The sequence below is a fragment of the Microbacterium istanbulense genome (assembly GCF_037204145.1).
GTDB classification, from domain to species: Bacteria; Actinomycetota; Actinomycetes; order Actinomycetales; family Microbacteriaceae; genus Microbacterium; species Microbacterium istanbulense.
The window spans coordinates 1-54,761 of sequence record NZ_JBBDGN010000012.1 but is presented as its reverse complement, the minus strand read 5'-3'; the positions used below and the strand labels follow the sequence as shown (position 1 = coordinate 54,761).

Annotated in this window: 59 protein-coding genes (1 of these 59 running past the window's edge); 28 read left to right on the top strand and 31 right to left on the bottom strand. The window is 68.8% G+C overall.

The annotated features are described in order from the left end of the window. The 4 genes from WDU93_RS12160 to WDU93_RS12145 all read right to left on the bottom strand — a co-directional run. On the bottom strand, positions 1 to 501 hold the 5' portion of the coding sequence (locus WDU93_RS12160; RefSeq protein ID WP_337320985.1) for a DUF58 domain-containing protein. Its footprint begins 384 nt before the window's first position; 501 of the gene's 885 nt are visible here — the first part of the coding sequence; the start codon lies at positions 499 to 501; the stop codon falls past the left edge of the window. Between the two features lie 9 nt (positions 502 to 510). Next, positions 511 to 1,665, bottom strand: coding sequence for an AAA family ATPase (locus WDU93_RS12155; protein WP_337320983.1), 1,155 nt, complete (start codon positions 1,663 to 1,665; stop codon positions 511 to 513). An 86-nt stretch (positions 1,666 to 1,751) separates the two neighbouring features. Further along, positions 1,752 to 2,123 carry a Pr6Pr family membrane protein gene (locus WDU93_RS12150; protein WP_337320981.1) on the bottom strand — a complete coding sequence of 124 codons (372 nt, stop codon included), beginning with the start codon at positions 2,121 to 2,123 and terminating at the stop codon, positions 1,752 to 1,754. Further along, positions 2,096 to 2,479 carry a hypothetical protein gene (locus WDU93_RS12145; RefSeq protein WP_337320979.1) on the bottom strand — a complete coding sequence of 128 codons (384 nt, stop codon included), beginning with the start codon at positions 2,477 to 2,479 and terminating at the stop codon, positions 2,096 to 2,098. The genes WDU93_RS12150 and WDU93_RS12145 overlap by 28 nt, the downstream gene beginning before the upstream one ends. Positions 2,480 to 2,667: 188 nt before the next feature. Between WDU93_RS12145 and WDU93_RS12140 the strand changes: the two genes are divergently transcribed. The 8 genes from WDU93_RS12140 to WDU93_RS12105 all read left to right on the top strand — a co-directional run bounded on the left by WDU93_RS12140 (position 2,668) and on the right by WDU93_RS12105 (position 10,244). Next, positions 2,668 to 3,954, top strand: a complete 1,287-nt coding sequence (locus WDU93_RS12140) for an adenylosuccinate synthase (protein ID WP_337320977.1) — start codon at positions 2,668 to 2,670, stop codon at positions 3,952 to 3,954. Positions 3,955 to 3,961: 7 nt separating this feature from the next. Next, the gene (locus WDU93_RS12135) at positions 3,962 to 5,059 is read left to right on the top strand and encodes a lactonase family protein (RefSeq protein ID WP_337320975.1); all 1,098 of its coding nucleotides are present in this window, start codon (positions 3,962 to 3,964) and stop codon (positions 5,057 to 5,059) included. Between the two features lie 59 nt (positions 5,060 to 5,118). Next, positions 5,119 to 6,543 (top strand): dihydrolipoyl dehydrogenase family protein, encoded by a 1,425-nt coding sequence (locus tag WDU93_RS12130; protein ID WP_337320972.1) that lies wholly within the window; start codon positions 5,119 to 5,121, stop codon positions 6,541 to 6,543. A 125-nt stretch (positions 6,544 to 6,668) separates the two neighbouring features. After that, a complete protein-coding gene (locus WDU93_RS12125) occupies positions 6,669 to 6,971 on the top strand; it encodes a DUF427 domain-containing protein (RefSeq protein WP_337320971.1) in 303 nt (100 codons plus the stop codon). A 38-nt stretch (positions 6,972 to 7,009) separates the two neighbouring features. Further along, complete coding sequence (locus tag WDU93_RS12120) at positions 7,010 to 7,864, top strand: ABC transporter ATP-binding protein (RefSeq protein ID WP_337320968.1); 855 nt, start codon at positions 7,010 to 7,012, stop codon at positions 7,862 to 7,864. 1 nt (position 7,865) lies between these two features. Further along, a complete protein-coding gene (locus WDU93_RS12115) occupies positions 7,866 to 8,543 on the top strand; it encodes an ABC transporter permease (protein WP_337320967.1) in 678 nt (225 codons plus the stop codon). Continuing rightward, positions 8,540 to 9,265 carry an ABC transporter permease gene (locus WDU93_RS12110; protein ID WP_337320965.1) on the top strand — a complete coding sequence of 242 codons (726 nt, stop codon included), beginning with the start codon at positions 8,540 to 8,542 and terminating at the stop codon, positions 9,263 to 9,265. The genes WDU93_RS12115 and WDU93_RS12110 overlap by 4 nt, the downstream gene beginning before the upstream one ends. A 55-nt stretch (positions 9,266 to 9,320) precedes the next feature. Then, complete coding sequence (locus WDU93_RS12105; RefSeq protein WP_337320963.1) at positions 9,321 to 10,244, top strand: ABC transporter substrate-binding protein; 924 nt, start codon at positions 9,321 to 9,323, stop codon at positions 10,242 to 10,244. A 69-nt stretch (positions 10,245 to 10,313) separates the two neighbouring features. Here the strand turns inward: WDU93_RS12105 and WDU93_RS12100 are convergent, their stop codons facing one another. Then, positions 10,314 to 11,528 (bottom strand): AI-2E family transporter, encoded by a 1,215-nt coding sequence (locus WDU93_RS12100; RefSeq protein ID WP_337320961.1) that lies wholly within the window; start codon positions 11,526 to 11,528, stop codon positions 10,314 to 10,316. A gap of 70 nt (positions 11,529 to 11,598) precedes the next feature. Between WDU93_RS12100 and WDU93_RS12095 the strand changes: the two genes are divergently transcribed. From WDU93_RS12095 to WDU93_RS12070, 6 genes are all read left to right on the top strand, one after another. Continuing rightward, on the top strand, positions 11,599 to 11,895 hold the full coding sequence (locus WDU93_RS12095; protein WP_337320959.1) for a chorismate mutase: 297 nt from the start codon (positions 11,599 to 11,601) through the stop codon (positions 11,893 to 11,895). 207 nt (positions 11,896 to 12,102) lie between these two features. After that, positions 12,103 to 12,999: an SIS domain-containing protein gene (locus WDU93_RS12090; RefSeq protein ID WP_337320957.1), complete on the top strand. Its 897-nt coding sequence runs from the start codon at positions 12,103 to 12,105 to the stop codon at positions 12,997 to 12,999. A 13-nt stretch (positions 13,000 to 13,012) separates the two neighbouring features. After that, a complete protein-coding gene (locus tag WDU93_RS12085) occupies positions 13,013 to 14,005 on the top strand; it encodes an ROK family protein (RefSeq protein ID WP_337320956.1) in 993 nt (330 codons plus the stop codon). Continuing rightward, a complete protein-coding gene (locus WDU93_RS12080; protein WP_337320954.1) occupies positions 14,002 to 14,928 on the top strand; it encodes a 1-phosphofructokinase family hexose kinase in 927 nt (308 codons plus the stop codon). The genes WDU93_RS12085 and WDU93_RS12080 overlap by 4 nt, the downstream gene beginning before the upstream one ends. Next, positions 14,925 to 15,764, top strand: a complete 840-nt coding sequence (locus WDU93_RS12075) for a class II fructose-bisphosphate aldolase (RefSeq protein ID WP_337320952.1) — start codon at positions 14,925 to 14,927, stop codon at positions 15,762 to 15,764. The genes WDU93_RS12080 and WDU93_RS12075 overlap by 4 nt, the downstream gene beginning before the upstream one ends. A gap of 12 nt (positions 15,765 to 15,776) precedes the next feature. Continuing rightward, a complete protein-coding gene (locus tag WDU93_RS12070; RefSeq protein WP_337320950.1) occupies positions 15,777 to 16,553 on the top strand; it encodes a DeoR/GlpR family DNA-binding transcription regulator in 777 nt (258 codons plus the stop codon). A 209-nt stretch (positions 16,554 to 16,762) separates the two neighbouring features. On the opposite strand, the gene WDU93_RS12065 is transcribed toward WDU93_RS12070, so the two are convergent. From WDU93_RS12065 to WDU93_RS12055, 3 genes are all read right to left on the bottom strand, one after another. After that, positions 16,763 to 19,189 (bottom strand): polysaccharide lyase 8 family protein, encoded by a 2,427-nt coding sequence (locus WDU93_RS12065; protein ID WP_337320948.1) that lies wholly within the window; start codon positions 19,187 to 19,189, stop codon positions 16,763 to 16,765. Positions 19,190 to 19,420: 231 nt separating this feature from the next. Beyond that, positions 19,421 to 20,224 (bottom strand): MerR family transcriptional regulator, encoded by an 804-nt coding sequence (locus WDU93_RS12060; protein ID WP_337320946.1) that lies wholly within the window; start codon positions 20,222 to 20,224, stop codon positions 19,421 to 19,423. Positions 20,225 to 20,307: 83 nt separating this feature from the next. Continuing rightward, a complete protein-coding gene (locus WDU93_RS12055) occupies positions 20,308 to 21,630 on the bottom strand; it encodes an MFS transporter (protein ID WP_337320944.1) in 1,323 nt (440 codons plus the stop codon). An 83-nt stretch (positions 21,631 to 21,713) separates the two neighbouring features. Here WDU93_RS12055 and WDU93_RS12050 point away from each other — a divergent pair, with 83 nt between their 5' ends. After that, positions 21,714 to 22,283 carry a helix-turn-helix domain-containing protein gene (locus WDU93_RS12050; protein ID WP_337320942.1) on the top strand — a complete coding sequence of 190 codons (570 nt, stop codon included), beginning with the start codon at positions 21,714 to 21,716 and terminating at the stop codon, positions 22,281 to 22,283. 49 nt (positions 22,284 to 22,332) lie between these two features. Here WDU93_RS12050 and WDU93_RS12045 read toward each other — a convergent pair whose 3' ends face one another. The 7 genes from WDU93_RS12045 to WDU93_RS12015 all read right to left on the bottom strand — a co-directional run bounded on the left by WDU93_RS12045 (position 22,333) and on the right by WDU93_RS12015 (position 29,103). Beyond that, on the bottom strand, positions 22,333 to 23,019 hold the full coding sequence (locus tag WDU93_RS12045; RefSeq protein WP_337320940.1) for a hypothetical protein: 687 nt from the start codon (positions 23,017 to 23,019) through the stop codon (positions 22,333 to 22,335). Then, a complete protein-coding gene (locus WDU93_RS12040; protein ID WP_337320938.1) occupies positions 23,019 to 23,927 on the bottom strand; it encodes an ABC transporter ATP-binding protein in 909 nt (302 codons plus the stop codon). The genes WDU93_RS12045 and WDU93_RS12040 overlap by 1 nt, the downstream gene beginning before the upstream one ends. Next, positions 23,924 to 24,301, bottom strand: a complete 378-nt coding sequence (locus tag WDU93_RS12035) for a GntR family transcriptional regulator (protein ID WP_337320936.1) — start codon at positions 24,299 to 24,301, stop codon at positions 23,924 to 23,926. Before WDU93_RS12035 ends, WDU93_RS12040 begins: the two co-directional genes overlap by 4 nt. A 291-nt stretch (positions 24,302 to 24,592) precedes the next feature. Beyond that, the gene (locus tag WDU93_RS12030) at positions 24,593 to 26,542 is read right to left on the bottom strand and encodes a DUF5107 domain-containing protein (RefSeq protein WP_337320934.1); all 1,950 of its coding nucleotides are present in this window, start codon (positions 26,540 to 26,542) and stop codon (positions 24,593 to 24,595) included. Positions 26,543 to 26,621: 79 nt separating this feature from the next. After that, complete coding sequence (locus WDU93_RS12025; RefSeq protein ID WP_337320931.1) at positions 26,622 to 27,422, bottom strand: ABC transporter permease subunit; 801 nt, start codon at positions 27,420 to 27,422, stop codon at positions 26,622 to 26,624. Next, positions 27,419 to 28,447: an ABC transporter ATP-binding protein gene (locus tag WDU93_RS12020; RefSeq protein WP_337320928.1), complete on the bottom strand. Its 1,029-nt coding sequence runs from the start codon at positions 28,445 to 28,447 to the stop codon at positions 27,419 to 27,421. Before WDU93_RS12020 ends, WDU93_RS12025 begins: the two co-directional genes overlap by 4 nt. After that, a complete protein-coding gene (locus WDU93_RS12015) occupies positions 28,444 to 29,103 on the bottom strand; it encodes a TetR/AcrR family transcriptional regulator (protein WP_337320926.1) in 660 nt (219 codons plus the stop codon). Before WDU93_RS12015 ends, WDU93_RS12020 begins: the two co-directional genes overlap by 4 nt. 70 nt (positions 29,104 to 29,173) lie before the next feature. Here WDU93_RS12015 and WDU93_RS12010 point away from each other — a divergent pair, with 70 nt between their 5' ends. The 7 genes from WDU93_RS12010 (at position 29,174) to WDU93_RS11980 (ending at position 36,066) form a co-directional block, all read left to right on the top strand. Beyond that, on the top strand, positions 29,174 to 30,295 hold the full coding sequence (locus tag WDU93_RS12010; protein ID WP_337320924.1) for a class I SAM-dependent methyltransferase: 1,122 nt from the start codon (positions 29,174 to 29,176) through the stop codon (positions 30,293 to 30,295). 305 nt (positions 30,296 to 30,600) lie between these two features. Next, positions 30,601 to 31,926, top strand: a complete 1,326-nt coding sequence (locus WDU93_RS12005; protein ID WP_337320921.1) for a quaternary amine ABC transporter ATP-binding protein — start codon at positions 30,601 to 30,603, stop codon at positions 31,924 to 31,926. Next, entirely contained in the window at positions 31,926 to 32,900 is a 975-nt protein-coding gene (locus WDU93_RS12000) for an ABC transporter permease (RefSeq protein ID WP_337320919.1), read from the top strand. The genes WDU93_RS12005 and WDU93_RS12000 overlap by 1 nt, the downstream gene beginning before the upstream one ends. A gap of 55 nt (positions 32,901 to 32,955) precedes the next feature. Next, positions 32,956 to 33,882 (top strand): glycine betaine ABC transporter substrate-binding protein, encoded by a 927-nt coding sequence (locus WDU93_RS11995; RefSeq protein ID WP_337321061.1) that lies wholly within the window; start codon positions 32,956 to 32,958, stop codon positions 33,880 to 33,882. A 221-nt stretch (positions 33,883 to 34,103) separates the two neighbouring features. Beyond that, positions 34,104 to 34,532 (top strand): DUF6153 family protein, encoded by a 429-nt coding sequence (locus tag WDU93_RS11990; RefSeq protein ID WP_337320917.1) that lies wholly within the window; start codon positions 34,104 to 34,106, stop codon positions 34,530 to 34,532. Positions 34,533 to 34,624: 92 nt separating this feature from the next. Next, entirely contained in the window at positions 34,625 to 35,200 is a 576-nt protein-coding gene (locus WDU93_RS11985) for a DUF305 domain-containing protein (RefSeq protein ID WP_337320915.1), read from the top strand. Next, a complete protein-coding gene (locus tag WDU93_RS11980; RefSeq protein ID WP_337320913.1) occupies positions 35,197 to 36,066 on the top strand; it encodes a WD40/YVTN/BNR-like repeat-containing protein in 870 nt (289 codons plus the stop codon). Before WDU93_RS11985 ends, WDU93_RS11980 begins: the two co-directional genes overlap by 4 nt. A 306-nt stretch (positions 36,067 to 36,372) precedes the next feature. On the opposite strand, the gene WDU93_RS11975 is transcribed toward WDU93_RS11980, so the two are convergent. From WDU93_RS11975 to WDU93_RS11955, 5 genes are all read right to left on the bottom strand, one after another. Beyond that, positions 36,373 to 37,335 carry a Gfo/Idh/MocA family protein gene (locus WDU93_RS11975; RefSeq protein WP_337320910.1) on the bottom strand — a complete coding sequence of 321 codons (963 nt, stop codon included), beginning with the start codon at positions 37,333 to 37,335 and terminating at the stop codon, positions 36,373 to 36,375. Beyond that, on the bottom strand, positions 37,332 to 38,093 hold the full coding sequence (locus tag WDU93_RS11970; RefSeq protein WP_337320908.1) for a hypothetical protein: 762 nt from the start codon (positions 38,091 to 38,093) through the stop codon (positions 37,332 to 37,334). Before WDU93_RS11970 ends, WDU93_RS11975 begins: the two co-directional genes overlap by 4 nt. An 83-nt stretch (positions 38,094 to 38,176) precedes the next feature. After that, positions 38,177 to 38,797, bottom strand: coding sequence for an NADPH-dependent F420 reductase (locus tag WDU93_RS11965; protein WP_337320906.1), 621 nt, complete (start codon positions 38,795 to 38,797; stop codon positions 38,177 to 38,179). Continuing rightward, the gene (locus WDU93_RS11960; RefSeq protein ID WP_337320904.1) at positions 38,794 to 40,014 is read right to left on the bottom strand and encodes an FAD-dependent monooxygenase; all 1,221 of its coding nucleotides are present in this window, start codon (positions 40,012 to 40,014) and stop codon (positions 38,794 to 38,796) included. Before WDU93_RS11960 ends, WDU93_RS11965 begins: the two co-directional genes overlap by 4 nt. A gap of 41 nt (positions 40,015 to 40,055) precedes the next feature. Next, a complete protein-coding gene (locus tag WDU93_RS11955; RefSeq protein WP_337320902.1) occupies positions 40,056 to 41,435 on the bottom strand; it encodes an MFS transporter in 1,380 nt (459 codons plus the stop codon). 145 nt (positions 41,436 to 41,580) lie between these two features. Here WDU93_RS11955 and WDU93_RS11950 point away from each other — a divergent pair, with 145 nt between their 5' ends. After that, complete coding sequence (locus WDU93_RS11950) at positions 41,581 to 42,480, top strand: LysR family transcriptional regulator (RefSeq protein ID WP_337320899.1); 900 nt, start codon at positions 41,581 to 41,583, stop codon at positions 42,478 to 42,480. Between the two features lie 42 nt (positions 42,481 to 42,522). Here the strand turns inward: WDU93_RS11950 and WDU93_RS11945 are convergent, their stop codons facing one another. From WDU93_RS11945 to purL, 4 genes are all read right to left on the bottom strand, one after another. Further along, positions 42,523 to 43,110 (bottom strand): NADPH-dependent FMN reductase, encoded by a 588-nt coding sequence (locus WDU93_RS11945; RefSeq protein WP_337320897.1) that lies wholly within the window; start codon positions 43,108 to 43,110, stop codon positions 42,523 to 42,525. Between the two features lie 86 nt (positions 43,111 to 43,196). Further along, positions 43,197 to 43,544 carry a TraR/DksA family transcriptional regulator gene (locus tag WDU93_RS11940; protein WP_337320895.1) on the bottom strand — a complete coding sequence of 116 codons (348 nt, stop codon included), beginning with the start codon at positions 43,542 to 43,544 and terminating at the stop codon, positions 43,197 to 43,199. A 176-nt stretch (positions 43,545 to 43,720) separates the two neighbouring features. After that, positions 43,721 to 43,858 carry a hypothetical protein gene (locus WDU93_RS11935; protein ID WP_337320894.1) on the bottom strand — a complete coding sequence of 46 codons (138 nt, stop codon included), beginning with the start codon at positions 43,856 to 43,858 and terminating at the stop codon, positions 43,721 to 43,723. After that, entirely contained in the window at positions 43,855 to 46,182 is a 2,328-nt protein-coding gene (gene purL, locus WDU93_RS11930) for a phosphoribosylformylglycinamidine synthase subunit PurL (RefSeq protein WP_420064073.1), read from the bottom strand. The genes WDU93_RS11935 and purL overlap by 4 nt, the downstream gene beginning before the upstream one ends. Positions 46,183 to 46,485: 303 nt before the next feature. Between purL and WDU93_RS11925 the strand changes: the two genes are divergently transcribed. Further along, positions 46,486 to 47,658 carry a MalY/PatB family protein gene (locus WDU93_RS11925; protein WP_337320889.1) on the top strand — a complete coding sequence of 391 codons (1,173 nt, stop codon included), beginning with the start codon at positions 46,486 to 46,488 and terminating at the stop codon, positions 47,656 to 47,658. 140 nt (positions 47,659 to 47,798) lie between these two features. On the opposite strand, the gene WDU93_RS11920 is transcribed toward WDU93_RS11925, so the two are convergent. Continuing rightward, the gene (locus tag WDU93_RS11920) at positions 47,799 to 48,806 is read right to left on the bottom strand and encodes a nuclease-related domain-containing protein (protein ID WP_337320887.1); all 1,008 of its coding nucleotides are present in this window, start codon (positions 48,804 to 48,806) and stop codon (positions 47,799 to 47,801) included. A gap of 69 nt (positions 48,807 to 48,875) precedes the next feature. Beyond that, positions 48,876 to 49,079, bottom strand: coding sequence for a dodecin family protein (locus WDU93_RS11915; protein ID WP_337320886.1), 204 nt, complete (start codon positions 49,077 to 49,079; stop codon positions 48,876 to 48,878). 118 nt (positions 49,080 to 49,197) lie between these two features. Between WDU93_RS11915 and WDU93_RS11910 the strand changes: the two genes are divergently transcribed. Both WDU93_RS11910 and WDU93_RS11905 read left to right on the top strand, forming a co-directional pair. Beyond that, on the top strand, positions 49,198 to 50,157 hold the full coding sequence (locus tag WDU93_RS11910; protein ID WP_337320884.1) for a hypothetical protein: 960 nt from the start codon (positions 49,198 to 49,200) through the stop codon (positions 50,155 to 50,157). Positions 50,158 to 50,197: 40 nt separating this feature from the next. Beyond that, positions 50,198 to 50,524, top strand: coding sequence for a hypothetical protein (locus tag WDU93_RS11905; RefSeq protein ID WP_337320882.1), 327 nt, complete (start codon positions 50,198 to 50,200; stop codon positions 50,522 to 50,524). A gap of 113 nt (positions 50,525 to 50,637) precedes the next feature. On the opposite strand, the gene WDU93_RS11900 is transcribed toward WDU93_RS11905, so the two are convergent. Continuing rightward, positions 50,638 to 51,639: an SDR family NAD(P)-dependent oxidoreductase gene (locus tag WDU93_RS11900; RefSeq protein WP_337320880.1), complete on the bottom strand. Its 1,002-nt coding sequence runs from the start codon at positions 51,637 to 51,639 to the stop codon at positions 50,638 to 50,640. 108 nt (positions 51,640 to 51,747) lie between these two features. Between WDU93_RS11900 and WDU93_RS11895 the strand changes: the two genes are divergently transcribed. Further along, a complete protein-coding gene (locus WDU93_RS11895) occupies positions 51,748 to 52,320 on the top strand; it encodes a TetR/AcrR family transcriptional regulator (RefSeq protein ID WP_337320879.1) in 573 nt (190 codons plus the stop codon). A gap of 46 nt (positions 52,321 to 52,366) precedes the next feature. Here the strand turns inward: WDU93_RS11895 and WDU93_RS11890 are convergent, their stop codons facing one another. From WDU93_RS11890 to WDU93_RS11880, 3 genes are all read right to left on the bottom strand, one after another. After that, entirely contained in the window at positions 52,367 to 52,807 is a 441-nt protein-coding gene (locus WDU93_RS11890) for a type II toxin-antitoxin system VapC family toxin (protein ID WP_337320876.1), read from the bottom strand. Beyond that, the gene (locus WDU93_RS11885) at positions 52,804 to 53,040 is read right to left on the bottom strand and encodes a FitA-like ribbon-helix-helix domain-containing protein (RefSeq protein ID WP_337320874.1); all 237 of its coding nucleotides are present in this window, start codon (positions 53,038 to 53,040) and stop codon (positions 52,804 to 52,806) included. Before WDU93_RS11885 ends, WDU93_RS11890 begins: the two co-directional genes overlap by 4 nt. A 71-nt stretch (positions 53,041 to 53,111) precedes the next feature. Then, entirely contained in the window at positions 53,112 to 53,558 is a 447-nt protein-coding gene (locus tag WDU93_RS11880; protein WP_337320872.1) for a hypothetical protein, read from the bottom strand. A 301-nt stretch (positions 53,559 to 53,859) separates the two neighbouring features. On the opposite strand from WDU93_RS11880, the gene WDU93_RS11875 reads away from it, so the two are divergent. After that, the gene (locus tag WDU93_RS11875) at positions 53,860 to 54,381 is read left to right on the top strand and encodes a hypothetical protein (RefSeq protein ID WP_337320870.1); all 522 of its coding nucleotides are present in this window, start codon (positions 53,860 to 53,862) and stop codon (positions 54,379 to 54,381) included. 19 nt (positions 54,382 to 54,400) lie between these two features. Here WDU93_RS11875 and WDU93_RS11870 read toward each other — a convergent pair. After that, on the bottom strand, positions 54,401 to 54,761 hold a 361-nt coding region (locus tag WDU93_RS11870; RefSeq protein WP_337320868.1), incomplete at its 5' end, for a hypothetical protein.

Sequence of the window (54,761 nt, the reverse complement as noted above, 5' to 3'; positions counted from 1 at the left end):
CCCGAGCAGCGCGTCACGGTCACTCGGTGCGCTGCTGTGCGCGATCGCGTGGTCGATGCTCCGGAGAGCGTGCTCGAGGCCGCCTTCGGTGCCGCTCGGAGCGAGGCGACGGATGCCGCCGGCATCGCCGTACACCACCGAGAAGTCGTCGCCGTGGCGCACGGTGAGAAAGCCCAGCGCACCGGTGGCGAGCACGGCGAGCTCACGCTTCGGGCGTTCATCCTCGGCGAGGGCGTTCATGCCGCGACCGGAATCGACGATGAACAAGACCGTGTGCCTGCGCGTCGCCTTGGTGCGCTTGATCAGCGGCTCGCCGTGTCTGGCGGTGGCGCGCCAGTCGATGTCGCGCACTTGATCGCCGTACTCGTAGGGGCGCAGATCCTCGAAGTCGAGGCTGCGCCCGCGCAGCAGCGAGGCGTACGCGCCGTCGAGCGCGTGCACCGACTTCTGCGACGAGCGGATGAAGAGCTTCGCCTTCACCTGGGTGATCAGACTGGGCATGAGCGGTGGTCAGGGAGTGGGCACCGAGGCGAAGATCTGGTCGATGATCTCTTCGCTGCGGATGCCCTCGGCATCTGCTTCAAAGGTGAGCAGCACCCGGTGGCGCAGCACGACGTGGCGCAGCGCGCGGATGTCTTCCGGGATCACATGGGTGCGGCCGTTGAGCAGAGCCAGCGCCCGCGAGGCCTGCAGGAATGCGATGCTCGCACGGGGGCTCGCGCCGTACTTGATGAAGCGGGCGCGTTCGGCGCCGATGTACGGGGCAGGGTTGCGGGTGACGTAGGCGAGCTGAACGATGTAGTTGCGGATCGCCCGGTCGACGTAGATGCGCGAGGCGATCTCCTGCAGCTCGTGCACGTCGTCGAGACTGATCGCGCCAGGCACGTGGCGGTCGGGGTCGAGCACGCCCGAGTCGATCCGGTTCAGGATCTCGAACTCCTCGGCGGGGCTCGGGTACTCGACGATCTCCTTGAGCAGGAAGCGGTCCATCTGCGCCTCGGGCAGCTCGTACGTGCCCTCCTGCTCGATGGGGTTCTGCGTGGCGATCACCAGGAACGGGCGGGGGAGCGGATGCACCTCGCCGCCGATCGTCGTCTGCCGCTCCTGCATCGCCTCGAGCATGGCCGACTGGGTCTTGGCGCTGGAGCGGTTGATCTCATCGAGCAGCACGAAGTTGGCATGCACCGGGCCGAGCACCGTGCGGAACGTGCCGGAAGAGGCGTCGTAGATCTGCGTGCCGGTGATGTCGCCGGGCAGCAGGTCGGGCGTGCACTGGATGCGCTTGAAGCTCGCCTTGACGGTGTCGGCGAGCGTGGAGGCCGCGGTCGTCTTGGCGAGCCCGGGGACGGATTCGAGCAGGATGTGCCCGCCGGCGATGAGCGCGACGAGCAGGCTGGTGCGCAGCCGCTCCTGGCCGACCATCTTGGTCGCGTACGAGTCGGTGATCACCTTCAAGATCTCCTGCGCCCGCACGAGATCGCCCGCTTCGGCCCCTGAGCCCCCCTGGGCGCCTGAGCCCGCCTGGGTCCCTGAGCCTGTCGAAGGGGCCTGGGTCCCTGAGCCCGCCTGGGTCCCTGAGCCTGTCGAAGGGGCGGCCGGAGGCGGGGGCGGCGCGGCAGACGCACCGGCGCTGGTCGAGGGCCCTGGCACAGGGAAATCGGTCATGCGTTCTCCTCCGGATCGGAACCGACGATCGCGGCGGCCCCCGGGCTCCAGGGTAACTGCCGGGGCCGACAGCCTCCTGGCGGCGCTCAGGACTCCACCGCGGTCAGGCGCGACGCTCGGGAGACGCCAGCGGCAGCCCGCCGGCGCCCGATCCAGACGATCCCCCCGGCGACCGCGATGATGGCGGCAGCGATCCCGAGCACATACCCGGCCACTCCGAGGAAACCCCCGGCGACCACGTGCGGGTTGAGGAACGGGTACGGGTACCAATACGGCGTGCCCAGCAGGGGCGCGATCACGAAGTCCGCGCGCAGCAGCGTATAGACCGCCCAGAGCAGAGGGAACGCGGCGACGACGAGCACCGTGGATGTCGGCAGCGCGCGTCGGCGGGGTGCGAACAGCACGTCGGCGAGCAGGAACAGCGGCAGGATCAGGTGCAGGGTCTCGTTGGTCCACATTCGTCCGAGATCCCGGCGATCGGGTACTGGCGCAGCAAGAGGTTGTAGACCAGCCCCGTGATGATCATGTACGTGCTCACGCACACCAGCGCCGTCGTCAACCAGACCGGTTCCGGCTCCGTCGTGCGGCGATGGCGCAGCGTCCACACCGCGCCGGCCGTGAGCACGATCGCCGCCGACACGTTCGCCAGCACCGTGAAATAGCTGAAGAAGTTGGTGAACACCGTCGGCAGGTGCGATCCCCACGCGGTGTCGGCCGCGATGGCGTTGCCGACCGACAGGGCGAGCTGACGCACAATCGCCGTCATGCCTATCACGGCGGCGAGAAGTCGGGCGTAGGGCCACCAGGTCGACATCGATCCTCCCCCAGCAGACTACCGATATTCCACCCGGTGGCACGTCGCCGGACGGACACCTGCCGCAACAGAGCGCCGTCCGGATGCCACACAGCGGGCCGGTTCGACGCCCTTCGCTAGACTGAACGCGCCCGCGAAGGGCCAGCTCATCGGCCGGTGCAAACCCGGCGAAAGCAAGGGGGATACCCATGCCAGGAATCGTGATCGTCGGCGTCCAGTGGGGCGACGAGGGCAAGGGGAAGGCGACCGATCTGCTCGGTGAACGCACCGACTGGGTCGTCAAGTTCAATGGCGGCAACAACGCCGGTCACACGGTCGTCGTGGGCGACGAGAAGTACGCCCTGCACCTGCTGCCCTCCGGCATCCTCACCCCCGGTGTCAACGCCGTGATCGGCAACGGCGTCGTGGTCGACCTCGAAGTGCTCTTCAGCGAGCTCGAGGCTCTCAGCGCTCGCGGCGTCGATGTCTCGCGCCTCAAGGTCAGCGCCAACGCCCACGTCATCACCCAGTACCACCGCACGCTCGACAAGGTCACCGAGCGCTTCCTCGGCAAGCGCAACATCGGCACCACCGGCCGCGGCATCGGCCCGGCTTACGCCGACAAGATCAACCGCGTCGGCATCCGCATCCAAGACCTCTTCGACGAGAACATCCTGCGTCAGAAGGTCGAGGGCGCCCTCGACCAGAAGAACCACCTGCTGGTGAAGATCTTCAACCGCCGCGCCATCACCGCCGACGAGATCGTCGACGAACTGCTCTCTTACGCCGAGCGTCTGCGCCCCATGGTCGCCGACACCGGTCATCTGCTCGACCAGGCGCTCAACGCGGGCGAGGTTGTCGTCTTCGAGGGTGGCCAGGCCACCATGCTCGACGTCGACCACGGCACCTACCCGTTCGTCACCTCGTCGTCGGCGACCGCGGGTGGCGCCTCCACCGGCTCCGGTGTCGGACCCAACCGCCTCGACCGCATCGTCGGCATCGTGAAGGCCTACACGACCCGTGTGGGCTCCGGCCCCTTCCCCACCGAGCTGCACGACGAGATGGGCGAGTGGCTGCGCAAGACCGGCTTCGAGTACGGCACGACCACGGGTCGCCTGCGCCGAACCGGCTGGTACGACGCCCCCATCACCCGCTACGCGACCCGTGTGAACGGCATCACCGATCTCGTGCTCACCAAGCTCGACGTGCTCACCGGCCTCGAGCAGATCCCGGTGTGTGTGGCCTACGACATCGACGGTGTCCGCTTCGACGATGTGCCGGTGAACCAGACCGACTTCCACCACGCGAAGCCGATCTACGAGTACTTCCCCGGCTGGAGCGAAGACATCTCCACCGCCCGCACCTTCGAGGATCTGCCGCAGAACGCGCAGGACTATGTGCTGGCACTGGAGGCGATGAGCAATACGCGCATCTCGGTGATCGGTGTCGGCCCCGAGCGCGACGAGGTCATCGTGCGGCACGCCCTGCTCGACTGATCAGCCGATGACCCGGTTCTGGGTCGGCGGCTACGGCCCCGACATGGAGGGGGATGCCGACGGCGTCGGCTTCCTCTCGGCCGACGAGGGTCGCGGCCCGTCGAGCCTCGCCTTCCGGGGCGTGGCGGCACCGGCATCCTCTCCGTCGTGGCTGGCCGCGCACCCCGCGCTCGATGTCGTCTACGCGGCGCTTGAAGGGGAGGGCGCTGTGGCGGCCTTCGCGCGCGCCGGCGAGAGCACGCTGGTGCCCCTCGGCCCTCGGATCCCGGTCGGTGCGAGCGTCTGCCATCTCGCGGTCGCGCCCGACGGGCGCTCGCTCATCGCCAGCAGCTACGGCGACGGCACCGTCACGCGCCTGGGCCTCGGCGGCGATGGCCAGCTCCAGCCCGCGGTCGTCGACCAGGCAGCCGCGCTGCGGGCAGCGGTGTTCGGCGAGAGCGAGCCGGAGCCGGGCGACCCGCATGCGGCATCCGACCCCTACCCGACCCCGTTCGGCGAGGAACCCCGCGCCTCTCACGCCCACGCTGCAGTGTTCCTGCCCGATGGGCGGATCGCCACCACCGATCTCGGCTTCGACCTCGTGCGCATCTGGCGGCCGACCGCGTCGGGGCTGGCTCGCGACCATGATGTGGTGCTCCCCCGCGGCACCGGGCCGCGGCATCTGGTCCTGCACCCGAGCGGGCACCTGCACGTGGTCACGGAGTACTCCGGCGAGGTGTTCACCCTCGCGCAGGGTGAGGATGCGATCTGGCGCCTTGCCGCGGCGACCCCCGTCTCGGAGATCGTGCAGGTGGGCACCGATTTCCCCTCCGAACTGTCCCGCTCACGCGACGGCGCCACGCTCTACGCCGGCATCCGCGGCAGCAACACGATCGCGGCACTGCGGGTGCGCGGCGACGGATCGCAGGTCGAGCCGTTCGCGCTCGCCGACGCCGGTGTGAACTGGCCGCGCCACCACCTGCTACACGAGGGCGTGCTGCTGGTGAGCGGGCAGCGCTCGGGCACGATCAGCGCGATCGACGTGGATGAGCGCACCGGCGCCCCGCGCGACGTGCGGCACACGGTCGTCGCGCCGACGCCCACCCACCTGCTGCTCGCGCGCTGACTGCTGCCCCACCGGCTCCCGATCTGGGCCAGACTGGCACTTCGACCGAAGGGGGCACCATGTCGACCGACGAGTATGACCTGATCGTGCTGGGCGGCGGCCCGGTGGGGGAGAACGTGGCCGATCGTGCCGTGCAGGGCGGCCTGACGGCGGTCATCGTCGAGAGCGAACTCGTCGGCGGCGAGTGCTCGTACTGGGCGTGCATGCCGTCGAAGGCCCTGCTCCGCTCGGCGCAGGTGCTGCGTGCTGCCCGTCAGGTGCCTGGCGCCGCCGAGGCTGTCACCGGCACCCTCGACGTGCCGGCGGTGCTCGCCCGCCGCAATGGCTTCACGAGTGACTGGCGCGATGAGGGCCAGGTGTCGTGGCTCGACGGCGCGGGCATCGACCTCGTGCGCGGTCACGGGCGATTGAGCGGAGAGCGCGAGGTGACGGTCGAGACGCCGGACGGCGGCACGCGCGTGCTGCGAGCCCGGCACGCAATCGCGGTGAGTACCGGCTCGGATGCCGCGATGCCCGACATCCCGGGACTGGCGGATGCCGCGCCGTGGACCAACCGCGAGGCCACCAGCGCGCAGGAGGTGCCCGCTTCGTTGATCGTGATCGGTGGCGGGGTGGTGGGCGTCGAGCTCGCCACGGCCTACGCCGGCTTCGGCACCCAGGTCACCGTGCTCGCCCGCAGCGGCCTGCTCACGACCATGGAACCGCTCGCCGGCGAGCGAGTCGCTGAGGGCCTGCGTGAGCTCGGCGTGGACCTGCGCCTCGAGACCGGCACCCTGCGCGTCGATCGCTACGACCACGGTGTGACGGTCACCACCACCGACGGTGAGCAGATCACCGCGGCCGAGGTGTTGGTCGCCACCGGTCGCCGACCGCGCAGCGGCGATATCGGGCTCGATGTGGTGGGCCTCGAACCGGGGCGGTGGATCGAGGTCGATGAGACGATGCGGGTGCCCGGCGTGCCCTGGCTGTACGCGGTCGGCGACGTGAATGGGCGTGCGCTGCTCACCCACCAGGGCAAGTATCAGGCGCGGGCCGCGGGCGACGTCATCGTGGCGCGCGCGACGGATGCCGCCGTCGACGACGCCCCGTGGGGGCGGCATGTCGCGACGGCCGATCATCACGCGGTGCCGCAGGTGGTCTTCTCCGATCCCGAGGTGGCGTCGGTGGGACCGACGGCGGATGCCGCACGCGCGGCCGGTCACCCGGTGCAGGTGGTCGACTATGACCTGGGTGCGGTCGCCGGAGCCAAGCTGCGCGCCGACGGGTATCGCGGCCATGCGCGGCTCGTGATCGACACCGACCGGGAGGTGATCCTGGGCGCGACGTTCGTCGGACCGGACGTCGACGACCTGCTGCAGGCGGCGACGATCGCGGTCGTCGGGGAGGTGCCCATCTCGCGGCTCTGGCACGCGGTGCCGGCGTATCCGACGGTGAGCGAGGTCTGGCTCAGGCTGCTGGAGGCCTACGGGCGGCAGTCCGCGTGAGCGCGGCGGTGGCGGGGCATCCATCCGATTCCTTGTCGTCTCCGAACAATCACGAATCCGTCGTGGAGCGCCGGGATGTCCGTGGTGTCCTCTACGCTCGAAAAGCGACCTGAGGAGGTACCCGCATGAAGGCAGTACTCGCAGGAACGGTCATCGCCGAGGCCGATGAGAGCGATCTCGTCCGCGTCGAAGGCAACTGGTATTTCCCGCCCGCGGCGGTGGCACCCGGCGTGCTCGTGAAGAGCCCCACGCCGTACACCTGCTCGTGGAAGGGCGAGGCACAGTACTACTCGCTGCAGGTCGGCGACGAGCTCTTCGTCGACGGCGCCTGGGCATACCCCGACCTGCCGCAGAGCGCGGCGCAGCGGGTGGGCCGCGAGTTCGCCGGCTACATCGCCTTCGCTCCCGGCGTGCAGGTCGGCCCCTAAGCCACGCCGGCCTCCCCCAACCGACCGGAGAAGACCGCATGATCGAGTTCCGTTCCGTGTCCAAGCGGTTCCCCGACGGCACCCTCGCCGTCGACGACTTCTCGCTGGTGCTGCCCGCGCGCCAGACCACGGTGTTCGTCGGGTCGTCCGGCAGCGGCAAGACGACGCTGCTGCGCATGATCAACCGCATGGTCGACCCCACCTCCGGCGACGTCGAGATCGACGGTGAGAGCGTGCTCTCGCGCGACCCGGTGAAGCTGCGCCGCAGCATCGGCTACGTCATGCAGAACTCCGGCCTCATGCCGCACTTCACCGTGCTCGAGAACGTCGGCACGGTGCTGCGACTCGACGGGGCGTCGAAGAAGGATGCCGAGGCGCGCTCGCGCGAACTGCTCGACGTGGTGGGGTTGGATCAATCGCTCGCCGAGCGATATCCGAGCCAGCTCTCGGGTGGGCAGCAGCAGCGCGTCGGCGTGGCCCGAGGTCTCGCGGCCGACCCCAACATCCTGCTCATGGACGAGCCGTTCGGGGCGGTCGACCCGATCGTGCGCGCTGATCTGCAGCAGGAGCTCATCCGCCTGCAGCGTGAACTCGACAAGACCGTCGTCTTCGTCACGCACGACATCGACGAGGCCTTCCTGCTCGGCGATCAGGTGGTCATCCTCGACAAGAGCGCCCGGATGGTGCAGTCCGGTACCCCCAGCGAGATCATGGAGCAGCCGGCGAACGACTTCGTCGCGGCGTTCATCGGCGCCGACAAGGGTCGCCGTGCGCTGCGGCTGAAGACGACACCGCACGGCACCGTGGTGGTGGATGCCGAGGGGCGCACGCAGGGCACCCTCCAGGCCGACACCGTCGTCGACGACAGCCTGCCGGCCGAGCAGGGCGGATGACGTGAACTGGGTCGTCGACAACCTCGGGCTCATCTGGGAGCTGAGCCTGGTGCACCTGCGCCAGAGCATCATTCCGATCGTGCTCGGACTCGTGCTCTCGATCCCGCTGGGCTGGGTGGCGTGGCGGTACCGCCTGGTGCGCGGCCCGATCATCCTGCTCACCGGTCTGCTTTACACGATCCCCTCGCTGGCGTTGCTCATCCTGCTGCCGGCGGTGCTCGGCTATCGCGCCACCAGTGAGCCGAACCTCATCGTCGCGCTGACGATCTATGCGATCGCGATCCTCGTGCGTTCGGTCTCAGACGGCCTCGACTCGGTCGACCCCGGGGTGCGGCAGGCGGCGACGGCGGTCGGTTACGCCTCCGGCCGCCGGTTCTGGACGGTGGATCTGCCGCTGGCCGGCCCGGTCATCCTGGCGGGGCTGCGTGTGGCGGCGGTCAGCACGATCTCGCTCGCAACGGTCGGCATCCTCATCGGGGTCACCAACCTCGGCTATCTGTTCACGAACGGGCTGCAGCGTCGCATCATCGCCGAGGTGTTCGCGGGAGTCGTGGCCGTCGTCGTGCTCGCCCTGCTGATCGACCTGCTGCTGGTGTTGCTGGGCCGCGTCATCATGCCGTGGGTGCGGGCGACGTCGGCGCCGGTGCGCGCGGCCGCACCAGTGAGGGCCGCCGCATGAACCTCTTCGCCGATGCCTTCGCCTGGCTGTTCTCACCCGAGCGGCTGGAAGGGCAATACGCCCTGCCAGTGCTGCTGGGGCAGCACCTGGCGTACACCGCGGTCTCGGTGCTCATCGCCGCGCTCATCGCCCTGCCGCTGGGCTGGCTGATCGGCCACACCGGGCGCGGGCGCGAAGTGGCCGTCGCGATCTCGGGCGCCGCCCGCGCGATCCCCTCGTTCGGTCTGCTCGTGCTGCTCGTGCTGCTGCTGGGCGTGCTGCGCACGCCCGAAGCAGCCGTGATCACGTTCGTGATCCTCGCGATCCCGTCGCTGCTCGCCGGCGCGTACACCGGACTCGAGGCCATCGACCGTCGCGTCATCGACGCGGCCAGGGCGATGGGTATGACCGAGTGGCAGATCTTCACGAAGGTCGAGCTGCCGTTGGGGATGCCGCTGCTGCTCGGCGGCCTGCGCTCGGCGCTGCTGCAGGTGATCGCCACCGTGACCATCGCCGCCTATGTGAACCTCGGTGGGCTGGGCTGGCCGATCATCCAGGGCATCCCGCTGCAGCGGTTCGACCAGGTGCTCGCCGGTGCCCTGCTCGTGGCCGCGCTCGCCCTCATCGTCGATCTGCTGCTGGCGGCAGCCCAGCATCTCGCGGTGCCCGCCGGCATCCGCGCCCAGACCACCGGCCGCGCGCGCAGCCGCGCCCCCCGTCGCGAACGGCTCGCGACCACCTGACCTTGACCACCAGACCGCACCACTGCACGCAGCACACGCACCAGGAGGAATCACCATGAAGACCACACGGGCATCACGCCTCATCCTCACCGCGGGCATCGCGCTCACCGCCGGGCTCGTACTCAGCGGATGCGGCGGCGGGGGCAACCCGCTCAGCGCCCCCACCGACGACAGCGACAGCGGCGGCGACGAGACCATCGTGATCGGCTCGCAGGCGTACTACTCGAACGAGATCATCGCCGAGATCTACGCTCAGGCCATCGAGGCGCACGGCCACACCGTGGAGCGCCGCTTCAATATCGGCCAGCGCGACGCATACATGCCCGAGGTCGAGTCCGGCGCGATCGACCTCTTCCCCGAGTACACCGGCAACCTGCTCGAGTTCCTCGACCCCGAGGCCACCGCCACGAGCCCCGACGACGTCTACGCGGCCCTCGTCGAGGCGCTGCCCGAGGGGCTCACGGCTCTCGACCGCGCGGATGCCAGTGACCAGGACACCTACACGGTCACCAAGGCGCTCGCCGACAAGTACGAGCTCACGTCGATCGGTGACCTGGCGAATGTCGACGGTGACGTCACGATCGGCGCCGCCCCCGAGTTCGAGCAGCGGCCCTACGGTCCGACCGGTGCCAAGGAGTTCTACGACATCGACCTGAAGTTCTCGGCCACCGGACAGACCACGCTCGAGTCGCTGCTGGCGGGCGAGATCCAGGTCGCCGACATCTACAGCGCCGACCCGGCCTTCGACACCGAGGCCATCGTCGCGTTGGAAGACCCCGAGAACATGATCCTCGCCTCGAATGTCGTGCCGATCGCCTCATCTGACGTGGCGGACGAGATTGCCGAGGTTATCAACGAGATCAGCGCCAACCTCAGCGTCGACGACCTCGTCGAGCTGAACGTGCAGAGCACCGTCGACCAGATGTCGTCAAAGGACATCGCGGCCGCCTGGCTCAAGGACAAGGGCCTCGTCGAGTGAGCTGACTGATCAGCAACACGAAAGGGGGGGTGGATGCTTGGCATCCACCCCCCTTTTTTCTCTGACGAATCAGACCCGGGAATCCTGCCGGGGAATCCACACCTGCTTGATGATGATGAGGATCGACGCGGTGACGGGCACGGCCACGAGGGCGCCGAGCAGGCCGAGCAGCGTGCCGCCGGCGAGGGCCCCGATCACGACGAGCGAGCCGGGCACCGACACCGCCTTGTTCATGATGCGCGGCGTGAGCACGTACGCCTCGAACTGCATGTAGATGAGGTAGGCGATCACGAAGGTCAGTCCCATCGCGGGGTTGGCGATCAGCGCCACCGTCGAGCCGATGATCCAGAACAGCACAGGGCCGACGAGCGGGATGAGTGTCACCGCGAAGGCGACCGTCGCCATCAGGGGCGGGAACGGCAGGCCGAGCACCAGGTACATGATCAGTGTGAACATGGCGTTGAAGAACGCCAGGCTCACCATGCCCTGCACATAGCCACCGACCGACTCGGTGATCTGGTCGGTGATGTCACCCGCGCGGGCACGATCACGGGCGGGGGCCAGCCGCAGCAGCGCGGTCTTCATGGCCGGCAGACCGGCGACGAAGTACAGCGTCAGCACGAGCACCACGATGATGCCCGAGATGCCCGTGGCGATCGACGAGCCCACCTGCAGGGCGCCGCCGCCGATCGTGAGCACGTTGGTGGGGTTGGTGATGAAGCTGACGACGTCGTCGACGAGCGATTCGAACTGGTCGCCGAACTGATCGTTCAGGTAGGCGTAGAAGTCAGACGCCATGAAGTCCTTGGTCATCGCGGGGATCGATGCCACGAACTCGGTGACCTGCTTGACCAGGATCGGCACGATCATCCACAGGGCGAGAGCGAGCACACCCACCAGTCCGAGGATCACCGTGAGCACCGCCCACACCCGCTTCATGCCCCGGCGCTCGAGGAACTGCACGGCCGGGTTCAGACCCAGCGCCGCGAACAGCGCGAAGGCGATGTAGATGAGCACCGTGGAGAGGTTGCTGAGCGTGAGCGCCAGCAGGATCGCGCCCAGCCCGCCGAGCGCGAAGAGGAAGCCGAAGCTGAACGGCTTGTCGATGCGGGTCCAGAACGAGTGGGTCGAGGGGGTCGGGTCGATCACCGTCGGGCGGGGGCGCGCGGGCGCGGTGTCGGTCGTCACGTAGGCGGATGCCTCAGACTCCGCCGTCTCGGGGGCGGCATCCGACGTCTGCGCGCTCTCACCGGCGGGCGACGCCTCGTTGTTCTCGCTGCTCATGCCCATCACTCTAGAGCCGCGGTGCCCACTATCGTCGTAGTGTCCCGATGTGCCGAATCGAAGGAGGGTCATGTCCGCCGAAGCCGCCCGTGCTGAGCTGCTGCGACTGCGTGCCAGCATCGACAACATCGACGCCGCCCTCATCTTCATGCTCGCCGAGCGCTTCCGCGCCACCCAGCAGGTCGGGCACCTGAAGGCAGAGCACGAGATGCCGGCATCCGACCCCTCCCGCGAGGAGCAGCAGGTCGCACGCCTGCGCGCGCTCGCCGAAGAGGCGCACCTGGATCCCGAGTTCGCCGAGAAGTGGTTCAACTTCGTCGTCGCCGAGGTCATCCGCCACCACACCGAGGCCGCCGAGGGTCGCTGACCCCCTCCACTCTCTGCCCGGGCGCTCGCGCGCCCGCACGCTCTGCAGGAGATCTCTCGATCTGCCGGGCCCTTTCGTGCGCTCGCTCCTGCAGATCGTGCGATCTCCTGCGTTTCGTGCGCATACCTCTCGACACCGCGCATTTCGTGATGCAATAATGTGAGCGATCTGATCGCAAAAACGTCACAACACTTCACGGAGCCACACATGACCGAAGCCATTGCCGGCGCACACATGCGCGAGGAGCTGTACTCGCAGCCGCAGACCTGGGCGCGCGCCGCCGAGATGCGCGCAGAGCAGGCACTGCTTCCCGCCCGCGGCGCCCGCATCGCCGTCGTCGGATGCGGCACATCGTGGTTCATGGCACAGTCCTTCGCCACCCTGCGCGAGCAGGGCGGATTCGGCGTGACCGACGCGTTCACGGCATCCGAGACTCCGCTCGACCGCGACTACGACGCGATCGTCGCGCTCACCCGCTCCGGCACCACCACCGAGGTGCTTGAGCTCGTCGATGAGGTCAAGGGCCGCATCCCCGTTGTCGCCGTCGTGGGTGACGACACCTCGCCCCTGGTGAACACGGCCGACACCGTGATCGCCCTGCCGTTCGCCGACGAGAAATCCGTCGTGCAGACCCGCTTCGCGACCACCGCTCTCGCCCTGTTCCGCGCGTCGCTGGGCGAGGACCTCACCGCGGCGATCGCCGACGCCCAGGCCGTGCTCGACGGCACCGACGACGTCACCCTCGGCGAGGCCGAGCAGTACAGCTTCCTCGGCATGGGCTGGTCGATCGGCCTCGCCCATGAGGCCGCGCTGAAGATGCGCGAGTCCTCGCAGTCCTGGACCGAGTCGTACTCGTCGATGGAGTACCGCCACGGCCCGATCGCGATCGCCTCGCCCGGCCGCATCAGCTGGCAGTTCGGTGCCGCACCCGAGGGCCTGCAGGCGCAGGTCGAGGCCACCGGTGCCCGCTTCGTGCAGCACGCGATCGACCCGATGGCTGACCTCGTGCGCCTGCACCGGGTCGCCCTCGACCGTGCCGTCGCGCGCGGCCTCGACCCCGACCAGCCCCGCAACCTGACCCGCTCGGTCATCCTCGACGCCTGAGCGGAGACCGACGATGCACCCGACCAGCCCCATCCCCGACGTCGTGCGCGACGTCTCGGGGGAGCGGCTCGCCGCGGCGGCGGGCATCGGCGCCGGCATCCCCGTGCTGGCGTTCGATGTGGGCGGCACCGACATCAAGTCGGCGCTGTTCGACGCCGACGGCACGGCGGTCGGTCTGCGTCGCACGCCCACGCCGACAGGTGGGGCAGACAGCCCCGCGCGACTGATCGCGCGCCTGCAAGAACTGGCCGACGAGCTGCGGGCGCAGCACCCCCACCTCGCGCCCGCAGCCGTCGGACTGATCGTGCCCGGCATCGTCGACGCGGAGGCCGGAGTAGGGGTCTTCAGCAGCAACCTCGGCTGGCGGGATGCTCCCCTGCGCGCCCTCGCCGAGGACGCCTTCGACCTGCCGGTCGCCTTCGATCACGACGTGCGCACGGCGGCGTGGGCCGAGCACGTGATCGGCGGTGCGCGCGCGTATCAGGATGCCGTGGTGCTCATCATCGGCACCGGCATCGCCGGCACGCTGCTGTTCGACGGGCGCCCCTACACGGCGGGCGGCTATGCCGGCGAGATCGGCCACTCGCCGATCGGGGACTGGCCGTGCCCGTGCGGTGCTCGCGGATGCCTCGAGGCGATCGCCTCGGCCGGGGCCATCGCGCGTCGGTACGCCGAGGCCAGTGGTCGCACCCCCGACGGTGCGAAAGAGGTCATCGCGCTCGCCGCGAGCGGCGACGAGATCGCCGCGCGCGTGTGGGATGAGGCGCTCGACGCCCTCGCCCTGTCGGCTGCCCAGCTCACCGCCGTGATCGCGCCCGAGGCGATCGTCATCGGCGGCGGCCTCTCGCGGGCGGGTGGCGCGCTGTTCGACGAGCTGCACGCGCGCCTGGTCGATCGGCTGAGCTTCCACCGCATTCCCGCCCTTGTGCCGGCCGAGCTGTTGGGCAACGCCGGCATCCTCGGTTCCGCCCTCATCGCGCGCGCCCTCGTCGAGGGGGAGCGATGATCGTCACCGTCACGCCTAACCCGGCGCTCGATCTCACCTGGCATGTCGCGCAGATCACCCCCGGCGCCTCGCACCGTGTCGACACGGGCGTCGCGCGCGCCGGCGGCAAGGGGCTCAATGTCGCCAGGGTCGCCCACGCGCAGGGCGGCGACGTCATCGCCGTCACGACTGCCGGCGGGGCGACCGGAGCCGAATTCGCCGCCGAACTGGCCGCGAGCGGTGTGCCGCACGTGCTCGTCCCTGTCGCGGCAGCCACCCGGCGCAGCATCGCCCTCGTCGACGAGGCACTCGGTGACACGACGATCGTCAACGAACGCGGGGTGACCCCGACCGCCGACGAGTGGCAGGCGCTGATGGATGCGACAGCCATCGCCGTCCGCACCGCGGGTGTGGTCGTCATCTCCGGCAGTCTGCCGCCCGGGGCCCCCGATGACCTGCTCGCCCGGTTCATCCGGCTCGGCCGGGAGGCGGGAGCCACGGTGATCGTCGACACCTCGGGCCCGGCCCTGCTGCAGGCGGCGGAGGCGGGAGCATCCGTTCTCAAGCCCAACCAGACCGAGCTCATCGAGGCCACCGGCATCGACGACCCGATCGCGGGCGCACGCGAGCTGCTGCATCGCGGCGCCGGGCTCGTGCTGCTCTCGCGCGGCGCCGACGGGATGCTTGCCATCACCGCCGATGGTCTCGTGCAGGCAGCTCCGCCTGCGGCGCTCGCCGGCAATCCGACCGGCGCCGGAGACGCGGCGGTCGCGGCCTGCGCCGTGCTGATGGATGCCGGCATCTATGACCCTGTGCGCATCATCCGCCGCGCGACCGCCTGGTCGGCCGCGGCCGTGCTGATGCCACTCGCCGGAGAGATTCACCCGAGCTGGACCGACCTCGAGCACGACATCACGACCTCCGATCCGAAGGAGTCCTCATGACACTCGCATCCACCCGTCGCCTCATGCGCGATGCCAACGTGGCCCGCACCGGTGTGGGTGCGTTCAACGTCATCCATCTCGAGACGGCAGAGGCGCTGATCTCGGCATCCGAGCGCGCGCAGCTGCCGGTGATTCTGCAGATCTCGCAGAATTGCGCCGACTACCACGGGGGCCTGGAGCCGATCGCGTGGGCGACGCTGGCGATGGCGCGGCGGGCGAAGACGCCCGTGGCCGTGCACCTCGACCATGCCGAGCGCCCCGAGCTCGTCGACGAGGCCATCGAACTGGGGTTCAGTTCGGTGATGTTCGATGGCGGCAAGCTGCCCTACGACGAGAACGTCGCCATCACGGCTGACGTCGCCCGGCGCGCGCACGCGGCCGACGTGTACATCGAGGGTGAGCTGGGCGAGGTCGGCGGCAAGGATGGCGCACACGCACCCGGTGTGCGTACGGATCCCGCCGAGGCGAAGGCGTTCGTCGCCGCCACCGGAGTGGATGCCCTGGCCGTCGCGGTCGGCTCGTCGCACGCCATGCTCGACCGCAGCGCCTCGCTCGACATCGAGCTGATCCGGCGCCTGCGGCGTGCGCTGCCGGTGCCGCTCGTGCTGCACGGATCGTCGGGCGTCGCCGACGATGTGATCGTCGAGGCGATCGAGGCGGGGATGACGAAGATCAACGTCTCCACGCATCTGAACGGCTTCTTCACCCGGGCCGTGCGCGAGACGCTCGACGCCGACGCGAACCTCGTAGACTCGCGCAAGTACATGTCGCCCGCCCGCGAGGCGGTCGCCGAAGAAGCAGCACGGATGCTGCGCCTCTTCGCCCTGGAAGACTGACAGGACGCCCGTATGAATCGTGCCGCGCGATTGACCGCGATCCTCGATCTGCTTGGCGCGCACGGCGAGGTATCGGTCGAGGAACTCGTCGACCGTTTCGGCGCGTCGGCCGCCACGACCCGGCGCGACCTCGACAGCCTGGCCGAGCGCCGGCTGCTCACGCGCACGCACGGTGGGGCGGTCGCGCAGTCGCTCGCGTACGAGTTGCCCATCCGGTACAAGAGCCACCAGCGCACGGCCGAGAAAGAGCGCATCGCCGCCGCGGCTGCCGCGCTCGTCGAGCCCGGGTCGGTGGTGGGGCTCTCGGGCGGGACGACCACCACGGCGATCGCGGCCGCGCTCGCCGCCCGTGAGGACCTCACCACCCGCGGCATCACCGTGGTCACGAATGCTGTGAACATCGCGGGGCAGCTCGCGATGCGGCCCGAGTTCAAGGTGGTCGTGACGGGCGGGGTGATCCACTCGCGCAGTTTCGAGCTGGTCGGCCCGTTCGTCGAGCAGCTGCTCGCCGGCATCCGTCTCGATACTGCGTTCATCGGTGTGAACGGGTTGGATGCCGCGAACGGCGCCACCACGCACGACGAAGCCGAGGCGGCCGTGAACCGCCTGATGGCCGAGCGCGCAGCGCGGGCCGTGATCGTCGCGGATTCGTCGAAGTTCGGCTCCTCCGCCTTCGCGCATGTCGGTGGTGCCGAGCTGTTCCCGCTCGTGCTGACGGATGCCCGGATCGACACCGTCCAGCGCGCGGCTCTTGAGGCCGTGGGGTATGAGGTCCGCATCGCGGACTGACGGGCCTGCCTTTGGGTCCCTGAGCTTGTCGAAGGGCTGAGCCTGTCGAAGGGCTGAGCTTGTCGAAGGGCTGAGCCCGTTGGATCCCGGAGCCCGTCGAAGGCCCGCACGGCGTGTCGCGCCCCAAAACCGGCCCGACACGCCGCACGGCCCCATCTCATCCCTCGGTTCCTACGACCTCACCCCGCGATGAGAGCGGATGCCGGCGGTCACCCGCCCAGCACGATGCGCTTCGCGTGGCCGTGACCGTCGAGCGTGAACTCCAGGGTGAGTGGCGACGTGGAGACCACGCGCACTCCGGCATCCGCTTCCACCACAGTCGTCTCGGCGACGTCCGCGAGCGTCACCCGCGCCACCGACTGCGTGCGGCTCGGGTCGGAGAGCGCGACGGTCACACTGTCGTCGCCGCGCCGGATGCCGACCGAGCATGGTCCACTCGCGGTGAGGCCGGCCGCCTCCCCACCGGCGAAGAAGTTGCCGAGCACCAGGTCGGATGTCGCATCCCGGATCACCTGTGCCACACCGTTGTTCGCCAGCACCGTGACGGTCGGCGCATCCGATTCGGTGAACGTCACGGAGTGGGCGACGTTGGGCAGCACCATGTACGCGTATCCGCCTGCCGACGGGTCGGTGCCGTGTCGGTGCGTGAGCGTGACGTAGTCACGGGTCTTCGGCTCGTCGGTGCCGCCGGTGTCGCCGCCGGAGTTGATCGTGCGCCAGTCGCCGGTGCGGCGTACGACCTGCACGTCGATGTCGCCGCTTACCCCCTCGCCGGTGAGGAACACGTAACCGCCGTGGCCCATGATGTGCGCGTTGCGGGTCACCTTCACCGCACCGCCGGGTTTCATCGTGCGGATGCGGTTGTCGGTGCGGATCCGGGGCACCGAACCTTCGGCGAAGGCGCGGTTGTCGATCGTGGTGAAGACCTCATGTCCTGATCCCGAGGCGATCGCCGCGCCCAGGCAGACGACCTTGTCGTCGAGGAAGAACCACGAGGTGCGAGCGCTGAGGCTGCGGTCGTGGTTGAGGTGATCCATGCCCTGGATGCCCCAGCGGCCATCGAGGTCGAGGCCGCCGGCGAAGGCCTGGTAGGCGCGAGGGATGCCGGTTCCGCCGACGGCCCCGCTCTGCCGGGGCGCCGCGGTCACCGTGGTTCCGGGCAGACGATAGGGGTCGACGGTGGGCCAGAAGTCGGCGCTGTACTGGGCGGGGTCTGCCGGCGAGTAGAAGAACGTCATGCCGTCGCCCTGGTACCAGCCGAGATTGTTCTCGAAGTTGCCCCACTCATAGCGGCCGATCCGCTTCGAGGAGACGTTCACGGTGGCCGTGAAGCCAGGGCGGTGGTGCACGAGCCGGTCCTGGTCGCCGAACGCTTTCGTGTACACCGGTGCCGCTGCCGGTTCGACGCTGTCATCACCGAGCACCGAGGTGACCAGCAGCGACTTGACGATGGACTGGGTCGGCTGTCCGTAGAGCTTGACGTCGGTGCAGCGGGTGATCCAGCCCTTCGCCAGCGAGAGGTAGCGGCTTCGGTAGGGCTCGCCCGCTCCCGGGGCGAGCAGCAGGATCGCGGTGATGGCGGCCGCCCCGTCGACATAGTCGGGGCTGTGCTGTCGCGAGACGGCGCGCCCGCGAACGGTGTCCATCATCCGGCCGTTCCAGATGAACGGCGCGAAGGAGCGCTCGACGGCATCCAGGATGACGGACTTGTTCGGATCGGTGACCTCCCACGGGCTGCCGCCGAGCAGGCCGAGGATCTCGGCGAGTCCGCCGAGCGTGACGACGCCGTAGGTGCCGACGTAGGGCAGGTAGCTGTGCTGCACGAACGAGCCGTCGGTGTAGAAGCCGTCGCCGCGGGTGACGTAGCCAAAGACACTGTTCTTGCCGTTCTGCACGGTGTCGCTGAGGGCGTCGCGGGCGAGAGCCACTTCGTCGGGACGGTTGTCGAGGATGCCGCGCAGCGCGCACGAGAGCGCCTTGTCGGTGCGGTTGGCGCCGGTCTCGGCGAAGCTGGTGCCGGTACCGCGCCAGTTGGGGTTGGGGGTGAACGAGCGCGCGGCGGCCAGCAAGGCGGTGCGCACCTCGGCCGGGACGACGTCGTAGAGCAGCACCAGGGTCTCTGCTGCCTTGCGGGGCACGCCGATCTCCCAGAACCACCAGTTGCCGCCCTTGCGCATGCCGACCTTGTAGACGTGGGCGCTGAGGTTGGCCAGGGCGCCGACGAGGTCGGCCGCGAGTGCGGCATCGGCGTAGAGGGCCGACCCCTTCGTGGCGTAGGCGAGCGCCAGGTCGAAGATCCGGTTGAAGGTCAGGCCCATGCGGTCGGTGGCCGCGGCGACGGTGCCGATTCCGGTGAGGGGAAGGTCGGGCCAGATGCCCGAGGTGCCCGACGGGGTGATCATCGCCTGCCAGGATGCCGTGGCTTTGGCATCCATGTCGGCGAGGGCACCGGCGAGCTCGGGGATGGATGCGGCGCTGCCGTCGCCGGTGAGCATGACGCGCCGCCGGGCGATGAGGGCGGCGAGGGCGGCATCGTCCGTGGCGGCGGACGCGGCGAGGGGGTTGCCGATCGACAGGGTGAGGGCTCCTGCGCCGAGCAGCGCGAAGAAGGTACGGCGATTCAGATCCAAGGACATCGTTGGCCTCCGTTGGTGGGGATGCGCAACACCGTACGGGATGCGCTTTCCCACCGGAAGATGGCGGGGCAAAGAATGTGAAAGACGATAAACAAATTGGCGTTTGGGGCGCGTTGCTGCACAACTCGGGGGCCGCGTGTGGGATCGCGGGGATGGATTGGCATCCGCGCGGCGTGTCGGGGCCATCATCCGCGCGACACGCCGCGCTGGCGGCATCCGGTCTCTCGGACGCTACGGCTTGAGGGCGACCGGCTGCTGCAATTCGGTGACCCAGTCGGTCTGGTCGTCGCCGACGGCCCGTACGTAGAGCTCGCGGCAGGGGCCGGAGGGCACATAGCCGCGGGCGAGCATCTCGGCGTGCAGGGCGTGCCAGGTGTCGCTGATGCCCGACATTGGTCCGAGGTGGATGCCGCACACCGCACGTTCCACGGCGGGCAGGTCGATCAGGTCGATGCCCTCGACGGGTTCGCCGCCGTAGGCGTATCCGATCGTCAGGTGCATCCCGTCGTCGGTGTGACGGTACTCGGCGATCGGCGTCTCGAGCAGCCCGCAAGTGTCGGGAAGCGCGGCTTCGACCTCGTCGAACATCGGCCCGACGTGCATCCCGATGTCGGTGACGGGGACGGTCGCGGTGCGCGCGGCGAGGCGGACGGCGGGGAGGGACTTCTCGATGAACTCGGCGGATGACATGCGGCTCTCTCTTTCGATCAGGTGGAGGCGCCGTTCCACGTCGACGAGTCGTTCGGCGGCGATGCGGTGCTCGCGTTCGACCTCGGCGCGGCGCGAGCGCAGCAGTTCGGCGATGCGATCGGCGTCGATCCCCTGCGCGAGGATGACCCCGATCTGCTCCAGGCCGAAGCCGAGTTCGCGCAACGCCACGATGCGGTGCAGCCGGTCGAGCTGCGACGGATCGTACGAGCGGTAGCCGGTGAACTCGTCCACGTGGGCGGGCTCGAGCAGCCCGGCGGTGTCCCAATGCCGCAGCATCCGATGGGTCACTTGGCCGATCTGCGCGAACGCTCCGATGGACAACATGCTTCTGTTCTCCCGCCTCACACCGTGTCAGGGTCAAGTATTGCGGTGCGGATGCGACTGGGGGCGGCGTCAGGGGCCAGGGCTCAGCGATCCACTGGCGTATCGGGGACAGCGTACGTCGCGGCGTGGGCGGCCCAGCCGGGCTCGGCGGGGAGGGCACGCAGCGTGCGGTTGCCGATGGCCAGCACGGCGGAGAGCAGGCAGAGGGTGGCGGCGAACAGCATGGTGCCCTCTCGGCCGACCCAGGTCAGGCCGAATCCGGCGATGAGCGGCGCCAACGGCATCGCTCCCATGCCGAGTGCGCCTGCGGCGCTGTTCGCGCGGCCAAGCAGCCGTGAGGGCGTGGCGACCATGAAGTAGCCGAGCATCGCCGAGTTCAGCGCGGGCAGCAGGAACACGGACACGCCCAGCACGATCGCGATGGCCCACGGCTCCCGCACCGTGGCGAGAACGGCGCTTCCGGCCGTCGCGGCGCACAGGCCGGCGATGGTGAGGATGCCCGCACCGACGCGCGGCACGAGCAGGGGCGCGACGAGCGCGCCGACGAGCATCGATCCGCCAAGCACCGCCGCCAACCAACCGATCGTCAGCTCCGAGTGCCCGTCCTGCTGCAGCGCGAAGATCACGGTCGTGGTCGCGGCGTTGAAGCCCAGGTTGATGATCGTGATGATCCACAGCACCCCACTGAGGTCGGGGCGAGAGAACAGGAAGGTGAAACCCTCACGCAGTTCGCGCACGGTGTCGCGCGGGGGCGCTGTCGCGGATGCATCCGGATCGGCAGCATCGGCGACGGGTGCGTCATCGGGGCGTGCCTCATGAGTGTCGGCGGGTGGCAACGGTATCCGGCGCAGCATCCAGGCCGTGAGCGCGGAGAACGCGTATGCGGCGGTCATCACCACGCCGACCAGCCAGGCGCCGACGACGAGCAACGCGCCGCCGAGGGGGCCGCCGCCGAGCTGCAGAATCGCGTCGCGCGCTTGGTTCGCCGCCTGTGCGCGTCCCATCGACTCGGCGGGGACGATCTCCTTCAGTGCGCTCTCGCTGGCTGGCTCGAACACCCCGGCCCTGGCGACCAACAGCACTTCCACGATGAGCAGCGTGGCGAACGTGAGGGCGTCGCCCAACGCCAGCAGCGTGAACCCGAATGACAAGATGCTCGCAACGCCGGCGCCGAGCAGCATAAGGGCGATGCGGTCGTGGCGGTCGGCGAGCACGCCACCGTAGAGCAGCACAACCAGGCGCACGACCATGCCGACGCCACCGATGATGCCGGCCTGTGCGGGGTCGTTGGTCACCAACAGGGCGATCAGCGGGATCGTGAACGAGAACAGGCCGGTGGCCAGGCCCTTGCTCGTGTCGCTGATGAGCCAGGCCACGTAGCGTCTGTTCGTCCAAAGTGACCGCATGGCTTCACGCTAGATGCGCAAAGTTAGTTGCGCAAGTGAATTTGCGCAATTTGTCGTGCGGGTGCCAATAGACTGCAAGCATCATGGAGTACCCGGAGACTCACGCGACCACGGCCATGCTCAAGGCCATGACGCATCCGTTGCGCCGTCGCATCCTCGCGGTCTTTCCCCGGCTCGAGTACGTGCGCGCCGCCGATCTCGCCACCGAACTCGGCGAGCCAGCCAACAAGATCAGCTTCCACCTGCGGGTCCTCGCCGATGCCGGCCTGCTGGTCGAGGCGCCCGAGCAGGCCCGTGACCGTCGCGACCGAGTGTGGACGGCGATGAAGGGGGCGCTAAACATCGGCGACAAGGAGCATCCGGTCGCCGACCCGGCCCTGGGGAGCGCGCTGGTGACCGCGTTGCTCGATGAGCATGGCGAGACGGTGCGAAGGTTCGCGAAGTGGATGCCCGAGTACCTGTCCGATCCGGCGGGCGAGCCGCACGGCACGTTCACGCAGAGCCGGATCAAGCTCTCTCCAGCCCAGTTCACGGAGATGCTGAAAGGGATCCAGACGGCCATCCGCGATGCGCAGGATGCCGCCGAGAAGGCCAGCGATCCCGACGCCCGTGTCTACCAGCTCGACATCATCGCGGTCGACGAGACCGTCTGACGTTCCCAGGCTGGCACCTAGCACAGGTTGGGTCAGCGACCCAGCGCGCCTACGGCGTCGCCCGCCGCAGGGCGAGGAAGGCGACCACGCTCAGGAGAGCCACGAGCACGAGGCCCCAGGCTGCCAGTCCGAGTGCGCCGAGGGTCATGACTGCCTCACCGACGGCCTCCCATAGCGCGAACCTGGTGATGACGAACGCCGCCCCCACCAGCAGCACACCGGCGCCGACGCTCCACACGGTGGTGACGGTCGCACCCCAGCGCTTGTACACCGTCGCGCCGAGGAACCCGATCACGAAGAAGAACATCGCGAGCGTGAAGTACACCACGAAGGCGGCGAGGGGACCTGCCTCCCACATCCAGGGCAGGTAGAACATGTAGCCGTTCAGGCCCCAGCCGCCGGTCGCGAGCTCAAGCAGACCGCCCAACACGAACACGAGCGCCATGACCGCGGCGCCGGCCGCCGCGGCGATCATGCTGCCGAGGAAGAACTCCCGTCGCGTGATGCTCATCGCCTGCGAGAACGGGAAGGTCAGGGTCAGAGCGGTCAGCCCGATGCCGAAGAAGTACCACAGTGGTGCCTGGCCGCCGCCGCCGTACTTGGGCCCAGGGGTGGGGATCATCGCGTAGATGAGGATTGACGCGACCAGCACGCTGCCGAGGATGATCAGCGGCACCCAGAGGAACGTCTGTCGGTTGATCAGTTGCAGGCGGACGACGTTCAAGACACGAGACATCAGTGGACCTCCTGGTTGGTGACGACGGCTGCAGAGGCGGATGCGTGCTGTGTCAACCGCACGATGAGCTGTTGCAGCGATACGGGTGCGAGGTCGAGATCGGCCTCGACGATGGCGGCGCGGTCGATCGGGGTGAGGGCTCCGAGAACCGTGACGGATGCCACGCGTCCCAGCGACTCGCGGTGCAGGATCTCGCGGCCGGCGGCCCAGGCATCCACCCGAGCTGCGTCGCCGACCACGGTCGACGCGCGCCCGCGCACCTCTTCGGTGTCTTCATCGAGCAGGATGCGTCCCTTGTCGATCACGATGACCTTCTCGATGAGGTTCGCGACCTCGTCGATGAGGTGTGACGAGAGGATGATCGTGCGCGGATGCTCGGCGTAGTCCTCAAGCAGCCGGTCGTAGAAGATCTGGCGTGCGACAGCATCCAGGCCCAGATAGGGCTCGTCGAAGAAGGTGATCTCGGCGCGTGCGGCGAGCCCGATGATGACGCCCACCGCCGAGAGCTGTCCGCGCGAGAGCTTCTTGATCTTTGTCTTCATCGGCAGCCCGAACTCCTCGACGAGCCGGTCTGCGAGGGCCTGGTCCCAATTCGGGAAGAAGAGGCGCGCGGCACCGAACGCATGCTTGGCTGTTGCGTCGTCCGGGTACTTCTGCCCCTCGCGCACAAAGCAGATGCGGCTGAGGACGCGCGCGTTCTCGTAGGGATGCTCTCCGAACACCCGCACCTCGCCGGAGGTGGCGAAGTTCTGCGCGGTGAGGATCGACATCAGCGTCGTCTTGCCGGCCCCGTTGCGGCCGAGCAGGCCGTAGATCGTGTTCTTCTCGATCCGCAGCGACACGTCATCGAGGGCGAGCGTGTCCTTGTAGCGCTTGGTGAGGTTGCGTACCTCGATGACGGCGGTCATGCGGGGCTCCCTTCGGTGGATGCCGCGCGTTCGCGCAGCAGGGCGGTGAGGTCAGAGGGCGTCAGGCCGAGAGCGCGCGCCTCGGCCAGAAGCGGGTCGATGTAACGGTCAGCGAAGGCGGTGCGGCGTTCGGCGAGCAGGATGCCGCGCGCGCCAGGCGCGACGAACATACCGATGCCGCGGCGCTTCACGAGGATGCCCTTGTCGGTGAGCATGGCAACTCCCTTGGCGGCGGTGGCCGGATTGATCCGGTGGAACGCGGCGAGCTCGTTGGTCGACGGAGCCTGCTCCTCTTCGCGCAGGGAACCGCCGAGGATGGCATCCTCAATCGATTCCGCGATCTGCAGGAACAGCGGTCGGCCTTCGTCGATCACGTGCACCTCCGGTTGGTCGGTTAGTTACTCGACTAAGTAACCATGTAAGCGCGCGTGCGTCAAGACCCTTTCCTGGGCCCCGAGCGTGTCGAGGGGCCCCGCCTGTCGGGTCCTGGAGATCAACGGAAGTCCGCACGGCGTGTCGCGCCCCGAAACCGCCCTGACACGCCGCATCCGTTCGATCTCATCCCCAGGACCCCACGGCTCCCGCTCGGGGCGGCCCAGGGGGACCAGTGAATCGGGCCAGAACGAGGTGGGTCAGCGACCCAAGGTCACCTCATTCGCAGAGGCCTAGTCTTCGACCTTCATCGAGAAGTCGTACCAGGCAGGCACCGGGCGATCGGGGAACGCCTGCTGCCACAGGTCCGACATGCTCAGCTCGCCCTCACGCAGATCGGGCACGTCGAAGCGCTGCTCGAGCAGCACACCTGCGGCCTCGCGATCGCCATCGGCGAGTGCGGCCTTGATCGCCAGCACGCGGAAGCGTCCGAGCTCCCGAGTGCTCTCCGGCAGTGCAGCGATCAGGTACCTCGCCTCGTCGGCGCGCCCTGCGGCGAGGAGTGCGTCACCGAGTTCCAGGGCGAGCGGGATGCTGTCCGGCGCCAGCGCATGAGCATCCGTGAGGTGGGCGATGCCCGCATCGGCATCCGCCGAACCCACGGCCAGCCCCAGCCCGCGCAGCGCCCATGCGGTGCGGCGTTGACGCAGCGACGCCTCGTAGTGCGACACCGCCCGCGCGGTCTCCCCGGCCGCGTGCGCGATCACGCCCCGGTGGTAGTGCGTCAGCCAGCTCGCCGGTGCCGCGGCCAGCAGTCGCTCCCACAAGGGCCCATCGACATACGACAGCGGAGACTGGTGCGGCGCGGCCTCGTGGGCCTCGGCATCCTCGCCCGCGAGCAGCGTGGTCCAGTAGTCGCCGGCGCCGGGGGCGTGCGCCTGGAACGGGGCGCCGGGAAGACCGATGAACTCCGCACCGAACCGCTCCGAGATCGCCTCCTCGAGTGCGCCCCAGGGCGAGCCGATCGACAGCATCCGCCCGGGCGCCTGGTCGGCGACGGCCTCCAGTCGCGCGGTGGCCTCGGTGCCCAGTGCCTCGGATGCGGCGATGACGGCCGTGCCCACAGCATCCACCGCCTCTTCCCACTCCTCGTCGCGGCGTGCGTCATCGACCTGCACGGCGAGGAAGGTCTCGTGCCAGCGCCAGGTGGCCCGGCCGGGCATCGGCAGATTCTCGTACTGAGTGGTCGCCAATCCCGCCTGGATCTCGAAGTAGGCGCCGGTCTCGCCGCCGAGCCAGTCGCACCAGTGCCGGCCGCCGGGGGTGTCGCCCCAGACGAAGAGCTTGCGCCCGACCAGTGGCGCGGTCGACACATGTGCCAGGCCGCCGCCGGCGGCGTCCAGCGCGGCGATCCAGGGGCGCACCTCGCGGTTCGCCCCGTCGGCGGCCCCGATCACGTCGTAGAAGTAGTCGGCGGCGGCAGGGGCGGATGCCGGGCGGCTGCTGTCGTCGGCGGTGAGGTCGACGCGGTTGAGCGAGCCGTCATAGGCGGTGACGTAGGCGTGCGTGGCCGGGGCGTAGACGCGGCTGTCTTCGTGCTGCGTGACGGCGATGTTGGTCCACCAGTACATGCCGGTCTCGGTCGGATGCGGATTGTGCACGGTGACCTGCACGTGCAGGGCGGGCGCATGCGTGTCGAGCGTGGCATCGAGCTGCACGATCAGGCCGCGGGTGCGCTCGTACTCCCACATGCGCAGTACCGGCTCACCGTCGGGTCCGGTGACCTCGGCGGCGTACAGCGGGTCGCAGGTGAGCGGCCAGTGGCCGCGCGTGCCGATGTTCCACTCGACGCCGCCCGAGAACCAGGCGTTGCGCAGGGCGAGGTTCGCAGGCTGGAAGATCGCGTTGCGGTACACCAGATCGCGCCCAGTGGTGCGGTCGAGCAGGCGCACGAGGCGGCCGCCGAGGTCGAGGGCGAACTCGGCCCGCAGGTGCTCGTTCTCGAGCACGGCCAGGCGCATGGGGGCATCCTGGCGCTCACGGCCGTATTGATCCTGCAGCAGATACGGATGCATCGTGTCGACCTGCCCGTACCGGATGTTCGCCGCGATGTGCTCGGGGAGCACGTCGAGCGCCGCCTCGTACGGAGCCTCGGGCATCCCCGCCACCGGCGGTAGCGGGTTGACCTCGCCGACGGGGGCTGAGGGCAGGATCGTCTGGGTGATGGTGAGGGTGGCGCTCATCGCTGAAGGCCTTTCCGGACGCACTGTGGCGCTCCGTTGCGCGAGGATGGTTGCGCTAACATCCTAGCCCTGCGGGGCGTCAGCCGGTGATGTCCCTCCGACGAAGTGCGACGGCAGCGCCCAGCACGAGCACGAGGGCGATGCCCCAGGTGAGCGCGAGGCCCCCGGCATCCGCTCCGTCGAGCAGCGGTGGCTGGTGGTACACCCACGCGTACGGCGAGAGGGCGTTGAGCCACTCCAGGTCGCTCGACTGCTTCGCTACCGCCTGGAACACGTAACCGAGCACGGCGATCCCCGCGGCGGCGCCCGTGGCGTAGGCGGTGCGTCCGGTGAGCGCGCCGACGAGGAGGCCCGCGGCGGCGCTGAGATAGCTCACGCCCACGAGAGCGAGCGATGCACCGATGATGCGCGGCGGATCGATGCCCAGTTCCGACGGCTCATTGAGCCCCCAGACGATGACCCCGGCGAAGGCGCCCAGCCACAGCAGTCGCACGAGCACTGACAGCGCCGACTCGAGCGCATACTGCGCGCGACCGATGCCGTGGGCGAGGTCGAGTTCGAGACGGCCCGACTCCTCGGCCCCGGCGATCGCCGCCGATCCCCACAGCACCGCGGCGATGGTCAGCAGCAAGAAGCCCATGAGGCCGTAGAAGGTGCTCTGCGCATAACCGGCACCGGTCGCGATCTGGTCGTAGCCGAGGGTCTGCACGAGCTCTTTGGGCATCGAGGCGATGATGTCTTCGAGTTGCCCGCCCGCGCCGAAGCTGGGGTACAGGGGCAGGTAGAGGAAGAGCACGGCGGCGATGCCGACGCTCCACCCCAGCAGGCTGCGCCACGATTCACGCAGGCTGCGCCGGAACACGGGAAGGATGCCGTTCATCGCGCACCTCCCTTGCGCTCGCGCTCGCCCTCGCCGAGACCCCGTCTTTTCGCCGAGACCCCGTGCTGTCGACGCCCAGAGCCCGGGGTGTCGGCGACACGTGGGGGTTTCGACGAGGTGGGGTCGCCGTACAGCCGCAACACGCTCTCTTCGAGGTCGGGCTCCTCCATCGTCAGGTCATGCACGTCGTACTGTGCGAGTGCCTTCACGAGCGGATCGATCGCGCCCTCGATGGTGCCGGTGAGCAGCACGGCGTCGCCGCGCTCGGCGGCATTCGTCTCGGTCATTCCGGGAATCTGCGTGAAGCGCGAGAGGACGGATGCCGCATCGGCGCCGGTCAGCGTCGCCCGCACCCGTCGCACGGCGCCCAGGCGCAGCGAGGCGACATCGCCGTCGGCGACCACGCGCCCGTCGGCGAGCACGGCCACCTCGTCGGCCGCCTGCTGGATCTCGCTGAGCACGTGCGAGGACAGCAGCACGGTCTGCCCGGCATCCCTCGCCTCGCGGAGCATCTGCAGGAACTCGCGCTGCACGAGCGGATCGAGACCGCTCGTCGGCTCGTCGAGAATGAGCAGTTCGGGGCGATGCATGAACGCCTGGATGAGTCCGATCTTCTGCTTGTTGCCCTTCGACAGGCTACGCACCGGGCGATTCAGGTCGACTCCGAGGCGATCGGCGAGGTCGCCGACCATGCCCCTGTCGACCGGGCCCGAGACCTCGGCATAGAACGACAGAAGGCGGTGCCCGGTGGCGCGACCGTCGAGGCGCAGTTCGCCAGGCACGAAGCCGATGCGGCGGCGCAGCGCTGCCCCACCGCGCCGCGGGTCTTCGCCGAGCACGCTCACCGTTCCCGCCGTAGGGCGGATGATGTCGACGAGGGTGCGCAGCGTGGTGGTCTTGCCGGCGCCGTTGGGGCCGATGAGGCCGAACACGGTTCCGGGTCTCACGGTGAGGTCGAGGCCATGCAGTGCCACGTGGTGTCCGTAGCGCTTGTGCAGGTCGCGGGTCTGGATGGCGGCGGTCATGACGCTTCTCCTTCGGTGACGGATGGCCGATCTGCGGCGACGGCCTGGCGGGCGCCGTCGAGGAAGGCCGAGTTCGCGTAGATGCCGTGGGTGAGTAGTTCGAGTGTCGGCACGGTCGTGCGCAGCAGCCCCTCGGGGCTCAGTTGATCGGCGCCGAGGAACCGAGCGATCTGCGTGCGCATCATCACCGGGGCCAGCCCGATCAGCGCGACCAGCAGCGTGGTCATCTCGGGGTCGCTCATCTCGACGAGCAGGCCCGCCGCGCGCTGTTCATCGAGCACCTTGCGGGTGAGGGCGACGAGTTCGTCGAAGAGGTGGTCGGCGGCGGGGTTGCTGTCGCCGAGCATGCGGCTGAGGTAGTCGACGAACGGCCCGTAGCGCTGGGTGTCGGCGACGGCCGCGCGGATGCGATCGGGGGTGGGGCTATCGATGAGATCGTGCTTGTCGTCGAGGAAGAACGCGACGACGTAGTCGTCGCACGCCGCTCGCAGGGCGTTCTTGTCGCCGAAGTGATGCACGATCAGCGCCGGGCTGACCCCGGCATCCTTCGCGATGCTGCGCAGGCTGGCCGCTTCGAACCCGTCGCGTGCAAACGCGCGGATCGCCGCGTCACGGATGCGGGCGCGGGCGGTGAGATCTTCCGATGCTGAACGCATGTACAGCAGGCTAAACACTTGTACAGCCTGCGTCAAGGGGTGCTGCCGATCGGCTCGGTACGCTGGGCGGATGCCGTCGTTCGACTTCTCCCGCCTGCGGCGCTTTCCCGACGTGGAGGCGCCGAACCTGCAGGCGTGGGATGCCACCGATGAGCTTCTCGTCGCGCGTGCGCTCGCCGCAGGCGTGCCCGGCGAGCAGATCGCCGTGATCGGTGACGAGTACGGCGCGATCACGCTCGCGCTGACGGATGCCGGGCTCACCGGCATCCGCGTGCATCAAGACCTCGTCACCGGGCGCCGCGCCCTCGCCAGGAACGCAGACGCCCTTGGCCTCGACGGTTTCGCGTCGCACGAACTCGACGCGGCACTGCTCACCGATGCGCGCCTCGTGCTGCTGCAACTACCCAAGGCGCTCGCCGAGCTGGAGGAGATCGCCGATGCGGTCGCTCGCTGGGCGGCAGCTGATGTCGAACTCGTCGCCGGCGGGCGGGTGAAGCACATGACCCTCACTCAGAACGAGGTGCTGGCTCGGTCGTTCGGCCGGGTGCAGCCGCAGCGGGCCGAGCGCAAGTCGCGCTTGATCGTGGCATCCGAGCCGCTGCCGGTGCCCCAGAACCCACCCTTTCCCGTCTCACGGACCCATGACGGGCTGGTGCTCTGCGCCTACGGCGGGGCGTTCGCCGGCGCCGGCCTCGACATCGGCACCCGGGTGTTGCTCGACCAGCTTCCCACGCTCACCGCGGGGCGGGCGCAGGCCCCGACCGTCATCGACCTCGGCTGCGGAACCGGCGCCCTGGCGGCGACGTTCGCGCTGCACAACCCCGACGCGACGATCATCGCCACCGACCGCTCGGCGTCGGCTGTGCGCTCCTCCGCCGCCACGATGCAGGCCAACGGCCTCGCCGACCGCGTGCGCGTCACGCTCGACGACGCCGGTTCCGAGCTGCCGGATGCCAGCGCCGACCTCGTGCTGCTGAACCCGCCGTTCCACCTCGGCGCCAGCGTGCACGAGGGCGCCGGACGCCGACTCATCGACGCCGCGGCACGCCTGCTCCGCCCTGGCGGTGAGGTGTGGACCGTCTTCAATTCGCACCTCGATCATCGCCGCGCCCTCAGCCGGGCGGTGGGCGAGACCGAGCAGGTCGCCCGCACCCCGAAGTTCACCGTCACCCGGAGTGTGCGACGCGCCTGAGCGGGTCGGCGAGTGCTGCGCAATCCGTCAGGCATGTCTCGTTTGGATAACGCGATTTGCCACCTCACCGGCCCATCGTTACGTTGGAAAGAGGGCCTGACGGCCCGAGACCAGTCCGCGACCGTGTTCCCAGCTGTGCATCAGAGGGATGCGGCCGTACGGTCGGTGATCTCCTGCACGGGTCCGATATCCGTTGCCTGAGCCGCCTGCACGGCGTCGTCGACGCGGCCATGTGATCATCACCCGGGCGTAACCGAAGTGGGCTCTCCGAGACCCGAAAAAGTCGGGGAGCCACCGGGGGAACAGTGTCCGACATCGCTCTTGAAGCGCGCCATCTGTACAAGGTGTTCGGCCGTAGTCCGCAGCAGGCGGTCAAGCGGCTCAAGGCCGGGGAGACCCGCGCCGATGTGCAGGATGCCGGGACCGCCGCCGTGATCGACGCAAGCTTCACCGTGAACCGCGGTGAGATCTTCGTGATCATGGGGCTGTCCGGCTCTGGCAAGTCCACCATCATCCGCATGCTCAACGGTCTGCACGATGCGACCGATGGCACCATCACCGTCGCCGGCGACCCGATCACCGGCATCCCGAGCGGCCGCCTGCGTGAGCTGCGCCGCGACCACGTCTCGATGGTGTTCCAGCACTTCGCGCTGCTGCCGCACCGCACCGTGGCCGCGAACGTCGCCTATCCGCTCGAACTGCGTGGCGTCGGCAAGGCCGAGCGCCTGGCCAAGGCCGAGGAGATCCTGTCCCTGGTGGGTCTGCACGGTCAGGGCGAGAAGCTCCCGAGCGAACTGTCGGGTGGCATGCAGCAGCGCGTGGGCATCGCCCGTGCGCTCGCCGCCGACACCGACATCCTCCTCATGGACGAGGCGTTCAGTGCGCTCGATCCGCTGATCCGCCGCGAAATGCAGGAGCAGCTGCTCGAGCTGCAGCAGAAGCTGCACAAGACGATCGTCTTCATCACGCATGACCTCAACGAGGCGATGTTCCTCGGTGACCGCATCGCCGTGATGCGCGACGGTCGCATCGTGCAGATCGGCACGCCGGAGGACATCCTCACCGACCCGGCCAATGACTACGTCGAGCAGTTCGTGCAGGACGTCGATCGTGCGCGCGTGCTCACGGCCGCCAACGTCATGGAGCGCGCCCGCCCGGTCGTCGGCGTGAACGCCGGTCCGCGCACGGCGCTGCGACAGATGCGTGACGCCTACATGTCGGCGACCTACGTCACCGACCGTGACCGCAAGCTGGTCGGTATCGTCACCGACCGCGATGCCGTCAAGCTGCTGCGCAAGGGGCAGACCGACCTGGCGTCGATCCTCAAGCCGGTGCCGCAGAGCGTCGACGAGAACGAGGTGCTGATGAACCTGTTCATCCCCGCCGTCGAGTCGCCGCTGCCGCTCGCGGTGACGGATGCCGAAGGGCGCCTCGCCGGCGTCATCCCCCGTGTCACCCTGCTCGCCGCGCTCGGCCCCGGGCCCGGCGCGACGGAGGAGCTCATGCTGCCGCTGGATCCGATGCCGCAGGCCGAGATCGACGCGGCGCTGGACGGCGACTGGAGTGCCCCTTCGACAAGCTCAGGGACCCAGCATGACTCAGGGACCCAGAAGGAAGAGGAGGTGCGCTGATGGACGGCTTCCACCTGCCGATCGGCACCTGGGTCGCGAACGCGATCGACTGGGTCAAGGACAACCTCGAGTGGCTGCTCGACGGCATCAGTCTCGTCGTCAGCTTCCTCGTCGACGGTCTCACGAGGATGCTGCTCACCCCGCACTTCATCGTGGTCATCCTCATCGCCGCGCTCATCGCGTGGCTGGTGACCTCGTGGAAGCTCGCGCTGGGCACCGCGATCTCGTTCCTCGTCATCGTGGGCATGGGCCTGTGGGTGCCGGCGATGCAGACCCTCGCACTTGTGCTCGTCGCGGCGTTGATCGCCCTGGCGATCGCGATCCCGCTGGGCATCTGGTCGGCGCGCAACGCGACCGTCCGCGCGGTGATGAAGCCGATCCTCGACTTCATGCAGACCATGCCCGCCATGGTCTACCTGATCCCCGCGATCGTGTTCTTCAGCATCGGTGTGGTGCCGGGCCTGGTGGCCACGGTCATCTTCTCGCTGCCGCCCGGCGTGCGCCTCACCGAGCTCGGCATCCGCGGCGTCGACGCCGAGACGGTCGAGGCAGGGCAGGCGTTCGGCGCGACGCCGGGACAGATCCTGCGCGGCATCCAGCTGCCCCTGGCGATGCCGACGATCATGGCCGGCGTCAACCAGGTCATCATGCTCGCGCTGTCGATGGCGGTCATCGCCGGTATGGCCGGCGCCGACGGCCTGGGCAAGCTCGTCGTCGGGGCGATCTCGACGCTCAACACGGCGGCCGGCGTCGAGGCAGGTCTCGCCGTCGTGCTCATCGCCGTGTTCCTCGACCGGGTCACCGCGGCGCTGGGTGCGCCGGGCTCGCACGGCTCGTCGCTGCTCGGCATCCTCTCCCGGCGGCGGACGCGGCGCCGCCGCGAGATCGCGGAGGCAGAGGCGGATGCCGCAGCCGAGGCGACCGCACAGGCCGACCAGCTGGTCAGCGCCGGGGCGCGCCACGCCTCCCCCTGAAGAATCCTGAAATCACACATACGGAACGCAAGAGAAAGAGACACACAGCATGAAGATGAACCGCAAGATCACGGCAATCGCGGCGCTCGGCGCCGCCGCCACGCTGGTCCTTGCCGGCTGCAGCAGCGACGGCACCGGTGGCACCGGTGGCACCGGAGGCACCACGTCGGGCGAGACCGGCGCGGGCGACAAGGGCACCATCACCCTGGGCTTCCTGCCCAGCTGGACGGACGGCCTGAGCACCGCGTACCTGCTTGAGGACCAGCTGGAAAAGCTCGGCTACACCGTCGAGATGAAGACCCTCACCGAGGCGGGGCCGCTGTACACCGGTCTCGCGCAGGGCGATGTCGACATCTACCCGTCGGCCTGGCCCGAGCTCACCCACGCCTCGTACATGGAAGAGTACGGCGACGACATCGAAGATCTCGGCGCGTACTACGAGAACGCCAAGCTGACCATCGCGGTGCCCGAGTACACCGACATCGACTCCCTCGACCAGCTGGCCGGCAACGCCGACATGTTCGACGGCAAGATCATCGGCATCGAGCCCGGCGCCGGGCTCACCAAGCAGACGCAGGAGTCGATGATCCCCGCGTACGGCCTGGAGGGCGAGTATGAGCTCGTCACCTCGTCGACCGCCGCGATGCTCACCGAGCTCAAGGAGGCGACCGACAACCAGGAGGACATCGTCGTCACACTGTGGCGTCCGTTCTGGGCCAACGAGGCCTTCCCGGTGAAGGATCTTGAAGACCCGAAGGGCGCCATGGGCAAGCCCGAGGCGCTGCACTTCCTGGGCCACAAGGGCTTCACCGAGGAGTTCCCCGAGGCTGCCGAGCTGATCGCGAACATCAAGCTCGACGACGCCCAGTACGGCCAGCTCGAAGACCTCGTCGTCAACGAGTACGGCGAGGGCAAGGAAGCCGAGGCAGTGGATGCCTGGATCGCCGAGAACCCTGACGCGTTCGAGGGCATCCAGGACTGACCCGCTCCCGGTCCCTGAGCGAGCGCAGCGAGACGAAGGGCGAGTTCCGGTTGACGGGCGCGCCCTTCGTCTCGTCGCTGCGCTCCTCGCTCAGGACCCAGCTCGGCGCGCGGGTCCCTGAGCGAGCGAAGCGAGACGAAGGGCCCTCAGGACCCGGCTCGGCGCTCAGGACCCCAGGCTTAGCGACTAGACTGTACCCCTACGGGGTATTGGAGGAGCGGATGCCGCAGGCGGTGACTCGACGACGTGTCGTGCTGCTTGTCGTGCTCGGCCTGCTCGCCGGGCTGCTGGGCATGCACGCCCTCGGCCTGCACGCGCTCGCCGCCCCCGGCGGGTCGGCCTCTGCCCACCACGCCGTCGCCACTCCGGCATCCGACCACCACGCGGCGGCCGCCGGCGCGGCCACGCACGACACCACCGCGCACCCGGCGCATCCGGCATCCGCTGTCTGGACCTGTGCCGACTGCGAACCCGCGCACGACGCCCTCGCGGCCTGCGTTCTGGCGCTGCTCAGCGTCGTCCTGCTGCTGCTCCGCCCCTCTGTGTGGGGCCGGCTGCAGGCGCTGCTCGCCACGCGCCCGCGCATCTGGCCGGCGCTCGCGCGCCCCGCACCGCCCTCACTTCTCACCCTCTGTATCAGTCGTAGATGACGGGTGCTCTGGCATCCGATGCGCTCGCGTCGGTGCCGACGCATTCGCGCGCCCGCGCCCGCCGGCGCGCCCTACGACTGAAGGAGAACACAATGTTGAAGCGAACCGCGGCCGGTGCCGCACTGGCCGTCGCTGCCGCTCTCGTGCTGGCCGGATGCTCCGGCCCGACCACCAGCCACGAGGACATGCCCGGAATGGGCGCATCCGAGAGTGAGAGCGTGCAGGCCAACCAGGCGGACGTCATGTTCGCCGCGATGATGATCCCGCATCACGAGCAGGCGATCGAGATGTCAGACATGGTGCTCGCGAAAGAGGGCATCGACCCGGATGTCGCCGATCTCGCGCAGCGGATCAAGGCTGCCCAGGGGCCCGAGATCGAGCTGATGCAGCAGTGGCTCGACGACTGGGGCGTCGACGAGATGCCGAGCTCCATGGATCACGGCGGCATGATGGGCGAAGGCGACATGGACGCCCTCGAGCAGGCCGACGGTGCCGAGGCATCGCGGTTGTTCCTCGAGCAGATGATCGTGCATCACGAAGGGGCGATCGAGATGGCCGAGGACGAGTTGGAGGGCGGGGAGAACCCGGATGCCCTCGAGCTCGCCAGCGCGATCATCGAGGCCCAGAGCACGGAGATCGAAGAGATGCAGGAGCTGCTCGCCCGATGATGCCGCGCACGACACGAACGATCCGCATCGCCCTCGCCGGGCTCGCGCTGGCTGCCGTGCTCACCGGATGCACCGCGCAGGGCGCCCCGGCGCCGTCGGCCCCGCCCGAGACGGAGGCCTCTCCCCTGGACGCCCTCGAGCATGTGCACGAGATCGCGTTCCGCGGTGAGACGGTGCTCATCGCCAGTCACCAGGGGGTGTACTCGGTCGTCCCGGCAGACGGGCAGCTCGAGCTCGTCGGCGACACCGCGTTCGACGCGATGGGCATGGCGGCGACGGATGCCGGAACGCTGGCCTCTGGGCATCCCGGTGCCCACACCGACGAGGTATTCGTCGGGCCGAACCTGGGACTGATCTCGTCGGACGGCGGGGGATGGGAGTCGGTCGCGCTCAGCGGCGAGGTCGACTTCCATGCCCTGACCGCGGCGGCCGATCGGTCGGTGATCGCCGGGTTGCCCTCGGGCGACACCACGGTGCTGACGAGTGTCGATCTGGGTCAGACCTGGGAGCGCGGCGCCACCCTGGAGGCACGTGACCTGGTCTACGTCTCCGGTGATCTCATCGCCACGACGGCCGAGGGGCCGGTACGCAGCGAGGACCGCGGGATGACCTTCGAGCCGATCGAGGGTGCGCCGCTGCTGGTGATCGTCGCGGCGAACCCGTCGGGCGAGCTCGTCGGCGTCGACGCGACCGGCGCGATCGTGCACTCCGGTGGCGCCGAGTGGACGACGGTCGGCCAGGCGTCCGGGTCGGCGGTCGCGATCGCGGTGGACCAGGACGGGACGATCGCACTCGTCGATGATCGGGGCCTGGTCATCAGCAGCGACGGCGGCGCGACCTGGGAGCCTGTCGCCCTGACGATGTGACCCACCCCGGTCCCTGAGCGAGGAGCGCAGCGACGAGACGAAGGGCGCTCAGGGACCGGCTCACCTCTCCCGGTCCCTGAGCGAGGAGCGCAGCGACGAGACGAAGGGCGCTCCCACCCCGGGGCTCACACTCCCGGTCCCTGAGCGAGGAGCGCAGCGACGAGACGAAGGGCGCAGCGCGGGTGTGGGGCCCTTCGACAGGCTCAGGGACCCAACTTGTGGGGCCCTTCGTCTCGCTGCGCTCGCTCAGGGACCTAACCCACGCCGGTCCCTGAGCGAGGAGCGTAGCGACGAGACGAAGGGCGCTCAGGGACCGGAAGGGGCGCTCGGCCCCGGCACGGCGCCTCCGCTCGCGAGGGCCGCGTAGGCGGCATCCACCAGCGCCACGGCGAGCACGCCGTCGGCGGGCGTCACGCGGGTGTCGCGCTGTTCGACGCGCGCTGCGACGAAGTCGGCGAGCTGGGTGAGGTACGGGTCGGTGTCGGATGCGGGCGGCAGGTATCCGGCATCCCCCGTGTCGCCGGCGCTGTCGACCCGCAGCGCCCCGCGGGTGCCGAACAGCTCGGCGCGCGAGTGGAACGGGGTGCCCGGCTCGGCCCAGTCGGCGCGCACACGACTGACCGCGCCGCTCACATGTTCGAGCACGACCTCGGCGCTCACCGGCGGGGTGACGAGGCTGCCGTCGGCGGGCGGGGTCTGGGTGGCGGAGACCCGGGCGACCGGCCCGGCGAACCAGACCGCCTGGTCGAGGTCGTGGATCATGAGGTCGCGGATGATGCCGCCGCCGGAGTCCTGGTCGTAGAACCACGCGACCGCGGGCGCGGCGACCGTACGGCGGAAGGTCAGTTCGACGAGGTCGCCGATGACGCCGGCATCCACTTCCTGCTTCGCGCGGGCGTAGTCGCCGAAATATCGGACGACGTGGGCCGGGAACAGGCGTACACCCGCCTCGGATGCTGCCCGCACGATGTCTGCGGCCTCGGCGGCAGTCAGCGCGAGCGGCTTCTCGCAGACGACATCGCGGCCGCGCGCGATCGCGGCCAGGGCGATCGCGGTGTGGGTCGAGGTCGGGCTGATGATGTCGACGACATCGACCGCGTCGATGAGCTCGTCGAGCGTGGGTACGAGGGTGAGTCCGTGCTGGGCGGCGAGGGCTGCCGCGCCGCGCCGGTCGAGGATGCTGATCTCAGCGCCGATCTCCAGCCAGGCGGCGATGTGCGGTGGGGCGATGCCGCCGGCGCCGACGATTCCGACGCGCAGGTCCGTCACTGCTCGGCCTCGGGCCGCGGGGCCGGGGCGGGTAGCTCGCGCGCCACCTGCTTCTCGAGTACTTCGACTGCCTCGTCGGAGAGCAGGATGAGGCCGTCGAGTTCTTCGCGCACGCGCTGGTAGGCGACGTGGCGTTCGGCCTGCGTGGCCGACTCGTCGATCGCGACCTGCAGGAGTTTCTGCGCCCGGTCGAGGCGCTTGCGTTCGTCTTCGGTGAAGGTCGAGTCGCGCAGGCGGCGGGCATCGCGCTCGGCGACCTCGAACGCGACGGCGTAGTTGCCGACGGCATCCAGGTACTCGGTGATGCGCTGCTCCGAGACCTTCGCGTCGGCGGATGCCGGCCGGAGGGCATCCGCCGTCTTCTTCGCCCGTAGGAACGCCGCCGTGAGCGGCTGGCGACCGTCGCTCATCGCGGGGAAGGCGATGAGCTTGGCGACGTCGAGTTCATAGTCGAGCCAGCGTGCGGTGATCTCGTCGTGCTCGCCCATGAGCCGGGTGAGCAGTTCATCGGGGGCGACGGATGCCGCCGCGTCGACGATCTGGGGGTGGGCGCCGGTGCCCCGCATGAGTGCCTTGGCCTCGAACTCGGCCGCCTTCATCTCACCCTTCACCCGGATGCGTTCGAGCCGGCGCTCATGACGGTTCTTGGCCGCGCGCTCCCAGGCCTTGGCGGCACCTCCGGCCATACCCATGAGGGGGAACACCAGCCACCAGTAGCTGCCGGCGAACGTCCAGAATCCCCGGATGAACTCGTCCATGATGAGGCCAGCCTAGTAAGCCCGCGACGACTCAGGCGGGTCTCTGCGCGGCATGGGTGCTGTCCTGCCGCGCCGGCCCAGGTTCAGGGCAGCAGCGTGAACCCGGATTCGTAGCGGGTCTTGCCGAGCGCGGCGAGGATGATCTGCAGAAAGCCCATCGCCTCGAGCTCCCGCGCCCGCGAGAGCGGCCCGACATCGACGGCGCGCATACCCGCACCCTCGATGAGGGCGGCGACGGCGATCTTCGCCTCGGCGTAGTCGCCGGCGAACAGCACCGTCGTCGGCGTCGTGCCGTTCGTTCCGCTGGTGAGCGTATCGCCGAGGTTCACGTTGAAGGCTTTCACCACCGCGGCGCCCTGGGGCAGCTGCCGGGCGAGCTCAGCCGCGGTCGACGAGTCGGGCGGCGACTTCAGCTCGTCGTAGGTGCTGAAGTCGATGGGGTTGGCGATGTCGATGACCACCTTGTCGCGCAACCGGTCACGGTAGTGCTCGAGAATGCTCGGGTAGGCGTTGTATGGCACGGCGAGCACGACGAGGTCACCCGTGAGGTCGTCCCCGAGGGCGCCGTAGGTGGCGTCGGTGCGGTCGCCGGACGAGCTGGAGGTGCTGCGGCGGATGATCTGGATGTCGGCACCGGCACGGGCGGCGACCTCGGCGATCGCCGAGCTCATCTTGCCGCTGCCGATGATGCTGATCGAACTCATGCGTACTGCACCTTTCTGAACTGGCTGAGCGCCTTCTCGGCGACTTTGAGGGCGTCGTAGTCGAAGACCGCGCTACGACGGAAATCTCGCCCGACGCGCAGATCGGCGTCGCGCTTGGCGAGGTCGACGAACTCGTACTGGGCGTCGAACATCGCGCCCGCCCGGCGTGAGCCGTGCTGCAGGATCGCGGTGCGTTGCATGCGTACCGAGGTGTAACGGCGGAAAGCCTCGGGGATGTCGGCGGGGCTCTCGGCCGCGCCGAGGAACACCGCCAGGGCCATGCTGTCCTCGATCGCCTGGTTCACGCCCTGCCCCTGATGCGGCAGCATCGTGTGCGCGGCGTCTCCGAGCAGGGTGATCGGCCCGTGCGACCAGTTGGTGAGCGGCTCGTGGTCGAACAGACCCCACCAGAAGGTCTTCTCGATCGACTCGATGAACCGATGCAGGCGCGGATCCCAGTCGTCGCCCGCGAATTCGGCCGCGAGCTCGTCGACCTCGGCCGGGCCCGACCAGGGTCCTTGCAGGGGTCGGTCGCTGGGCACACCGGCGACGAAGTTGAACAGTTTGCGCTGCTGCAGCGGATAGGCCATGAAGTGTCGTCGGTTGCCCATCCACACCTGGCTGATCATCCGCCAGTCGTCGGGCAGCCGCGAGGCATCGACGACGCCTCGGTAGACGATGTAGCCCGAGTAGACGGGCTCGGGGAACTGCATCACCGAGCGCCGCACCACCGAGTGGATGCCATCGGCGCCGATCACGGCGTCGAAGTCCTCGACGGTGCCGTTCTCGAAGGTGAGACGCACGCCGGCATCCAGCGTCTGCACGGAGGCGAGCCGGTGGCCGAGCCGGATGATCTGCGGGTCGACCTCGCTCGCAAGGGCGTTGATGAGATCGGGGCGGTACATGCCGATGTTGCGGTACTCGCGGTTCGAGTCCTCCCAGGCGGCATCCGTGACGAGATTTCCCATCGCGTCCTGGTACACGCCGTGACCGTCTGGAACAGCGCCGACGTTCCGGATCTTCTCGAGCACTCCGAGTCGGTCCAGCACGCGCTGCGCGTTCGGGGCGACGGTGACCCCGGCTCCCACTTCCCCCAGCGCGCTGGCCTGTTCGAAGACGGTGACCTCGACGCCGGCGAGCCGCGTGAGGGCGATGGCGGCGGTGAGACCGCCCATCCCTCCACCGATGATCGCGATTCGGGCTCTCTGGTCTGACATGGTTCTCTCCTTCACTGGCTGTGGGGTCGGATGCCGCGTGCTCACCGCGCGTCGGCGAGCGTCGCAGGGGGCTTTCCCGGGCTGAACATCGTGGCTCCGGATGCCTGCTCGGCCTCGTTGTCCGGGCCGAGGGGGATGCCGGAGCGGTCGCGCAGGCACAGGGTGGCAGCGGCGCCGAGCAGGGTGGCGGTCAGCAGATAGCCCGACACGGCTGCCGTGCTCCCCGTGGCATCCAGCAGCATCTGCGAGATCATCGGGGCGAATGCGCCACCGAACACGGCGCCGATCGCGTAGGTGATCGAGACTCCCGAAAAGCGGATGGATGCCGGGAAGATCTCGGCGTACCACGAGGCCAGGGGGCCGTAGGTGAGACCGAGCCCCGTCGAGATGAGCACCAGGGCGACGTACAGGCCGGGCAGACCGGCGTGACTGACGAGCCAGAAGACGGGGAAGACGACCGCGGCCTGGAGGGCGAAGCCGATGAGGAAGGTGTTGCGGCGGCCGATGATGTCGGCCAGGTAGCCCGCGAGCAGGGTCGAGAAGAACCACACCACCGCGGCGACGGTGGCCGCGACGAGCACGGACGTCGTGTCGAGGTTCTGCTGGCTGATTGCGTAGTTGTTGAGGAAGCCGCCGGTGGTCATGTATCCGAGCGTGCCGTTACCGACGAACACGAGCGCGGCCAGTACCACGAGGTACCAGTGGCGCTGGAAGAGGGTGATGATGGGCACCTTCGTCTGCTGGCCGCGCTCGGCGATCTCGGCGAACACGGGGCTTTCCTCGACCGAGCGGCGGATGATGAAGCCGACGACGATGAGGACGATGCTCAGGAGGAACGGGATACGCCATCCCCACTGCAGGTACGCCTCGCCCGGCGCGATGAGACCGGTCATCAGCGCGGTCACGCCGGAGGCGAGGAGGAATCCGAGCGGCACGCCGAGCTGCGGCCAGGAACCGGCGCGACCGCGACGGTTGGCGGGGGCGTGCTCGACGGCCATAAGCACAGCGCCGCCCCACTCGCCTCCGGCGGAGAGGCCCTGAAGAATGCGCAGAAGAAGCAGCAGGATCGGCGCGGCGATGCCGATCTGGGCGAATGTGGGCAGCACCCCGATGAGCGTCGTTGCGACACCCATGAGAACCAGTGTGGCCACGAGCATCGCGCGTCGGCCGATCACGTCACCGAAGTGCCCCGCCAGAAACGCCCCGAGCGGCCGGAAGAGGAACGAGATGCCCACCGTTGCGAAGGACAGAAGCAACGCGATTTCCTTGCCTGCGGGCTGGAAGAACAGCTGGGCGAACACGAGCCCTGCGCTGGTCGCGTAGATGAAGAAGTCGTACCACTCGATGGTTGTGCCGATGATCGTCGCGAAGGCGATTCGGCGTTGGGAAGTGTGGCTGCCTGCGGCAAGGGTGGAGCTCATCGGTGTCCCTAACGTCGTTGTCACCCCTCGGGAGAGGGGATCGGGAGGGTGGTCTTCTCCATGGTCGGGCTCATCACTCTGTATGTAAATCACAGTAAAATGAGGAGATAGTTCGGTCTGACTGAAGAAGAAAGCCGGGGACGACGTGGCTGATGTGAGCATGCGGCAGCTGGAGCTGTTCGCCGCGCTGCCGAACTTCGCCACGCTCAGCGCGGCGGCCGCGCACCTGCACATCTCCGAGTCGGCGCTGTCACAGGCGATCACGAGCATCGAGAAAACGGTGGGCCAGCAGCTGTGTGTGCGGCGCAAGGCGCGGGGTCTTACCCTCACCCCGAGCGGACAGGAGTTCGCCTACCGGGCCCGCCAGATCGTCGCCGACGCGCAGGAACTCGTGCTCGGCGCACGCCTGGGCGATGAGCTGCGCGGCCCGGTGAAGCTCGGCTGCTATGACAGCTTCGCGACGAACGTGATCCCCGAGCTCCTCGAGAGCTTCCCCGCCCGGCATCCCGGTGTGCGCATCGACATCATGGTGGGCACCAACGAGGAACTGCTCTCAGAACTCGACGCCGGGCGGCTCGACGTCGCGCTCGTCTACAACGTCGCCCTGCCACTGGGCTACCGCCGCCGGCGGATCTACCCCACCGAACTCGAGGTGCACCTGCATCCGGAGCATCCGCTCGCACAGGCCGAGGCGATCGACCTCGCCGATCTGGCCGACGAGCCGTACATCCAATACGACGCCACACCGGGCACCAGCAACGTCACCGATGCCTTCACCGCGCGCGGTCTCGCGCCACGCGTCGAGGCGCGCGTGACTCAGATCTCGCTTGTCGAGGCGCTCGTCGCCCGGGGGATGGGCTACGGCCTGCTCATGTCGCGGCCCAATCCGCTACCGATGAGCATCGAGGGGCGGCCGGTCGTCGTACGCCCGCTGGATCCGCCGGTGACAGTCTCGCACGTGGTGGGCATCTGGCCCCAGGAGATGAACCTGACGCCGCGGGCCTCCGCGCTACTCGATTTCGCCGTGGAGCGCTTCGGCGGGTGATGAGATCCGGATGCCACCAGTCCCGGCATCCGGCCCCTCGGGTCAGGCGGCCTGTTCGTCTTCGTCGGCCGCGATCTTCTGCATCAGTTCGCCGGCGATCTTCTGCACCTCAGGCAGGTAGCGGGCGACGACGGCATCCGCGTCGACCAGGCCCCATGCGGGCGTGTAATCGGTGCGCTCGATGGTGAAGGCGCCGTGGCCGGGTACGAGGTCGAGGCCGATGAACTCGAGCACCTCGCGCAGCTGCTTGGCGGCCGCACCGCCGCCGTGGGCGCCGTAGCTGATGATGGCGGCCGGGCGGCCCTTCCACTCGGCGTAGAGGTAGTCGATGGCGTTCTTCAAGGCCGCGGGGTAGCCGGCGTTGTACTGCGGAGTGACGAACACCACCGCGTCGCTCTCGGAGATCTGCTTCGCCCAGGCGACCGTGTGCTCCTGCGAGTACTGGTTCATGCTGGCCATGAGGGGCTCGTCGAGCAAGGGCAGATTGATCTCGGCAAGGTCGAGCACCTGGATATCGGCATCGACCGTGTCGGCGAAGACGGCTGCGGTGGCATCCGTGAGCTGGCGACCGATGCGCACCGGACGCGTGCTGCCGACGATGAGGCTGATGCGAGGGCGATTCTGCGACACAGGAATGTCCTTTCAGGTGAATACTTCCCGGTGGAACGTGCGTGGTTCCGGGGGTATTCCCTGGGGGCTGCTGGATGCGGGCAGAGTCAGACGCCGCGCTTCTCCGCGCACGCCACACAGAACTCGGCGAACGGGCGGATCGCGAGCCGCCCCTCGGGGATCGGTGTGCCGCATCCGGCGCAGACGCCGTAGGTGCCGGCATCCAGCCGGGCAAGCGCGTCGTTGACCTGATGCAGTTCCAGTGCCGCGGCATCCGCCAGCGCCGACAGCCGCGACCATTCTGACGACAGCGTCACGCCCTCAGGGTCGTGCTCGTCGTCGTCGTTCTGGCCCTGCCGATCGTGCACGAGCTCGGCCAGCGTGGCCGCGGCCGCCTCGGCGCGCGCCGCGGACTCTGCCCGCAGGGCCGTCAGCCGGGCGCGCGCGTCATCCATGCCGGTCAGCGTACGCCCGTGTTCGTGCACGCGGTGAGCGCAAATGCTGCTCCCCGGGCCGATTCAGCGACGTTTCTGCTCACCGCGTGGGCGTTCGACGGGGCTGGGGCCCTTCGACAAGCTCAGGGACCCAGGGCGCTCAGGGCCCTTCGACAAGCTCAGGGACCCAGCGCGCTTCAGCCGAAGAGCAGGGAGAGCACGGTCGCGCCGCCACCGACGAGGATCAGCGACACGATCACGACCCAGGCGGTGATGCGGATGCGGCGGTTGCGGCGCTCGCCGAGGTCGCCGTAGTCGTCGGTCTCGTCGGTCATGCGGGGATCTCCGTCACGGTCGGGCCGAACACGGCGGGCAGCGTGGCCTGCGAGGTCTCGCGCAGGTCGGCGACCGAGATCGTGAAGACGTCCTGCACCTCGAGGGTGGGCTCGCTGTCGGTGACGCCGATGCGCAGCACCGGGTAGTCGCGTCCCTCGCACAGCCCGCGGAACTTCACGTCCTCCTCGCGGGGCACGGTCACGATCACGCGGCCGGTCGACTCCGAGAACAGGGCGGTCGCGGCATCCACACCGTCGCGCTCCATGATCTCGGTCAGCCACACGCGGGCGCCGACGCCGAAACGCATCACGCCCTCGGCGAGAGCCTGGCCGAGGCCACCCTCAGAGACGTCGTGCGCGCTCGAGATCAGCCACTCGTCGCGGGCGCCGGAGATGAGGCCGGCCAGGCGCTTCTCGGCATCCAGATCGACCTTCGGCGGCAGCCCGCCCAGGTGGCCGTGGATGACGTCGGCCCATGCCGAACCCGACAGTTCGGTGTCGGTCACGCCGAGCAGGTAGATGTTCTCGCCGGCATCCTGCCATCCGGAGGGGATACGGCGGGAGACGTCGTCGATGATGCCCATCACGCCGACGAGCGGAGTCGGGTGGATCGGCACGTCGCCGGTCTGGTTGTAGAACGAGACGTTGCCGCCGGTGACGGGGATGCCGAGGTCGTAGCATCCATCGGCAAGGCCGTCGACGGTCTGCCCGAACTGCCACATGACCTCTGGGTTCTCGGGGGAACCGAAGTTCAGGCAATCGGTGATGGCGGTCGGGGTCGCCCCGGTGACGGCGACGTTGCGGTACGCCTCGGCGAGGGCGAGCTGCGCACCCGCGTACGGGTCGAGCTGGCAGTAGCGGCCGTTCGCGTCGGTGGCGATCGCGAAGCCCAGGCCCGACTCCTCGTCAACGCGGATCATGCCGGCGTCATCGGGGAAGCTCAGGGCCGTGTTGCCGAGCACGTAGTAGTCGTACTGGTTGGTGATCCAGCTCGTGTCGGCGAGGTTGGGCGAGCCCACCAGGCGCAGGAACTGCTCGCGCAGCACGGCCGGGTCGTTCGAGCGGCCGAGGGCTTCGGCGGCATCCGCCTGCAGCGCGTCGATCCACGTCGGGTACGCGACCGGACGGTCGTAGACGGGGCCGTCGACCGCGACCGTGGACGGGTCGACATCGACGATGCGCTCGCCCTGCCAGTCGATGACCAGGCGGCCGTCTCCGGTGACCTCGCCGAGCACGCTGGTCTCGACCTCCCACTTGTTGACGACATCCATGAAGGCGTCGAGCTTCTCGGGGGCGACGATGGCCATCATGCGCTCCTGCGACTCCGACATGAGGATCTCCTCAGCGGTCAGCGACGGGTCGCGCAGCAGCACGTTATCGAGCGAGACGTGCATGCCCGAGTTGCCGTTCGCGGCCAGCTCGCTGGTGGCGCACGAGATGCCGGCGGCACCGAGGTCCTGGATGGCCTCGACGAGCTCACCGCGGTACAGCTCGAGGCAGCACTCGATGAGCACCTTCTCGGCGAACGGGTCGCCGACCTGCACGGCGGGACGCTTGGTCGGTCCGGTCTCGTCGAACGAGTCGGATGCCAGGATGCTGGCGCCACCGATGCCGTCGCCACCCGTGCGGGCACCGAACAGCACGACCTTGTTGCCGACGCCGGTGGCGTTGGCGAGCTTGAGGTCTTCGTGGCGGAGCACGCCGACCGCGAGGGCGTTCACGAGCGGGTTGGCCTGGTAGACGGCGTCGAACACCGTCTCGCCGCCGATGTTCGGCAGGCCGAGGCAGTTGCCGTAGAAGCTGATGCCGGCGGTCACGCCGTGCACGACCCGCGGGGTGTCGGGGTGGTCGATGGCGCCGAAGCGGAGGGCATCCATCACGGCCACGGGCCGAGCGCCCATCGAGATGATGTCGCGCACGATGCCGCCGACGCCGGTCGCGGCGCCCTGGAACGGCTCGATGAAGGAAGGGTGGTTGTGCGACTCGGCCTTGAAGGTGACGGCCCAGCCCTCGCCCACGTCGACGACGCCGGCGTTCTGGCCCATGCCCACCATGAGGCGCTCGCGCATCTCGTCGCTGACCTTCTGGCCGAAGCGGCGCAGGTAGTTCTTCGACGACTTGTACGAGCAGTGCTCGGACCACATCACCGAGTACATGGCCAGTTCGCCCGAGGTGGGGCGGCGGCCGAGGATGCTCTTGATGCGCTCGTACTCGTCGGGCTTGAGGCCCAGGGCGCCGTAGGGCTGCTCCTTCTCGGGCGTCGCGATCGCGTTCTCGACGGAGTCGGGGACGTGGGTGGGGGATGCAGCAGGGGCGGTGGTCACGCGCACTCCAAAGAGGATGGGGCCGGCGGGGCACATTCAGTCTACTTGGCTGGTGGCGGGCCCGAGCCTGCGGTGCCGTGGGGCGCCTGGGCGGGCGGTGCGCCACCACGCGGTGAGCAGAAACGCTGCTGAAACGGCCCGCGGAGCAGCATTACTGCTCACCGCGTGCGCGGGCTGGGTCCCTGAGCTTGTCGAAGGGCCGTCATCCGCGGAAACGAAGCGTGCGCCTGCGCGGCGGCATCCCTAGATTGAAGACTCCCGCCACGAAGGAGTCCCGGTGACCGACTGTTTGGGCTGTTCGCGATGATCGCCCCCGCCACCCTGCATCCGTTCGATGCGCCCACGAGGCTCGACCTTGACCGGCCGCAGAGCCGCAAGTGGAGCCTGCATCCCGGGCATATCGGGGCGTGGGTGGCGGAGATGGACTTCGGGGTGGCGCCGGTGATCGCCGAGGCGATGCATCGCGCGATCGACGAGGGCACGCTCGGGTACCTATCGCCGCCGCTCGCGGCCGACCTTGGCGTGGCGACGTCCGAATGGATGCGGCAGGAGTACGGCTGGACGGTCGACCCCGAGCGCGTGCATCCGGTCTCGGATGTGATGGCCGTGCTGCGGGTCACGGTGGAGGAGTATGCGCCGGCCGGGTCGGCGGTGATCGTGCCGACGCCCGCGTACATGCCGTTCTTGACGTATCTGCCGTCGATCGGGCATCCGGTGATCGAGGTGCCCGGTGTCGAGGTCGACGGAAGGTGGACGCACGATCTGCAGGCGATCGACGACGCGTTCGCCGCGGGGGCGCGCACGCTTGTGCTGTGCAACCCGCACAATCCGACCGGCACGGTGGTGGGTCGCGCAGAGCTCGAGGCCATCGCCGAGATCGTGGAGCGGCACGGCGGGCGCGTGTTCGCCGACGAGATCCACGCGCCGCTGCGATACGGCGGGCGCGAGTTCGTGCCGTATGCGTCGGTGTCGGATGCCACGGCCGCGCACACCGTGACGGGCACGAGCGCGTCGAAGGCGTGGAACATTCCCGGTGCGAAGACGGCGCAGCTGATCACCTCGAACGAGCGGGACCAGGCGCTATATCGACAGTTCGGTTTCGCGGTGCAGCACGGGGCGGCGACGCTCGGCGTGGTGGCATCGACGGCGGCCTACCGGTACGGGCGCCCCTGGCTGGACGGGGTGATCGACTACCTCGACGGCTCGCGTGAGCTGCTCGGGTCGCTGGTGCGAGAGCACCTCCCCAGTGCAAAATATCGGATGCCGGATGCCACGTACATCGGGTGGATCGACACGATCGCGCTGGGGATCGACGGGCCGCCGGCCGCGTTCTTCCGCGAGCACGCCGGTGTGGTGCTCACTGAGGGCAGCCTGCTGGGCGCCGGGTATGAGGACTTCGTGCGGGTCGTGTTCGCTACGCCGCGTCCCATCCTCGAGGAAGCCTTCGCCGCCATGGGCGACGCGCTGCGCCGATAGGGCGCTGAGCGCCCTTCGTCTCGTCGCTGCGCTCCTCGCTCAGGAACCGCGCCGCGAAACGACGGGCACCTCGCTGAACCTGGGGCCCTGAGCCTGTCGAAGGGGCCCCCGCACCCGCAGACCGAGACGAACGGCCACGTCTACTTCGCAGGTATCCGATACTCCAGCCTCACCGGACTCACGTAGTCGACTTCGAATCGCCCCACGCCCACGAGATCTGCACCGAGGGCCCGCACGGCCTCGATGACGTCAGCGGCCGCGTCGGCGCCGAGCCGACCGGGTCGCCGGGTGTGCGCCGCAGTGAGCACGGCGGGCAGATCTTGGGGCGTCGCCATGACGGTGGTCATGCTCCGCTCGGTGTACGACCCGCCGGTGACGACGTGCGCCTGCGGGTGCGAGTAGAAGATGCAGGTGTCCACGAGAGGTGGGGCCATGGTTGCGCGCAGGAACTCGCGCAGCCGGAGTGCTTGCTGCCGGGCTTGCTGTGCGGGGGAGTCGTCGTTCTCGGCGAAGCGGATCTTCAGAGATCGTCTGCTGGTGCGAGAGATCTGCACCGCGAACGGCGGCCGCAGGTCGGCGTCGTTGAGCACGGTCGCGAGGCCGGGCAGTTTGGTGCTGGGGTGGATGCCGTCGAACACCATGCCAGCCCAGCGCTTGTTCTCGACGAGCAAGACGACGTTGTCGGTCACGACGAGGTGGTCGATCTGGGCGCAGAACGGGTCGGCGCCTGCTTCGTTCGGGGCGAACACGATGTTCGTGGCGATAACGGCATCCAGTCCCGCCTGCTCGCAGGCGGTGACGAGCTGTTGGCGTGACGCGAGCTCCCATTTCAGCCCTCTCGCGGCGGCGAAGACTGCGGCGGCCTGCAACTTCTCGTGGGCGTCGATCTCGGCGCGCAGGGATGCCTGCTGTCGATCGTGGTCGCGCCGCGAGGCGGCGACGGCGCTGAGGTGCTGTGTTCGGGCATCCGCGAGCGCCTGAGCCTGGGTTGCGCGGAGCGATTCCGTTTCGTCGTGATGCTGCCGGGCGGTCGCCTCACGCTGCGCGTCGGCGCGTCGGGAGCGCCGAATCATCCAGAAGACAAGCCCGGCCACGATGGCGATGAGCAGGCCGATGGTGACGTATAGCGCGGCCGTCGTTTGCTCCATCACCAGACTCAAGCACGCTCATCGCGCGCCGTGGCCGGCCGACGGCAATGTGTGGATAACTCTCCGTGCTCAGTCGTCGAGCACGAAAGTGACCTCCATCGTCACCTGCCATTCGGTGATGGCGCCGTCCGAGACGATCACCTGGTTCTCCTTCACCCACGCCCCGCTGACGTTGCGCAGCGTCTCGTTCGAGCGTTCGATGCCGTGCCGGACGGCATCCTCGAAGCTGACGGACGAGCGGGCGGTGATGGTGGTGACGCGGGCTACCGACATGGTGATCCTCCTTGATCAGATGTGCTCTCCATGCAACTCTGCGCGCGGGCGCCCTGCAAGGGGTCGTGCACGGCGCGCCCGGCCCGGCGCGCGGATGCCCCGTGTCAGGCTTGAATTCATGGCATCCGATCCTGCGACGGCCCCGACGGTGAGCTTCGACGACCTGCTGGCGCCCCCGGTCGACGAGAACCTCGAGGCCCGCAGGCCGAGCTTCTGGATCCCGCTGCTGGTCGGCGTGGGGGCATCCGCTCTTATGCTCGCGTCGTCGTGGCTGGGCGGGCTGCGGTTGCCGCTGCAGAACCTGTGGAACGCGCAGACCCTGCCCGGCGACATGCCCATCGCCCTGCTTGCCCTGAGCCAGTACGAGGTGTTCTCCGTGTTCGCCGCGGTGTTGCTGGGCGGGGTGGTCGCGGGGCTCGGGGTGCGGATGCTGCGCCGCTGGCGCCCGATGCGCGCCGGGGCGGCTGCGCTCGGCGTGCTGCTCGTGCATGCGGTCGTGACGGTGCAGAGCTTCGCGGTGCTCGGCGATGGGCTCGGCGTGACCGACGGCACCGCCGGGACGATGCAGCTGATGTACTTCGCGGGGATGCTGGGGGCGGTCGTGCTCGGCATCCTGCTCGCGCAACTCGGTGTGCTGCTCACGACGCGACGCTCGACGGCGCCTGCTGCGCTCGCGGTGGCGCTGTCGGGTGTGTGGGTCGGTGAGTGGATCGGCACGGTCGTGATCGGGGTGTTCGGCCCGAGCCCGCCGATGATCTTCATCGATGCGCTGCGCTGGGTTGCTGCGGTCGTGGTCGGGCTGGCGCTGGTGTGGTGCGGGGTGCGACCGTGGGGCCGGATCTTCGTGTGGGTCGCGGGACTGCTGACCCTGTGGGTGCTGCCGGCGATGATTACGGCGGTGGCGTATCCGCTGGGCACGCGTGCCTTCGGTGGTGACGTGCGTGAGATGAGCGCCGCGGCGGCGCAGATCTTCCCGATGGCGCTCGAGGCGACGGTGGCGCCGGTGGTCGTCGCCGCGGTGATCGGCGTGGTCGGCACGGTGGTGCGGATGCTGGTGGGGCGGCGCTCTCGCGAATGATGTCTCGCGCATGCCGCGCTCCGATGGCTAATGTGCAGACATGGAAGAGAACGCAGCGGTCGCTTCGCCGCAGCTCGAAGAGGATGTCTCGCGCGGCACTGCGGCTGTGCTGGCGTCTGCGGATGCGCATCGCCAGCAGCTCGTGCGCCAGTGGTCGTGGGCTCTGGTGTGGCTGCTTCCGGCCGTGCTGACGATCGTCGGCATCGTGCTGACCAGCGGCGGGACCGTCGAGGTGGTGAGCCAGTACGAAGAGACCTACGTCACGCTGGTCGCGGTCTGGCCCGCGGGGCTGACCCTGCTCGGCGTGGGGTTGCTGGGGTTGATGGCCGCGGCGATCTTGAATGTGGTGCGGGTGATGCGGCGGTAGGACTGGCGCTGACACTGGTGGCAGAGTGCCCAGCGGAATCGAGTACCGCGGTGCCATGCCCTGGAGGACGCTGGTGCCCCACGACGCGAGGTGCGAAGCCGCGGGACTGACCGCTACTGAGCGGACCAGCCTCCGTCGCTCGCGAGGATCGCGCCGTTGATGTTCACGGCGTCATCGGAGAGCAGGAACGTGATCGACGCGGCGAGCTGCTCGGCGGTCGCGACGGTGGGGATCGCCTGCTGGAACGGCGCGAGCCGCGCGGAACCGTACTCCGACATGTGCGGCGGCATCGGGATGCCGGTGGCCACGCCACCCGGGGCGACGGAGTTCACGCGGATGCCCTTCGGCCCGTACATCACGGCGCCGGACTTCGTGACGCCGATGATGCCGTGCTTGCTCGCGGTGTAGGCGTTGCCCGACGCGTTGCCGCGCAGGCCGGCTTCGCTTGAGACGTTGAGGATGGCGCCGCGCCCGGCGGCCTCCATCGCGGGGAGCACCGCGCGCATGAGCTTGAACGGCGCGGTGAGGTTGATCGCGATGACGCGGTCCCACACGGCATCCGTCGTCTCGCCCGCGGGGGAGAAGTCGTCGTTGATGCCGGCGACGTTTGCGAGGCCGTCGATGCGGTCGCCAGCCGCGGCGACGACGGCGTCGATCGCATCCTGCTTCGTGAGGTCGCCGGGGACGGTGACGATGTCAGCATCCGGGTGCTCGGCGCGGAAAGCCTCGAGCTTGTCGGCGGCGATGTCGGATGCGATCACGCGGCCGCCTTCGCGGGCGATGCGGGATGCGGTGGCGCGGCCGATGCCGGAGGCGGCGCCCGTGACGATGATGGTCTTGCCGGCGAAGCGTCCGGGCGTGATCTGCTCGGTCCAGCCCGTCGGGCCCCTGTCTTCGGGGATCTCGCCGCCGTTGGCCGCGCGGACGAGGTCGTCGACGACGGACTGTGGCAGCTGCCCCTGGCTCATCGCGACGAGCTGCTGCAGTGGCAGACCGAGCACGGGGGTGAGGAGTTCGGGGTCGGCGCCGGTCTTCTCGAACAGTCCGCGGATGAGGGGGCCGCCGACGGGGTCGTTCATCCAGGTGCCGATCGTGGAGTTTGCGGTGAGAGTCATGCTGTTCTCCTTGTGTCTGGTAGCAGAGCCTGTCGAAGGGCCGACCAATGCAATAACGCAACGGTGCGTCTACTTATTTCACACCATCGCCCTGGGTACGCTCAAGAGGTGCCTCGTCCCCGCAGTGAGAAAGCCCGTCAGGCGGTGCTCGACGCGATGCGCACTGCCGTGACGGGCGGTGGCTATGAGGCCGTCACCATCGAGCGACTCGCGACAGAAGCTGGGGTCTCGAAGCAGACGATCTATCGCTGGTGGCCGTCGAAGGCAGCGATCCTTGGCGAGGCATTGCTGGAGGGCACGTTGCCGGGTTCGGACATCGCGGTGCCGCACACGGACGACCTTGAGGCAGACCTGCGCGCCTGGTTCGCGGCGATGTCGGCGCGACTCGCGGATGCCGAAAGCGTCGCACTCGCGCGAGCTCTCATTGCGGTGACGGCGACCGATCCGGAGCTCGGAACGCTGCTCAATGATCGCCTTGCCGCTCCTGTGCGCGAGTGGGTCGTCGGGCGGCTCGCTCGGGCTGTTGAGGTCGGCGATGTGCGGACAGATGTGGATGCTGGCATTCTGGCGGACCAGTTCATCGCCATGGGGAGTTACGCGGCGCTCACCGGGCGGACTTTGAATCCGGCGCAGACGGATGCCGTCGTGGCGGCGACAATGCGGGGAATCGGCGCAGGGTAGCCATCCGGCGGACCCGGATGCCCACCGTCGGAGGCTCGGGCGGCAGTTACGCCTGCGCGTCAGATGACGCGTCGGATGCCCATGGGTTGAACACGGCGATCCCGGTTCCGTCGAAGTCTTTGACATTGCGCGTTGCGAGCGTGGCGCCGCCGGTCGCAACGATGGCGGCGATCTGCGCGTCGGCAATGCTGATTGGACGCCCGGCCCGGTGGCAAGTGCCAACGATGGTGCCGTATGCCAGCGCGGTGCGCGGCGTGAAGGAAAGGATGCGGTCGCCGAAGCCGTGGAGTGCCTGGCGAAGCGCGTCATCGAGGCGATCGCGGCGCTGGCCGTTGGGCAGCATCCCGATCCGAGCGGCCAACTCGGCAACCGTGATGGATGTCGTCCAAATCTCTCCACGCGTCAGGCTGTCGAGCCACGAGGTCACACTGACGTCAGGTGCTGGACGCATGAACTCGGAGACGACGTTCGTGTCGAGGATGATCACGAGAAGTCGACCGGTCTGGGCAGTTCGGAGCGAGGTGGGATGGTCGGCGCATCGGTGCCAGCGAAGGTCGCCGCCAGGAAGCTGCCGAAACCGCGTTCGGAATCAGCCGAGTGCGCGGCGGCCGTGAGGATGCTGCGCACCTCCGCCTCCATCGAACGCCCTCCTTGTGCGGCGCGAAGCTTGAGCGCGCGGATGACGTCTTCATCGAGTCCGCGGACGGTGATGGTGCTCATGGCACCTCCTGCTAGCTTTGCTGTCAATGCAATCAATCTACTCCTCGTTCGTAGGTGGGAGCGGGACAGGTTTACCCGATCGAGTAGTGGATACCGAAGCCTGCGTCCGCCACGCGACGCGCGAACTCGCGTGCGCGGGGAAGGTTCTCGCTGACGCAATCCCGGTCTCCGTAGCGGCATTCGACGAGCGCCACCGCCGCGGGTGAGCTGAGTAGGTCGTCCAGGTCGTCGGCGATGAGCTTCACTTCATCGACCGGGATGATGCGCTGGAACGACTCCCAGCCTCCGTAGCCACCGAGTACCACGGCGCCTTCGACGAGGGCATAAGACGGGCGAGGGGTCGCGCCTCCCAGCAGCACCTGCAACTCGGGATAGCACTTGTCGAGGTCGAGCGTCGGCGCATCGCTGTATCCCCAATAGTCCCAGCTGTCATGCCCGTCATAGCATCCGCGCGGACACTCGCTTGCTTGAGCGATCTGCCGCGGTGACACGGGGTGTGCGAAGTAGCGGATTCCCATAGGAGAACGATGCGCCACGTGCGGACGGGCTCGTCGTTGCAAAGCCGGGGACTGTGGACAAGCCGTGCGTCTTGCCGGGTGGGGATGGTGAATGCCGGGGGCAAACATGGCTATCTGGCATGGATGAGTCTTCGAGAGCCTTTGACAGCTCGTGGCTTCTTGACTTCGCACCGTTCGGAGAGCCTCCGACGAAGCAAGCGGATGGGTTTTAGCCTGGCTGCCAAAACCGGGGGGAGTGGTTATGGAGCTGGGTACGTGGGCAGAGTGGGCAGCGGCCCTATGCGGCTTGGCAGGGGCAGTGGTGAGCATCTTCGCGTTGCGAACAGCCCTGGCCGCCAACGCGACAGCACGGCAGTCCGGAGCGAACGCCGCGAGGTTCGCCGACGAGACACGTCATAGGGAGCGACTCCGCGAGCTGTCGACGGTTGCGCGGCAGCTGCAGGCCTGGTGGGTCAGGTGGGAGGACGGGGCAGAGGCCAAGTACGGGGTGCTCGTCACGAATGCGGGTGAGGGAGCCACGGTGTTCCGCGACGTTCGCATCGAAACGCTCGGCAACGCCAATGTTCGGGGAGCAAAGGGCCATATCGCCTTCACGTCGCTTCCGCCCGGCGCATATGTGCTGACCAGCACGCCCCTCGGCTCCGAGCAGCCCTGGAGCGATCCTGAGGTCGCTCGCCGCGACATCGCCTATAAACCGCTCATGAAGGCTCAGAAATACGCCGTCACCTGCATCCGCTTTGAAGATCCAACCAAGCTCGCTTGGACCTGGACACCGGAGCGGGGGTTGGAATCGGGCAGTGCGGTGGCTGCGCAGGTGGGATGAACGGATGTTGGCTGGCGGGCTAGTTGATACCTCGTAACCAGGCAGCGAGTCGATGCACTCCTCGCACGTCTAGGGCTGGGGCCTCTTCCTCGTCTTCGAAGTGCGCGACCTTGTTGCGGACGTTCCGCGTGGCGTCAATCCAACTATCGAACGCCTCGCGGCTGAGGGACCACCCCAGGTGCTCCCAGTTGCTCCGGTAGATCGCTTGCAGCTTGCCGAGCATGGCACTTTCGATCAATGTGGGATCGACGTGGGGGAACTTCAGAAGCGCGACACGCTTGAGTTCTCGCTCGCAGCGACCAACCGCCAAGAAGGGAACAGCAAGGTCTTCGAACTGCTCGGTGAGATCAGTGGCTGTGACGATGCCTGCGAGGCGCCCC

Coding starts and splice junctions, on each gene's coding strand:
- WDU93_RS12155 (WP_337320983.1), bottom strand. CDS start 1,665: ATGACCGATTTCCCTGTGCCAGGGCCCTCGACCAGCGCCGGTGCGTCT.
- WDU93_RS12150 (WP_337320981.1), bottom strand. CDS start 2,123: ATGTGGACCAACGAGACCCTGCACCTGATCCTGCCGCTGTTCCTGCTC.
- WDU93_RS12145 (WP_337320979.1), bottom strand. CDS start 2,479: ATGTCGACCTGGTGGCCCTACGCCCGACTTCTCGCCGCCGTGATAGGC.
- WDU93_RS12140 (WP_337320977.1), top strand. CDS start 2,668: ATGCCAGGAATCGTGATCGTCGGCGTCCAGTGGGGCGACGAGGGCAAG.
- WDU93_RS12135 (WP_337320975.1), top strand. CDS start 3,962: ATGACCCGGTTCTGGGTCGGCGGCTACGGCCCCGACATGGAGGGGGAT.
- WDU93_RS12130 (WP_337320972.1), top strand. CDS start 5,119: ATGTCGACCGACGAGTATGACCTGATCGTGCTGGGCGGCGGCCCGGTG.
- WDU93_RS12125 (WP_337320971.1), top strand. CDS start 6,669: ATGAAGGCAGTACTCGCAGGAACGGTCATCGCCGAGGCCGATGAGAGC.
- WDU93_RS12120 (WP_337320968.1), top strand. CDS start 7,010: ATGATCGAGTTCCGTTCCGTGTCCAAGCGGTTCCCCGACGGCACCCTC.
- WDU93_RS12110 (WP_337320965.1), top strand. CDS start 8,540: ATGAACCTCTTCGCCGATGCCTTCGCCTGGCTGTTCTCACCCGAGCGG.
- WDU93_RS12105 (WP_337320963.1), top strand. CDS start 9,321: ATGAAGACCACACGGGCATCACGCCTCATCCTCACCGCGGGCATCGCG.
- WDU93_RS12100 (WP_337320961.1), bottom strand. CDS start 11,528: ATGAGCAGCGAGAACAACGAGGCGTCGCCCGCCGGTGAGAGCGCGCAG.
- WDU93_RS12095 (WP_337320959.1), top strand. CDS start 11,599: ATGTCCGCCGAAGCCGCCCGTGCTGAGCTGCTGCGACTGCGTGCCAGC.
- WDU93_RS12090 (WP_337320957.1), top strand. CDS start 12,103: ATGACCGAAGCCATTGCCGGCGCACACATGCGCGAGGAGCTGTACTCG.
- WDU93_RS12085 (WP_337320956.1), top strand. CDS start 13,013: ATGCACCCGACCAGCCCCATCCCCGACGTCGTGCGCGACGTCTCGGGG.
- WDU93_RS12080 (WP_337320954.1), top strand. CDS start 14,002: ATGATCGTCACCGTCACGCCTAACCCGGCGCTCGATCTCACCTGGCAT.
- WDU93_RS12075 (WP_337320952.1), top strand. CDS start 14,925: ATGACACTCGCATCCACCCGTCGCCTCATGCGCGATGCCAACGTGGCC.
- WDU93_RS12070 (WP_337320950.1), top strand. CDS start 15,777: ATGAATCGTGCCGCGCGATTGACCGCGATCCTCGATCTGCTTGGCGCG.
- WDU93_RS12065 (WP_337320948.1), bottom strand. CDS start 19,189: ATGTCCTTGGATCTGAATCGCCGTACCTTCTTCGCGCTGCTCGGCGCA.
- WDU93_RS12060 (WP_337320946.1), bottom strand. CDS start 20,224: ATGTTGTCCATCGGAGCGTTCGCGCAGATCGGCCAAGTGACCCATCGG.
- WDU93_RS12055 (WP_337320944.1), bottom strand. CDS start 21,630: ATGCGGTCACTTTGGACGAACAGACGCTACGTGGCCTGGCTCATCAGC.
- WDU93_RS12050 (WP_337320942.1), top strand. CDS start 21,714: ATGGAGTACCCGGAGACTCACGCGACCACGGCCATGCTCAAGGCCATG.
- WDU93_RS12045 (WP_337320940.1), bottom strand. CDS start 23,019: ATGTCTCGTGTCTTGAACGTCGTCCGCCTGCAACTGATCAACCGACAG.
- WDU93_RS12040 (WP_337320938.1), bottom strand. CDS start 23,927: ATGACCGCCGTCATCGAGGTACGCAACCTCACCAAGCGCTACAAGGAC.
- WDU93_RS12030 (WP_337320934.1), bottom strand. CDS start 26,542: ATGAGCGCCACCCTCACCATCACCCAGACGATCCTGCCCTCAGCCCCC.
- WDU93_RS12025 (WP_337320931.1), bottom strand. CDS start 27,422: ATGAACGGCATCCTTCCCGTGTTCCGGCGCAGCCTGCGTGAATCGTGG.
- WDU93_RS12020 (WP_337320928.1), bottom strand. CDS start 28,447: ATGACCGCCGCCATCCAGACCCGCGACCTGCACAAGCGCTACGGACAC.
- WDU93_RS12015 (WP_337320926.1), bottom strand. CDS start 29,103: ATGCGTTCAGCATCGGAAGATCTCACCGCCCGCGCCCGCATCCGTGAC.
- WDU93_RS12010 (WP_337320924.1), top strand. CDS start 29,174: ATGCCGTCGTTCGACTTCTCCCGCCTGCGGCGCTTTCCCGACGTGGAG.
- WDU93_RS12000 (WP_337320919.1), top strand. CDS start 31,926: ATGGACGGCTTCCACCTGCCGATCGGCACCTGGGTCGCGAACGCGATC.
- WDU93_RS11995 (WP_337321061.1), top strand. CDS start 32,956: ATGAACCGCAAGATCACGGCAATCGCGGCGCTCGGCGCCGCCGCCACG.
- WDU93_RS11990 (WP_337320917.1), top strand. CDS start 34,104: ATGCCGCAGGCGGTGACTCGACGACGTGTCGTGCTGCTTGTCGTGCTC.
- WDU93_RS11985 (WP_337320915.1), top strand. CDS start 34,625: ATGTTGAAGCGAACCGCGGCCGGTGCCGCACTGGCCGTCGCTGCCGCT.
- WDU93_RS11980 (WP_337320913.1), top strand. CDS start 35,197: ATGATGCCGCGCACGACACGAACGATCCGCATCGCCCTCGCCGGGCTC.
- WDU93_RS11970 (WP_337320908.1), bottom strand. CDS start 38,093: ATGGACGAGTTCATCCGGGGATTCTGGACGTTCGCCGGCAGCTACTGG.
- WDU93_RS11965 (WP_337320906.1), bottom strand. CDS start 38,797: ATGAGTTCGATCAGCATCATCGGCAGCGGCAAGATGAGCTCGGCGATC.
- WDU93_RS11960 (WP_337320904.1), bottom strand. CDS start 40,014: ATGTCAGACCAGAGAGCCCGAATCGCGATCATCGGTGGAGGGATGGGC.
- WDU93_RS11955 (WP_337320902.1), bottom strand. CDS start 41,435: ATGAGCTCCACCCTTGCCGCAGGCAGCCACACTTCCCAACGCCGAATC.
- WDU93_RS11940 (WP_337320895.1), bottom strand. CDS start 43,544: ATGGATGACGCGCGCGCCCGGCTGACGGCCCTGCGGGCAGAGTCCGCG.
- WDU93_RS11935 (WP_337320894.1), bottom strand. CDS start 43,858: ATGACCGACGAGACCGACGACTACGGCGACCTCGGCGAGCGCCGCAAC.
- WDU93_RS11925 (WP_337320889.1), top strand. CDS start 46,486: ATGATCGCCCCCGCCACCCTGCATCCGTTCGATGCGCCCACGAGGCTC.
- WDU93_RS11920 (WP_337320887.1), bottom strand. CDS start 48,806: ATGGAGCAAACGACGGCCGCGCTATACGTCACCATCGGCCTGCTCATC.
- WDU93_RS11915 (WP_337320886.1), bottom strand. CDS start 49,079: ATGTCGGTAGCCCGCGTCACCACCATCACCGCCCGCTCGTCCGTCAGC.
- WDU93_RS11910 (WP_337320884.1), top strand. CDS start 49,198: ATGGCATCCGATCCTGCGACGGCCCCGACGGTGAGCTTCGACGACCTG.
- WDU93_RS11905 (WP_337320882.1), top strand. CDS start 50,198: ATGGAAGAGAACGCAGCGGTCGCTTCGCCGCAGCTCGAAGAGGATGTC.
- WDU93_RS11900 (WP_337320880.1), bottom strand. CDS start 51,639: ATGACTCTCACCGCAAACTCCACGATCGGCACCTGGATGAACGACCCC.
- WDU93_RS11885 (WP_337320874.1), bottom strand. CDS start 53,040: ATGAGCACCATCACCGTCCGCGGACTCGATGAAGACGTCATCCGCGCG.
- WDU93_RS11880 (WP_337320872.1), bottom strand. CDS start 53,558: ATGGGAATCCGCTACTTCGCACACCCCGTGTCACCGCGGCAGATCGCT.